General features: G+C 64.3%; 48 protein-coding genes. 29 read left to right on the top strand and 19 right to left on the bottom strand.

From position 1 onward, the window contains the following. Nucleotides 1-278, top strand: a 278-nt coding sequence (locus AC1Q5P_RS19480; protein ID WP_492519812.1) for a hypothetical protein, incomplete at its 5' end; no start/stop codon positions are given. Nucleotides 279-290: 12 nt separating this feature from the next. Here the strand turns inward: AC1Q5P_RS19480 and AC1Q5P_RS19475 are convergent. The 3 genes from AC1Q5P_RS19475 to AC1Q5P_RS19465 are packed head-to-tail and all read right to left on the bottom strand — an operon-like array spanning nt 291 to nt 1891. Next, a complete protein-coding gene (locus AC1Q5P_RS19475; protein WP_492519811.1) occupies nt 291-1034 on the bottom strand; it encodes an SDR family oxidoreductase in 744 nt (247 codons plus the stop codon). 1 nt (nt 1035) lies between these two features. Next, on the bottom strand, nt 1036-1488 hold the full coding sequence (locus tag AC1Q5P_RS19470) for a nuclear transport factor 2 family protein (protein WP_039331618.1): 453 nt from the start codon (nt 1486-1488) through the stop codon (nt 1036-1038). Nucleotides 1489-1501: 13 nt separating this feature from the next. Continuing rightward, complete coding sequence (locus AC1Q5P_RS19465; RefSeq protein ID WP_492519810.1) at nt 1502-1891, bottom strand: nuclear transport factor 2 family protein; 390 nt, start codon at nt 1889-1891, stop codon at nt 1502-1504. 89 nt (nt 1892-1980) lie between these two features. On the opposite strand from AC1Q5P_RS19465, the gene AC1Q5P_RS19460 reads away from it, so the two are divergent. The 16 genes from AC1Q5P_RS19460 to AC1Q5P_RS19385 all read left to right on the top strand — a co-directional run bounded on the left by AC1Q5P_RS19460 (nt 1981) and on the right by AC1Q5P_RS19385 (nt 18643). After that, nucleotides 1981-2838: a DUF8021 domain-containing protein gene (locus tag AC1Q5P_RS19460; RefSeq protein ID WP_492519809.1), complete on the top strand. Its 858-nt coding sequence runs from the start codon at nt 1981-1983 to the stop codon at nt 2836-2838. Continuing rightward, nucleotides 2838-5018 carry a PQQ-dependent dehydrogenase, methanol/ethanol family gene (locus AC1Q5P_RS19455; protein WP_492519808.1) on the top strand — a complete coding sequence of 727 codons (2181 nt, stop codon included), beginning with the start codon at nt 2838-2840 and terminating at the stop codon, nt 5016-5018. Before AC1Q5P_RS19460 ends, AC1Q5P_RS19455 begins: the two co-directional genes overlap by 1 nt. Before the next feature lie 8 nt (nt 5019-5026). Beyond that, entirely contained in the window at nt 5027-5524 is a 498-nt protein-coding gene (locus AC1Q5P_RS19450) for a DUF3237 domain-containing protein (protein ID WP_492476907.1), read from the top strand. A 73-nt stretch (nt 5525-5597) separates the two neighbouring features. Beyond that, on the top strand, nt 5598-7190 hold the full coding sequence (locus AC1Q5P_RS19445) for an FAD-binding oxidoreductase (RefSeq protein ID WP_193827173.1): 1593 nt from the start codon (nt 5598-5600) through the stop codon (nt 7188-7190). After that, nucleotides 7187-7597, top strand: a complete 411-nt coding sequence (locus AC1Q5P_RS19440) for a c-type cytochrome (RefSeq protein ID WP_052241951.1) — start codon at nt 7187-7189, stop codon at nt 7595-7597. The genes AC1Q5P_RS19445 and AC1Q5P_RS19440 overlap by 4 nt, the downstream gene beginning before the upstream one ends. Continuing rightward, on the top strand, nt 7597-7965 hold the full coding sequence (locus tag AC1Q5P_RS19435; RefSeq protein ID WP_039331624.1) for a twin-arginine translocation signal domain-containing protein: 369 nt from the start codon (nt 7597-7599) through the stop codon (nt 7963-7965). The genes AC1Q5P_RS19440 and AC1Q5P_RS19435 overlap by 1 nt, the downstream gene beginning before the upstream one ends. A gap of 255 nt (nt 7966-8220) precedes the next feature. Next, entirely contained in the window at nt 8221-8991 is a 771-nt protein-coding gene (locus AC1Q5P_RS19430; protein ID WP_039331625.1) for a glutathione S-transferase family protein, read from the top strand. Continuing rightward, nucleotides 8988-9773 carry a glutathione S-transferase family protein gene (locus AC1Q5P_RS19425; RefSeq protein ID WP_492519807.1) on the top strand — a complete coding sequence of 262 codons (786 nt, stop codon included), beginning with the start codon at nt 8988-8990 and terminating at the stop codon, nt 9771-9773. Before AC1Q5P_RS19430 ends, AC1Q5P_RS19425 begins: the two co-directional genes overlap by 4 nt. Before the next feature lie 3 nt (nt 9774-9776). Then, the gene (locus AC1Q5P_RS19420; RefSeq protein WP_492519806.1) at nt 9777-11342 is read left to right on the top strand and encodes an AMP-binding protein; all 1566 of its coding nucleotides are present in this window, start codon (nt 9777-9779) and stop codon (nt 11340-11342) included. 57 nt (nt 11343-11399) lie between these two features. Next, nucleotides 11400-13484 carry a PQQ-dependent dehydrogenase, methanol/ethanol family gene (locus AC1Q5P_RS19415; RefSeq protein WP_492519805.1) on the top strand — a complete coding sequence of 695 codons (2085 nt, stop codon included), beginning with the start codon at nt 11400-11402 and terminating at the stop codon, nt 13482-13484. Between the two features lie 45 nt (nt 13485-13529). After that, nucleotides 13530-14954: an aldehyde dehydrogenase family protein gene (locus AC1Q5P_RS19410; RefSeq protein ID WP_492519804.1), complete on the top strand. Its 1425-nt coding sequence runs from the start codon at nt 13530-13532 to the stop codon at nt 14952-14954. An 81-nt stretch (nt 14955-15035) separates the two neighbouring features. Further along, nucleotides 15036-15908, top strand: a complete 873-nt coding sequence (locus AC1Q5P_RS19405; RefSeq protein WP_082734701.1) for an amidohydrolase family protein — start codon at nt 15036-15038, stop codon at nt 15906-15908. A 9-nt stretch (nt 15909-15917) separates the two neighbouring features. Further along, nucleotides 15918-16379, top strand: coding sequence for a protein tyrosine phosphatase family protein (locus tag AC1Q5P_RS19400; protein WP_492519803.1), 462 nt, complete (start codon nt 15918-15920; stop codon nt 16377-16379). Next, on the top strand, nt 16376-17125 hold the full coding sequence (locus AC1Q5P_RS19395) for an SDR family NAD(P)-dependent oxidoreductase (protein ID WP_492519802.1): 750 nt from the start codon (nt 16376-16378) through the stop codon (nt 17123-17125). The genes AC1Q5P_RS19400 and AC1Q5P_RS19395 overlap by 4 nt, the downstream gene beginning before the upstream one ends. 4 nt (nt 17126-17129) lie before the next feature. Beyond that, complete coding sequence (locus AC1Q5P_RS19390) at nt 17130-17906, top strand: glutathione S-transferase family protein (protein ID WP_052241956.1); 777 nt, start codon at nt 17130-17132, stop codon at nt 17904-17906. Continuing rightward, entirely contained in the window at nt 17885-18643 is a 759-nt protein-coding gene (locus AC1Q5P_RS19385) for an alpha/beta fold hydrolase (RefSeq protein WP_169804116.1), read from the top strand. Before AC1Q5P_RS19390 ends, AC1Q5P_RS19385 begins: the two co-directional genes overlap by 22 nt. Here the strand turns inward: AC1Q5P_RS19385 and AC1Q5P_RS19380 are convergent. Both AC1Q5P_RS19380 and purU read right to left on the bottom strand, forming a co-directional pair. Then, nucleotides 18640-19041: a glyoxalase/bleomycin resistance/extradiol dioxygenase family protein gene (locus AC1Q5P_RS19380; RefSeq protein ID WP_039331632.1), complete on the bottom strand. Its 402-nt coding sequence runs from the start codon at nt 19039-19041 to the stop codon at nt 18640-18642. The two genes, AC1Q5P_RS19385 and AC1Q5P_RS19380, sit on opposite strands and share 4 nt — an antisense overlap. A gap of 76 nt (nt 19042-19117) precedes the next feature. Beyond that, nucleotides 19118-19972, bottom strand: coding sequence for a formyltetrahydrofolate deformylase (gene purU, locus AC1Q5P_RS19375; RefSeq protein ID WP_062346631.1), 855 nt, complete (start codon nt 19970-19972; stop codon nt 19118-19120). Between the two features lie 138 nt (nt 19973-20110). Between purU and ligM the strand changes: the two genes are divergently transcribed. The 3 genes from ligM (at nt 20111) to AC1Q5P_RS19360 (ending at nt 23146) form a co-directional block, all read left to right on the top strand. Continuing rightward, complete coding sequence (gene ligM, locus AC1Q5P_RS19370; RefSeq protein ID WP_039331636.1) at nt 20111-21508, top strand: vanillate/3-O-methylgallate O-demethylase; 1398 nt, start codon at nt 20111-20113, stop codon at nt 21506-21508. 74 nt (nt 21509-21582) lie between these two features. Then, on the top strand, nt 21583-22473 hold the full coding sequence (locus AC1Q5P_RS19365; protein ID WP_062346635.1) for a methylenetetrahydrofolate reductase: 891 nt from the start codon (nt 21583-21585) through the stop codon (nt 22471-22473). Nucleotides 22474-22477: 4 nt separating this feature from the next. Next, nucleotides 22478-23146, top strand: coding sequence for an alpha/beta fold hydrolase (locus AC1Q5P_RS19360; RefSeq protein ID WP_062346637.1), 669 nt, complete (start codon nt 22478-22480; stop codon nt 23144-23146). Between the two features lie 7 nt (nt 23147-23153). On the opposite strand, the gene AC1Q5P_RS19355 is transcribed toward AC1Q5P_RS19360, so the two are convergent. The 6 genes from AC1Q5P_RS19355 to AC1Q5P_RS19330 are packed head-to-tail and all read right to left on the bottom strand — an operon-like array spanning nt 23154 to nt 27141. Continuing rightward, a complete protein-coding gene (locus AC1Q5P_RS19355; RefSeq protein WP_039331642.1) occupies nt 23154-23777 on the bottom strand; it encodes a riboflavin synthase in 624 nt (207 codons plus the stop codon). Nucleotides 23778-23789: 12 nt separating this feature from the next. After that, entirely contained in the window at nt 23790-24761 is a 972-nt protein-coding gene (ribD, locus tag AC1Q5P_RS19350) for a bifunctional diaminohydroxyphosphoribosylaminopyrimidine deaminase/5-amino-6-(5-phosphoribosylamino)uracil reductase RibD (protein WP_492519801.1), read from the bottom strand. Then, nucleotides 24758-25249: a hypothetical protein gene (locus tag AC1Q5P_RS19345; RefSeq protein ID WP_052241959.1), complete on the bottom strand. Its 492-nt coding sequence runs from the start codon at nt 25247-25249 to the stop codon at nt 24758-24760. Before AC1Q5P_RS19345 ends, ribD begins: the two co-directional genes overlap by 4 nt. 51 nt (nt 25250-25300) lie before the next feature. Continuing rightward, nucleotides 25301-26086 carry a M48 family metallopeptidase gene (locus AC1Q5P_RS19340; protein ID WP_492519800.1) on the bottom strand — a complete coding sequence of 262 codons (786 nt, stop codon included), beginning with the start codon at nt 26084-26086 and terminating at the stop codon, nt 25301-25303. Further along, nucleotides 26079-26522, bottom strand: coding sequence for a YcgN family cysteine cluster protein (locus AC1Q5P_RS19335; protein WP_039331646.1), 444 nt, complete (start codon nt 26520-26522; stop codon nt 26079-26081). The genes AC1Q5P_RS19340 and AC1Q5P_RS19335 overlap by 8 nt, the downstream gene beginning before the upstream one ends. Nucleotides 26523-26529: 7 nt before the next feature. After that, entirely contained in the window at nt 26530-27141 is a 612-nt protein-coding gene (locus tag AC1Q5P_RS19330; protein WP_492519799.1) for an SCO family protein, read from the bottom strand. Nucleotides 27142-27220: 79 nt separating this feature from the next. On the opposite strand from AC1Q5P_RS19330, the gene AC1Q5P_RS19325 reads away from it, so the two are divergent. The 5 genes from AC1Q5P_RS19325 to ssb all read left to right on the top strand — a co-directional run bounded on the left by AC1Q5P_RS19325 (nt 27221) and on the right by ssb (nt 31331). Next, on the top strand, nt 27221-27835 hold the full coding sequence (locus AC1Q5P_RS19325) for an ankyrin repeat domain-containing protein (protein ID WP_465128988.1): 615 nt from the start codon (nt 27221-27223) through the stop codon (nt 27833-27835). Nucleotides 27836-27846: 11 nt separating this feature from the next. Continuing rightward, nucleotides 27847-28497, top strand: a complete 651-nt coding sequence (locus AC1Q5P_RS19320; protein WP_492519798.1) for a COQ9 family protein — start codon at nt 27847-27849, stop codon at nt 28495-28497. A 71-nt stretch (nt 28498-28568) separates the two neighbouring features. Continuing rightward, entirely contained in the window at nt 28569-28823 is a 255-nt protein-coding gene (locus AC1Q5P_RS19315) for a FeoA family protein (protein ID WP_039331659.1), read from the top strand. Beyond that, nucleotides 28820-30679 (top strand): ferrous iron transporter B, encoded by a 1860-nt coding sequence (gene feoB / locus AC1Q5P_RS19310; RefSeq protein ID WP_492519797.1) that lies wholly within the window; start codon nt 28820-28822, stop codon nt 30677-30679. Before AC1Q5P_RS19315 ends, feoB begins: the two co-directional genes overlap by 4 nt. A gap of 97 nt (nt 30680-30776) precedes the next feature. Continuing rightward, a complete protein-coding gene (ssb, locus tag AC1Q5P_RS19305) occupies nt 30777-31331 on the top strand; it encodes a single-stranded DNA-binding protein (RefSeq protein WP_492519796.1) in 555 nt (184 codons plus the stop codon). Between the two features lie 119 nt (nt 31332-31450). Here ssb and AC1Q5P_RS19300 read toward each other — a convergent pair whose 3' ends face one another. Beyond that, nucleotides 31451-32194 carry a 7-carboxy-7-deazaguanine synthase QueE gene (locus AC1Q5P_RS19300; RefSeq protein WP_062346690.1) on the bottom strand — a complete coding sequence of 248 codons (744 nt, stop codon included), beginning with the start codon at nt 32192-32194 and terminating at the stop codon, nt 31451-31453. 2 nt (nt 32195-32196) lie between these two features. Further along, entirely contained in the window at nt 32197-34899 is a 2703-nt protein-coding gene (locus AC1Q5P_RS19295) for a valine--tRNA ligase (protein WP_492476898.1), read from the bottom strand. 128 nt (nt 34900-35027) lie between these two features. Here AC1Q5P_RS19295 and AC1Q5P_RS19290 point away from each other — a divergent pair, with 128 nt between their 5' ends. The 4 genes from AC1Q5P_RS19290 to AC1Q5P_RS19275 are packed head-to-tail and all read left to right on the top strand — an operon-like array spanning nt 35028 to nt 38607. Next, nucleotides 35028-36146 carry an ABC transporter permease gene (locus tag AC1Q5P_RS19290; RefSeq protein ID WP_492519795.1) on the top strand — a complete coding sequence of 373 codons (1119 nt, stop codon included), beginning with the start codon at nt 35028-35030 and terminating at the stop codon, nt 36144-36146. Further along, nucleotides 36146-37051 (top strand): ABC transporter ATP-binding protein, encoded by a 906-nt coding sequence (locus AC1Q5P_RS19285; RefSeq protein ID WP_492519794.1) that lies wholly within the window; start codon nt 36146-36148, stop codon nt 37049-37051. The genes AC1Q5P_RS19290 and AC1Q5P_RS19285 overlap by 1 nt, the downstream gene beginning before the upstream one ends. Before the next feature lie 10 nt (nt 37052-37061). Next, on the top strand, nt 37062-38021 hold the full coding sequence (locus AC1Q5P_RS19280) for an MlaD family protein (protein WP_039331668.1): 960 nt from the start codon (nt 37062-37064) through the stop codon (nt 38019-38021). A 13-nt stretch (nt 38022-38034) separates the two neighbouring features. Then, nucleotides 38035-38607: an ABC-type transport auxiliary lipoprotein family protein gene (locus tag AC1Q5P_RS19275; protein WP_492519793.1), complete on the top strand. Its 573-nt coding sequence runs from the start codon at nt 38035-38037 to the stop codon at nt 38605-38607. Nucleotides 38608-38709: 102 nt separating this feature from the next. On the opposite strand, the gene AC1Q5P_RS19270 is transcribed toward AC1Q5P_RS19275, so the two are convergent. The 6 genes from AC1Q5P_RS19270 to crcB are packed head-to-tail and all read right to left on the bottom strand — an operon-like array spanning nt 38710 to nt 42599. Further along, the gene (locus tag AC1Q5P_RS19270; protein ID WP_492519792.1) at nt 38710-39405 is read right to left on the bottom strand and encodes an ATP12 family chaperone protein; all 696 of its coding nucleotides are present in this window, start codon (nt 39403-39405) and stop codon (nt 38710-38712) included. A 3-nt stretch (nt 39406-39408) separates the two neighbouring features. Beyond that, nucleotides 39409-39654, bottom strand: a complete 246-nt coding sequence (locus tag AC1Q5P_RS19265; protein WP_492519791.1) for a hypothetical protein — start codon at nt 39652-39654, stop codon at nt 39409-39411. Then, nucleotides 39651-40307: an HAD-IA family hydrolase gene (locus AC1Q5P_RS19260; RefSeq protein WP_062346663.1), complete on the bottom strand. Its 657-nt coding sequence runs from the start codon at nt 40305-40307 to the stop codon at nt 39651-39653. The genes AC1Q5P_RS19265 and AC1Q5P_RS19260 overlap by 4 nt, the downstream gene beginning before the upstream one ends. Further along, complete coding sequence (locus AC1Q5P_RS19255) at nt 40304-40906, bottom strand: FMN-binding negative transcriptional regulator (RefSeq protein ID WP_492519790.1); 603 nt, start codon at nt 40904-40906, stop codon at nt 40304-40306. The genes AC1Q5P_RS19260 and AC1Q5P_RS19255 overlap by 4 nt, the downstream gene beginning before the upstream one ends. After that, entirely contained in the window at nt 40906-42204 is a 1299-nt protein-coding gene (locus AC1Q5P_RS19250; RefSeq protein ID WP_492519789.1) for an RluA family pseudouridine synthase, read from the bottom strand. The genes AC1Q5P_RS19255 and AC1Q5P_RS19250 overlap by 1 nt, the downstream gene beginning before the upstream one ends. After that, nucleotides 42201-42599, bottom strand: a complete 399-nt coding sequence (gene crcB / locus AC1Q5P_RS19245) for a fluoride efflux transporter CrcB (RefSeq protein WP_174544564.1) — start codon at nt 42597-42599, stop codon at nt 42201-42203. The genes AC1Q5P_RS19250 and crcB overlap by 4 nt, the downstream gene beginning before the upstream one ends. Nucleotides 42600-42703 lie beyond the last annotated feature (104 nt).

Below are 42703 nucleotides of genomic sequence, written 5' to 3'. Positions count from 1 at the left end.
CCCGACAGTGTATCCTATGGGTGGTCGGGCCGGGGGAGCGGGCCGGTGCCGTATTCAAGGAATCCTGCATGCTTGATGCTGCGCTGTCCCTGATGATGCTGGCCGCGATCGCCCTTGTCGGCGGGGCTGTGTTCCTGTTCCGCCGGGGCGAACGCAAGCGGCCTGCGCTGATGCTGACGCTCGCCGGGATCATGGTGGTGAACCTGATCATCTGGACCCTGCCCGACCGCAGCGGCGCCACGCTGAAGGGCGCCGCCGAGGCGGGGCCCACGCAATAATCAGCCCAAGTGTCAGCCCAGCTCGATGCACCCGCCATCGACGCTGAGGTCTACACCGTTGATGAAGCTGGCCTCGGTACTGGCTAGGAACAGCACTGCGCGCGCCACTTCTTCCGAGGTCCCCATGCGCCCCAGGGGCACGACCGACGAGAGCATTTCGCGCATGCCTTGAATCTCCTCAGGGCTTGCATCGCGCTTGAAGATTTCGGTGTCGGTCGGGCCGGGGCTGACCATGTTTACGCGGATGCGCCGCGGCAGCAGTTCCTTGCCGACGATGCGCGCCATGGCCCGCAGGCCTGCCTTGGCTGCGGCATAGGCGACGTTGCCCGGCACAGCCGCGGTCGATCCGATGGAGCCGGTAATGACGATGGCCCCGCCGTTGCGCATCAGCGGCAGCGCCTTCTGGATCGCGAAGAACGCCCCGCGCAGGTTGACGGTGTGGATCTGATCCCAGAACTCCGGGGTGACATCAGGCACCATGGCGAAGCCGCCGACCCCTGCGTTGACGAACAGCACGTCGATCCCGCCCAGTGCGTCCTCGATCTCGCCCAACGCCGCCTGGGTCTGGGCAAGGTCACCGATGTCCGAGCGGATGCACAGCGCGCTGAGTTCCTCGGCCACAGCCCGCAAGGTCTCGGCATTGCGCCCGGTGATGGCAAGCCTGACGCCCTCGGCAGCGAACATCCGCGCGGCGGCAAGGCCGATGCCGGCATTGCCGCCGAGGATCGCCACGCACTTGTTGTCGAAGCGCTTCATCTCAGAACATCGTGTTGGTGTTGGCCGACGCTTCCGGCACGGGCGAGAGCACGTCCCAGTGTTCCATCACCTTGCAGCCTTCGACACGGAAGATATCGACCACCGCGAAGCCGCGCTTGGCTGCGGCATCACCGTTCTCCATCCAGCCGTGACTGTGGACCGCCACCAGGTTGCCGTCGGCGATGATGCGATGGATCGTGGTGCGCTGGCCGGGGTTTTCGGCGACGAATTTTTCGAGGAAGCCGATCGCGGCTTCCCGGCCGGTGGCGGCATAGGGGTTGTGCTGGATGTAACCGGGATCGACCCAGCGCTCGAACGAGGAGCGGACCTTCTTCTGGATGTAGAACTCGTCCATGAAGTTGCTGACCACCTGCTTCGGGGTCAGCTTGCATTCCGCCGCCTGCGCGGCATTGGCGGTGAGGGCAAGGGCAATTGCTGCGGTTACGAGGCGCATCGTTCTTCTCCCTTCAAAACATGCTGTTGGGGTTGACCGGCTGGGCCGGCACGTCCTGAATCACGTCCCAGTGCTCGACGATCATGCCGTTCGCCACCCGGAAGATATCGACCACGGCAAGCCCCGGATCGCCCGGCCAGCGCACCACGTGGGTGTGCGTGATGACATGATCGCCATCGACGAAGCTGCGGTGGATGGTCTGCACGGCATCGGGCGATTCGGCCCGCACCCGGTCGAGAAAGCCCTTCAGCGCCTCAACCGTCGGTGCGGCCAGCGAGGAATGTTGCACGTATTCGGCTGCGATGTAGCGGTCGACTGCGCTGCTATCCATCGCGAACAGGACCTTGTGGTACATCTCCAGCACGAGGTCGTGGTTGGCCTGTTCGGCCGCTGTCCGCGCCATGCGCCTCTCCCCTTTATTTATAACAATTGGTAGAGTATGCCTTGGGCAGAGAAGGCCGTCAAAGCCTCAATGCAATCTTGGGAGAATCGATGACCCGCGCCGAGCTCTATGCCGTTCTTGACCGGTTCCTTGCAGCGTTGAACGCGCGCGATCCCCATGCGCTGGATTGGGCACAGGGCGCGCATCATAGCGAGAACAACGTCATGCTGGAGATCGGCGATGGCGTGTGGGGCACGATCGACCGGCTGGGCGACTACCAGTTGCGCTTTGCCGACGTGAAGACGGGACAGGTCGGTTACTTCGGCACGGTGATCGAGCCTATCGAGGAATCGGCCTTCACCCTGCGCCTCGGCGTGAACGAAGCGGGCCAGATCGCCGAGTGCGAGATGCTGATCGTCCGCCAGTCCGACAGTGGCATCAAGTTCGAGAACTGCCGCTACTGGGACAAGCCGATCCTGCACCGCGAACCTGAAGAACCGGTGTCCCGAGAGGAGATGGTGCGCCTTTCGAACGGCTACTTCGATACCCTTCAGCGCAACGACGGAACGATCCACACGAAGTTCCACCCCGATTGCAATCGCGTGGAAAACGGGGTCCAGACCACGCGCAATCCCGACTTCGCCAAGATCGTGCCGGTCTCGGCGCTGGGCTGCGAAGAGCAGTTCCGCATGGGCAATTATCGCTACGACGATGACTTGCGCGCCCGTCGCTTCCCGCTGGTGGATGAAGAGCGCGGGCTGGTGCTGGCCTTCGGTTTCATCGATCATTCCGGCCGCCTGCGCGAGTTCCAGTTGACCGATGGGCGCACGGTGAAAAGTCCGGTGCTGCGCCCGCACAGCTTCTACATCTCCGAACTGTTCAAGATCGACCATGGCATGATCGAACAGATCGAAGCGAACTTCATAACCGTGCCCTACCGCATGCCCAGTCCGTGGGACGCGCTGTGATGCGCCAGTTTCTCGCCAGTCTCTTTCTTGGGCTCGCCGCCTGCTCGCTGGGCGGCGCGACGGCGCTGACCGAGGGGGCAGGGCGGGAATGGACCAGTCCCGGCGGGGATTCCGGCAAGACTCACCATTCGCGGCTCACTGCGATCAATGCGCAGAACGTAGGCCAGTTGGGCCTCGCGTGGTCTGCCGAACTGGACACCTTCAGGGGGCAGGAAGCCACCCCGGTCGTGGTCGATGGCGTACTCTATACGTCAGGCACTGCAGGCCGCGCCTATGCTTTCGATGCGGCCACCGGCAAGCCGCTCTGGCGGTTCGAGCCAGAAGTCGACATGCAGGTCAACCGCACGGTCTGCTGTGACATGGTCAACCGTGGCGTCGCCGTGGCGCGGGGCAAGGTGTTTGTCGCTTCGCTTGATGGCTGGATGTACGCGCTCGATGCCCGGACCGGCGCAGTTGCGTGGAAGAGCGACTTCATCGAGAATCGCGCCAAAGGCGACAATTCAACCGGCGCTCCGGAAGTGGCTGGCGATGTCGTGGTCATCGGCATGGGTGGCGCCGAATATGACGTGCGCGGCTATGTCACCGCGCTGGATCTCGATACCGGCAAGCTGCGTTGGCGCTGGCACGTGGTGCCGCGCGATCCCAAGCTCGGCCCGCAGGAAACACCGGAACTCGAAGCCGCATTGAAGACATGGGACCCGAACAGCCGCTGGGACATCGGCGGCGGCGGTTCGCCGTGGGATGCGATCAACTACGATCCCGAGACCGGGCTGGTCCTCGTCGGCACCGGCAACGGCGGGCCTTACGCCACGTCGAAGCGCTCGCCCTCGGGCGGGGACAACCTCTACCTCGCCAGTCTCGTCGCGCTCGATCCGAAGACGGGGCGAATGAAGTGGCACTATCAGGAAACGCCCGGAGACAACTGGGACTTCACTGCGACCCAGCCGATGATCTTCACGCGCATGGACATCGATGGCGAGAACCGCCCGGTCGTGCTCCACGCGCCAAAGAACGGCTATCTCTACATCCTCGACCGACGTGACGGAAAGCTGCTGCGCGCCAATCCGATCGTGCGCACCAACTGGGCCAAGGGGATCGACCCCGCATCCGGGCGGCCGATCCTGGATCCCGAAGCGGCGGACTACACCACCGGCCCCAAGATCGTCTTTCCCGCCACCACCGGCGCGCGCAACTGGCATCCGGCCAGCTACGATCCCGCTACCGGTCTATACATCGGCGCGGTGCTCGACATGGGCAACCTCATCTTCATGACGCCGGGGGCCAAGCCGCTGAAGGCGCGCGGGCTCAACAACGATGCCGCGCTGATCTTCACGCCCGATGTGAAAGAGGCGCTGGCGGGCTTTCCGCCCGAGTTCGGCGATGCCGTGCGCAAGCTTCCGGCCTATCAGGAAGCGCTCAGGCAGCCTGCCACCGCGCAGATCCGCGCGATCGATCCGCTGACGGGCAAGACCGTCTGGTCTGCCGACACCGCAGGCTGGCAGGATCGCGGCGGCGTGCTGACCACAGCTACCGGCCTCACAATCTACGGTGGCGTCACCGGCAAGCTCTTCGTGCGGGAGACAAGGACGGGCAAGCTGCTCAAGGAAATCGACACCGGCACCCCGATCATGGCCGCGCCGATGACCTACGAGGTCGGCGGCGTGCAGTATGTCGCAGTCATGGCCGGGTGGGGTGGGGGCGGCTATCCCTTTGTTCCGCGCTATTCCGCCGCCTACACGCGCGGCAACATGAACCGGCTGCTGGTGTTCAGGCTGGGTGGCGGCAAGGTGCCGATGCCCGATCTGTTGCCACCGCTGGAAGTTGCGCCAGAAGCTCCGGCGCAGGCACCGGGCGTCACTGCGGCGACGATTGCCCGGGGGCAGGGGCTGTTCTTCGGCAACTGCGCCATCTGCCATGCCAACCAGCCGCGCTCGATCACGCCGGACCTGCGCCGGATGCAGCCGGGCACGCACGAGGCTTTCCGGCAGATCGTGCTCGAAGGGTTGCTGACGCCGAACGGGATGCCGCGCTGGGACGACATCCTCTCGCCCGGTGATGCCGATGCGATCCACGCCTACCTGATCGACCTGCAAGCCAAGACCCGCGCCGACGAGCAAGCCAAGCAGAAGGCCGGCAAGCCGCTCGACGGGCCGAGCCTGACGATCCTTTCGAACTACTGAGGCACCCCATGGACTTCTCTACGCTCGACAACCCCCGCCTCGAATTTGCCTTCGCCTGCCGCCTGCGCTTCACCCGTGTGCAGATGGTGCCCGACCTGCCTTCTGGCGGCATGCGCAGCGCCGTTTATGTCGACGACGGCGAGTTCGAGGGGCCGCTGCTCAAGGGCAGGGCAGTGCCGAACTCCGGCGGCGATTATGCCTTCTTCCGCCCGGACGACACCGCCGTGTTCGATGCGCGCTATGTGCTCGAAGTCGATGACGGCACGTTGATCTACATGCAGAACAAGGGCTTCCTGTGGGGCCGTGAGCCGGGGACGATGGACCGCCTCCGCGCCTGGGCCTTCGCCGGGGGCGAGCCCGTCCCGCATGCCGAATACTACCTGCGCGCGCAGCCCACCTTCGAGACAAGCAAGGGCAAGCACGATTGGCTGACGCGGCATGTGTTCATCGGCGTGGGCGAGCGCAAGCCGGACGGCAACTACGTCAAGTATTACGCGCTGACGTGAGGCTTGACGGCAAATCACAAGTGCTGCAAACAATAACAATTGTTAGAAAATAAGTGACGGGAGAGTCCACGCCTTGAAGCTGCACCTGCCCCCGCGCGTCAGTCCCAAGCAGTTCCAGGCGGCGATGACCGCCTTTGCCGGCGTGGTCGGCAAGGAATGGGTCATGGACTCCGACGCCGACCGCGACGCCTATGCCGATACCTATGCTCCCGGCAGCACCGAGGAGTGGCCCGCCTCGGCTGCCGTCGCGCCCGCCTCTGTCGATGAAGTGCGCGCCATCGTGCGGCTTGCCAACCAACACAAGACGCCGCTCTGGCCCGTCGCGCGCGGCAAGAACCTGGGTTATGGCACCGCCGCGCCGCGCCTGCCAGGCACGGTCGTGCTCGACCTTGGCCGCATGAACAAGGTGCTCGAACTCGACACCAAGCTGGCCTATTGTGTGGTCGAACCGGGCGTCGGCTTTTTCGATCTCTACGAGCATATCCAGCGCGAAAAGGCGCCGCTGTGGATGTCGGTGCCGGGCAATGCCTGGGGCTCGGTTTTGGGCAACGCGCTCGAACATGGCATCGGCTACACGCCCTATGGCCTGCATGCCCGCAACCTTTGCGGGATCGAGGCAGTGCTGCCCGATGGCGACCTTGTCCGCACCGGGATGGGCGCGATGAGCAACAACCCGGCCTGGCACCTCTTCCCGATGAGCTACGGGCCGACCTTCGACCTCGCCTTCACGCAGTCTAACCTCGGCGTGGTGACCAAGGCCGGCATCTGGCTGCAGCCCGCGCCCGAAAGCTCGCTCGAGATCGTGTGGGACATCCCCAAGGTCGAGGACATCGGCTGGGTGGTCGATACCATTGCGCCGCTCAAGATCTCGGGCCTGATCGACCAGAATGTGTTCATCCCTTCGTGGCTGGGCAAGATGGTTCTCAAGGGCCAGCGTCAGGACTTCTGGGACAAGCCCTCGGCCATCCCCGAATGGCGTGTGGAGGAACTGCTGAAGGAGCACAAGCTGGGCTACTGGCAAGTCGCGCTGCGCCTGTATGGCGAGGAAAGCGTGGTCAAGGCCAAGGCCGAAGTGGTCAAGGCGGCGATGAAGCGCAACCTGGCCGTCGCTCCGGAAGAGCACTGGTGGCATCCTGGCGACTATATCCACGGCGTCGACACCACGATGGGCATTCCGTCGGCCGTGCCGTTGCAGATGTCCGACTGGATCGGCGGACGCGGGGCGCACATGGGCTTCTCGCCCGTTGTCCCGGCAACCGGCAAGCATGTGCTCGATCAGATGGCGCGCAGCCGCAAGATCATCGCTGATTTCGACGTCGACTTCTACGCCAGCTTCACCATCGGTGGGCGCTTTGCCAACAACGTCAACATGCTGATGTACGACCGCGACAACGCGGCTGAAGTCGTCAAGATGCGCAAGCTGTTCGATGCGCTGATCACCGAGACGGCAAAGGCGGGCTACGCCGAATACCGCACCCACCTCGGCTGGATGGACCCGGTCATGGAAACCTTCGATTTCAACAACCACGCGCTGCGCCGCTTCGGCGAGAAGGTGAAGAACGCGCTCGACCCCAACGGCATCATCGCGCCGGGCAAGCAGGGCATCTGGCCTGCCGCCTATTCCGATGCCCGTGGCAGGAGCAACGCCGGAGGTCACGGGGCATGAACCGCGCATCGTTCGCTTTCGTCGGCGCACTGGGCCTTGCCGCGACCGCCGTCTTTGCCGCACCTCCGGGGCCGCCGCCCGGCCCCCCGCCGCCGTATCAGATGCGACCGGTTGCGCCGACCGGCGACAGGCTCAAGCCCGGTAGGGATGGCAAGGTGCTGTTCGAAGTGCACTGCGGTTATTGCCACCTGACCGGCGGCATGGGCACCAACCTGCTCACCAAGCAGCAGGTCATGGCTGGGAACTCGCCCGACAAGGGCCTGCTCGCCAATCGCACCGATCTGACTGCCGATTACGTCAAGACCGTGGTCCGCATGGGCAAGGGTGCCATGCCGCAGCAGACCAAGGTCGACCTTACCGATGCCGAGCTTGATGCCGTGGCGAAATACCTCGGGAAGGCAGGCTGATGCGCGTCTCACGCCGCTCGATGCTAAAGGGCAGTGCGCTGGCCGGAGCGGTCGCCGCAACGCCTGCGGTGGCAGCCATGGCGAGCCCCGTGCCGCTGGTGGTGTTCGACAGCCGCATTCCCGAATCCGCAGCCTTTGCTGCAGCGAAGGACACGCAGCGGGCGATCGACCTTGCTCTGGGTGCGGCTGATGCTGCGCGTGCGATCAAATTCCCACAAGTCGTGACAGGGCTCACACGCTGGAGCGACTGGACTGCGCTAAGAGGGGTCATGGAGGCGCAGGGTCTGCGACTCTCGGATGAGATTCGTGCTGCCGCTCCCCTCTCCGGTCGCACGCATCTTTTCCTCTGGACGATGACTGCGCGCTAGACAGTCCCGGCGCAAAGCCAGAAGTCTGCAAAAGGGGTGCGTTCCTGTCGGGACGTGCCCCTTTTATCGTGCGGTCAGCTTTCACTTGGTGAAACATTCGAAATGGGCGTCTGCCCCACCCGCGTCTTAATCCCCAAAGCGTATTTCGACACCATGCGGGCTTGACCCGCGCTCCTGCGCAATTAGTATGTGTTACTAACAAATTCCGACACGCATCGGAATCGGGAGAGAGATGATGGAACCAGTGGGCAACGAATGGACGCGGTAACCCTTTATCACTGGGAACCCAACGCCAACTCGGGGAAGCCGATGCTGGCGCTGATGGAAAAAGGCGTGCCCTTTTCCAGCCATTACATCGACATGCTGCAGTTCGATCAGCACAAGCCGGAATACCTTGCGATCAATCCGCAGGGCACCATCCCGGCGATGACCCATAATGGTCTTGTGCTCACCGAGAGCACCGCGATCATGGAATACGTGAACGATCGGTTCGACGGGCCGGACCTCATGCCGTCGGATGCGCGTGATCGCTGGCGCGTGCGCTGGTGGATGAAGTTCATGGACCAGTGGCTTGGCCCCAGCTTCTCGATGATCGGGTGGAGCGTATTCGTAGGGCCCATGGTGCGCCAGCGTGATCCTGCCGAACTCGCAGCGGCGATCGAGCGCATTCCCCTGCCGGAACGCCGCGTCGCATGGCGCAAGGCAATCAATGGCGACTTTTCGGAAAGCGAGATGGCCGAGAGCCGTCGCCGCGTCGGTCTGGGCATCGCGAAGCTCGAAGAAGAACTGGGCAAGCGGCCCTATGTCGGCTCGCATGAGTACAGCCTGGCCGACATCAACATCTTCAACAGCACTTATTCGCTGCCGCTGTCGCAGCCAGATCTGGCGGGCAAGGACAAGACGCCGAATATCATGCGCTGGCTCAAGCGGGTCTATACGCGTGATGCGGTCAAGAGGACCTGGGCGATGGGCAAGACCGACCTTGCCAATCGCTATGGTCTGATCATGGCGGAGATCGAGGCATGAACGCGGTGCTCTACCACGGCGAGCCGAATGGCGCTTCACTGACCGTGCTTGCCGCTCTGGCGCAATCGGGACTCGACATCGAATGCCGCCCCATCGACCTGCTTGCCGGGGAGCGCCATGCGCTGCCTGGCATTGCCGATCCTGTTGCGCTCGACCTGTGCATTGAAGGCGAAGGGCCGGTGCTGGTCATCGATGGTGAGGCGATGACAGAATCCGTGTTCCTGGCACAGTATCTTGACGAGGCCGCGGGCGGGGCCGGGCTGCAGCCGATGGACGCCTATGCGCGCTGGGAAATGATGATGTGGTGCCGCCAGATCACCGAGCGCCTGTCCCCTGCAGCAGCGTTGCTCGGCAATCTTGCTTCCTCGCAGCATGCCATTGCAGCCATTCCGGCCGACGATTTCGCAACGCTGACAGCGCGCATCGTGTCGGACGATCTGCGCAACCGTTGGCAAGTGCTGAACGATGATGTCGTCGATGCCGCGCAAGTGGCCGACAGCGAGACCAAGATCGTCGCCGCCGTCGAGCGCTGCGAGAAGCAGCTGGCCGATGGCCGTGCATGGCTGATGGGCAGCTTTTCGATTGCCGATCTCGTCACGTATTCCTGGCTGGCCGGGATGCAGCTTCTGCGGCCGGATGCCTTCGCCGCTGCTCCCCTCACCACCGCCTGGCTAGCCCGCATGGCCGAGCAGAGCTGCGTGAAGGCGGCGCTTGCCAGGTCGACCGTTTCCGAACCGCTCCGCGCCTGGGCGCCGGGGCCAGAAATCAATCGTTGGGGATAACCAATGCGCGCCATCGACTACTTTGACCGCGGCCACGATCGCGATCCACAGCGTCTCGCCATCGTCGATACCGAGACGGGCCTCAAGCTGACCTTTGCCGAAACCAAGGCCCTGTCCGAACGCATCGCTGCGGCTCTGCAGAAGGGCGGTTTCGAGAACCAGGACTGCCTCGGTCTCTATGGCCCGAACGATGGCATGCTGCTCGTCGTCCTGCTGGCGATGTGGCGCGCCAACGGCAAGTGGATCCCGGTCAACACCCGCAACGCCATCGACGCCAACGCGGCCTATATCAACTACGTGCGCCTGAAGTGGCTGGTCTATCATTCGTCCAAGGCCGACGAAGTCCAGCAGCTCAAGAACCTCTGTCCGACGCTCCAGCACTTCGTCTGCCTCGACAAGCGCATGGGCGATGACCCGAGCCTCGAGGAATTCATGGCCGGTGTCAGCGAGGCCGATTTTGTCGAGCCCGAGATCGATGCCTTCGGCAACCTGATGGACATGGTCGGCATCTTTCCCACCGGCGGCACCACCGGCCCTTCGAAGGGTGCCAACGTCACCAACCTCGGCTGGGGCACGATGATCGAGACCGCTGCCGATGGCATGGGCAGCCGCACCGATTCCCCGGTCGCGCTTGTTTCAGCGCCGATCACGCACGCTGCTGGCCCGATCGCGCTTTCGACGCTGAGCCTCGGCGCAACGCAGGTGATCCTGCCCGGTTTCGACGCCGAGCGCGTGCTGCGCACGATTGCGGAGTACAAGGTTACCCACATGTACCTGCCGCCGACGGCGCTGTACCAGCTGCTCGCCTCGCCGGAACTGGGCGATCATGACTACTCCAGCTTGCGCATCTTCATCCTCGTCGGCTCGCCCTGCAGCCCGGAAAAGCTGCGCCAGGCAGTGGAGGTGTTCGGACCGGCGATGTGCCAGTCCTACGGTCAGGTCGAATGCCCGATGATCGTGGCGTGGTTCCCGCCCGAGGACGTCGCGAAGTTCGCCACTTCCGCACCGGAAAAGCTCGCCGCCTGCGGCAAGCCCACCCGCTCGATCAAGGTCGCGCTGCTCGACGATGATGGCAAGGAGGTGCCGCTGGGCGAGGCGGGCGAAATCTGCGTGCGCGGCGCGCTGGTCACGCATTCCTACTTCGAAAAGCCTGAGGAAACCGCCGAAATCCGCAAGTTCGGCTGGCATCACACCGGTGACGTCGGCAAGTTCGACAACGACGGCTACCTCTACATCGTCGACCGCAAGAAGGACATGGTGGTTTCCGGCGGCTTCAACGTGTTCACCGCCGAAGTCGAAGCTGCCGTGACAGAACTGGCAGCAGTGCGCGAGGCCTGCGTATTCGGCATCCCGCACGAGAAGTGGGGCGAGCAGGTCCATGCGGTGGTCGTGGCCGAGGGCATTACCGAGGCCGAAATCATCGCCTATGCCAAGGATCGCCTCGGCGGGGTCAAGGCGCCGAAATCTGTCACGTTTATCGACTCGATTCCGCGCACTGCTGCGGGCAAGATGGACAAGAAGGCGCTGCGGGTTCCCTATTGGGGTAACGCCGATCGTATGGTCAACTGATCCGGAAAACGGACAGTCGGGAGAGAGCTGCATATGCGTTTGAAGGTCTTAAGCCTGATGGCCGCACTGCTGCCGCTGGCAGCGTGCAACATCAAGAGTGATGGCGACACGGTCGCTGTCGCTTCCGCAGGCGTCACCGATGCGATGATCGCGCAAGTGCCCGAAGGCGAATGGCTGAGCTATGGGCGCGATTATGGTGAACAGCGCTTCTCCCCGCTGACCCAGGTCAACGACAGCAACGTCGGACAGCTTGGCCTTGCATGGTTCCATGATCTTGAAACGGCGCGCGGGCAGGAGGCCACGCCGCTGATGCACGACGGCACGCTCTACATCTCGACCGCATGGTCGATGGTGAAGGCGTTCGATGCCAGGACCGGGGCGCTCAAATGGTCCTACGATCCCGAAGTGCCGCGCGAAACGCTCGTCCGGGCCTGCTGCGATGCGGTCAATCGCGGTGTTGCGCTTTACGGAGACAAGGTGTTCGTCGGCACGCTGGACGGACGCCTCGTTGCGCTGGATCAGAAGACCGGCAAGGTTGCCTGGTCGAAGGTCGTCGTGCCCAACCAGCAGGACTATACCATCACTGGCGCGCCGCGCGTGGTGAAGGGCAAGGTCCTGATCGGCAGCGGCGGTTCGGAGTACAAGGCGCGCGGCTACATCTCTGCCTATGACGTGAACACCGGCAACGAGGTGTGGAAGTTCCACACCGTTCCCGGCAACCCCGCCGATGGCTTCGAGAACAAGGCCATGGAAAACGCCGCCAAGACCTGGGCCGGCGAATGGTGGAAGCTGGGCGGCGGCGGAACCGTGTGGGATGCGATCACCTATGATCCCACGACCAACCTCGTCCTGTTTGGCACCGGCAACGCCGAGCCGTGGAACCCCGCTGCGTCCGGTCGTGAGGGCGACAGCCTCTACACCTCGTCGATCGTCGCGGTGAATGCCGACACCGGTGAATATGCCTGGCACTTCCAGGAAACCCCGGAAGACCGCTGGGATTTCGACTCCGCCCAGCAGATCACTCTGGCGGACCTGAACATCGGGGGCCAGCAGCGCCATGTCGTGCTGCATGCCCCGAAGAACGGCCATGTCTACGTGCTTGATGCCAAGACCGGCCAGTTCATCTCGGCAACGCCGTTCGTACCGGTCAACTGGGCGACGGGCATCGATCCCAACACAGGCAAGGCGACAGTCAATCCGGCCGCCCGGTACGAAAAGGGCGCGCCATTCGTCAGCCTGCCCGGCGCTGTGGGTGCCCACTCGTGGCAGCCGCAGAGCTTCAGCCCGAAGACCGGCCTGCTCTACCTGCCGGTCAACAACGCCGCATTCCCCTACGCCGCGGCGAAGGACTGGAAGGCCACCGACATCGGCTTCCAGACTGGCCTCGATGGTTATGTCACTGCAATGCCGGCCGATGCCAAGGCCCGCTCCGCCGCGATGAGCGCAACCACCGGCACGCTCGTCGCTTGGGACCCGGTCGCGAAGAAGGCTGCGTGGAAGGTCGAACTGCCCAGCCCGTCAAACGGTGGCATTCTCTCGACCGCCGGCAATCTCGTCTTCCAGGGCACTGCAGGCGGCGATTTCGTCGCCTATAGCGCCGACAAGGGCAAGCAGCTCTGGTCGTTCCCGGCGCAGAGCGGCATCATTGCTGCGCCCATGACTTATGCGATCGACGGCGAACAGTATGTCGCCGTGATGGTCGGCTGGGGCGGCGTGTGGGACGTTGCCACGGGTGTGCTTGCGCACAAGGCCAAGAAGCAGCGCAACATCAGCCGCCTCGTCGTGTTCAAGCTCGGCGGGAAGGCCACGCTGCCTGCCGCTCCGCCGATGGCCAAGATGGTCCTCGACCCGCCGCCGTTCACCGGCACGCCGGAACAGGTCAAGGCTGGTGGCGAACTCTACGGTCGTTACTGCAACGTCTGCCATGGCGATGCGGCCGTTGCCGGCGGTGTGAACCCGGACCTGCGCCACTCTGCTGCGCTCAACGCTCCCGAAGCCATCCGATCGGTTGTCATAGACGGCGCGCTGCAGCACAACGGCATGGTGTCGTTCAAATCGGCGCTCAGGCCAGAGGATGCAGACAACATCCGCCAGTACCTCATCAAGCGCGCCAACGAGGACAAGGCTCTGGAAGCGCGCTGACAAGAATGCTATATCTTATAGCAATCATAACGAGTGGAGAGATTCATGACGCATCTTTATCCCAACCTGATCAATGGCGAGCTGGTCACGACCGCAGAGTCGCTTGAAGTCGTGAACCCCGCGAACGAGCAGGTCATCGGGCGGGTCCCCGCCTGTGGTGCCGAAGAACTGGACCGCGCTGTGGCTGCTGCCCGCGCTGCCTTCAAGACCTGGTCGAAGACCCCGGTTGACGATCGGCGTGCCGTGATCCGCAACATGGCGGCGGCGATCGAGGCCAATTTCGATGAGCTGTACCGCCTGCTCACCAGCGAACAGGGCAAGCCGCATCATCAGGCGCAGGGCGAGATCCACGCTTGCGCCGGCATCATCAGCGCCCAGTCCACGCTGACGCTGGAAGAGACGATCAACGAAGATAGCGACACCCGCCTGAGCCGCACGCGCCGCGTGCCGGTCGGCGTCGTCGCCGGCATCGTGCCATGGAACTTCCCGCTGCTGATGGCCGTCCAGAAGATTGCGCCCGCGATCCTCACCGGCTGCACCATCGTGCTCAAGCCTTCGCCGTTCACGCCGCTGACCACGCTCAAGTTCGCCGAACTGATCAAGGACATCGTGCCGGCTGGTGTCGTCAACATCATTACCGGCGAAGACGCGCTCGGCCCGATGATGACCTCGCACCCGGACATCGACAAGATCACCTTCACCGGCTCGACCGCAACCGGCAAGCGCATCATGGAAGGCGCCTCGAAGGACCTCAAGCGCATCACGCTGGAACTGGGCGGCAACGACGCTTCGATCGTCCTGCCCGATGCCGACGTCGAAAAGGTTGCCGAGCAGCTCTTCTGGTCGAGCTTCACCAATGCCGGCCAGATCTGCGTGGCCGCCAAGCGCGTCTACATCCACGAGGACATCTACGACGACCTGTCGAAGGCCATCGCCGAATACGCCAAGACCGTGAAGGTCGGCGACGGCTCGGAGCAGGGCACCGGCGTCGGCCCTATCCAGAACAAGAAGCAGTTCGAGCGTGTCTGCGAACTGATCCAGGACGCCAAGGACAACGGCTACAAGTTCCTCGTCGGCGGCGATGTCGATCCTTCCGGCTCTGGCTACTACGTGCCGATCACGATCCTCGACAACCCGCCCGAGGATGCGCGCATCGTGGCTGAGGAGCAGTTCGGCCCGGTCATGCCGCTGATGAAGTTCTCCAGCGACGACGAAGTCATCGCCCGCGCCAACAATTCGGAATATGGCCTTGCCGGCGCTGTCTGGACCAAGGACACCGAACGCGGCGTGAGGATCGCCGAGCAGCTTGAAACCGGCACGGTTTGGATCAACGAGTTCCTTCACCTTTCGCCCTTTGCGCCGTTCGGCGGACACAAGCAGTCCGGCTTTGGTGCGGAGTACGGCATCGAGGGCCTGAAGGAGTTCACCTACAGCCAGGTGATCACGGTCAAGAAGGACGCGCTGGTCTGATCCGCGCCTGAATATCGAGCGTAGCCCTGTCGTTTCGCGGCAGGGCTGCCTTGATGCTTGCAAAACTGAAGGAAAAGAGCGGTGCCCATCGACATTTCGAAGATCAAGGCGATCGACGTCCACGTCCATGCCGAGGTCTCGTGCCACGATCCGGAAGATCCGGTCATGGGCCAGTTCTTCGACGCCGCTTCGGCTTACTTCAAGGCCCCGCGCGAGCGGCCGAAGATGCCCGAGATCGTCGAGATCTATCGCGAGCAGCAGATCGCCTTCTGCATGTTCACGGTCGATGCCGAATGCGGCATGGGTGCCAAGCGCGTGTCGAACTACGAAGTTGCCGAAATGGCGGCCAAGAACGACGACATCTGCATCGCCTTCGCCTCGATCGATCCGCACAAGGGCAAGTACGGCGCGCGCGAAGCCCGCGATCTGATCGAGAACTTTGGCGTGAAGGGCTTCAAGTTCCACGGCATTGCCCAGAACTGCCACCCGGCCGACCGCGTTGGCTATCCGATATACGAAGTCATTGCCGAGTATGGCCTGCCCGCGATTTTCCACACCGGCCATTCCGGCATGGGCACGGGGATGCGCGGCGGTGGCGGCATGCGTCTCAAGTACGGCCAGCCGATGCTGGTCGATGATGTCGCGGTCGATTTTCCCGACATGAAGATCATCCTCGCCCACCCGTCGTGGCCATGGGTGGATGAAAGCCTGTCCATGGCTTTGCACAAGGACAACGTGTTCATCGACCTGTCGGGCTGGAGCCCTAAGTATTTTGCGCCGCAGATCATCCAGTACGCCAATACGCAGCTCAGGAAGAAGATGCTGTTCGGTTCGGACTTCCCGCTGATCCACCCTCAGAAGTGGATCGATGCGGCGCTGAAGGTCGGCTTCAAGGAAGAGGTCATGCCCGGCATCATGAAGGACAACGCCGCGCGCCTGCTGGGGCTGGCCTGAGCCTGCCTCATGGCCGATCCTGATGACATCCGCGGCTGGCAGAGGCTTGATGCGGAAATTACCACGTCGGGCCGGATCGAGGACAAGGACGTCATGCGCCTCGCCGACCTGGGCGTAGCGCATGTCGTCAATCTCGCGCTGGAGACTCATCCCGAAGCGCTGGCCGGGGAAGGGGACAAGCTTGCCGCGCAAGGCATTGCCTATACCCACATCCCCGTTCCGTTCGACGCACCGGGCGAGGACCACTTCGCCGCTTTCGTGAAGGCGGTGGAGGAAGGACCCAGGCCGGTCCACGTCCATTGCATCATGAACTGGCGCGTCTCGGCGTTCTTCTACCGCTACAACCGCGACCGTCGCGGCCTTGCGGAGCCCGTCGCGCGCGCGCTGATGGAACGGCAGTGGTCTCCCGAAGGCTATGACAGCAAGGAAGCCCGCGTCTGGGCGGAATTCATCGCAAGGACCCCTGAGTGACCAATCTTTCGGGCAAGCACATCGTTATCACTGGCGCCTCTACCGGCATCGGGCGCGCGACTGCGACCATTTGCACCCAGGCCGGCGCGCGCGTTACACTGATCGCCCGCCGCGCCGATCTGCTCGAACAGGCTGCGCGCGACCTTGGTGGCAGCACCGCCTTCGCTGCGGCCGACGTTGCAGACAAGGCCGCGCTTCATGCCGCGCTCGATCATGCCATCGCTGCCAATGGCCCGATCGATGGCATGTTTCTGAACGCCGGCATCGGCGGCATGTTTGCTCCCGTCGAACAATATACCGACGAGATGTTCGACGCCGTGATGGCGGTGAACCTCAAGGGTGTGCTCTGGGCGATCCAGCACGTGCTGCCCGCGATGAAGGAACGCCGGCAAGGCGCGATCCTCGTCACCGGTAGCCTCGCCAGCGAACGCGGGTTGCCGATGAATGCGGGCTACGTCGCCAGCAAGCACGCCGTGCTCGGCCTATCGCGCGCGGTCGCCAACGAAGTGGCCGAGTTCGGCGTGCGCTGCAATTGCATCGTGCCCGGGCTGATCGAGACGCCGATGCTCGATGGCCTGCCCCCCGAAGCCGCCTCGCAGATGGCCAAGGCAGTGCCGCAGGGCCGCACCGGCCAGCCCGAGGAACTGGCCAAGGTCGCCGCATTCCTTCTGTCCGATGCCGCCAGCCACGTCACCGCCCAAAGCTGGGCGGTAGACGGCGGCATGCTCGGCACCATGCGAGTCTGATCCGATGGCCCTGAAATACTACCACGCCGAACCGCTGGCGAACTCGCTCAAGTCGATGGTCCCGCTCAAGGAGAAGGGGCTCGCCTACGAGAGCATCTACGTTGATCTGCACAAGTTCGAACAGCACCAGCCGTGGTTCACCGCGATCAATCCCGAGGGACAGGTGCCCGTTCTCGATCATGACGGCACGATCATCACCCACACCACCGTAATCAACGAATACCTCGAGGATGCCTTCCCTCACGCGCAGCCCGCCGACGCTCCATTGCGTCCGCACGATCCGGTTGGCGCGGCGCGGATGCGCTATTGGAACAAGTTCGTCGACGAGCACGTGATGAACTTCGTCTCGATGCACGGCTGGCACCGCATGGTCGGGGTCATCGCGCGCAACATCGAGAACGGCGATTTCGAGAAGCTGCTCGAAAACATACCGCTGCCCGATCAGCGTAAGAAGTGGGCTACGGCTCGCTCAGGTTTCTCCGAGGCGGACCTCGCCAACGCCACTGCCAAGATCGAATATGCCCTTGCCAAAGTCGAGGCACAGCTTGGGCAGACAAAGTGGTTGGCAGGGAGCACGTACACCCTTGCAGACATCAACTTTTATTCGCACTGCGGCATGATGGTCGAGCGTATGTTCCCCGAGATGGAAGTGGCGAGCCGCTTCCCACGCCTGTGCGAATGGCGCGACCGCGTCACCGCACGTCCCGCAGTCGCCGAAGCCCTGAAGAGCGAGGACCGCACCGCGCCGGGCCTGCGGACATGGTCGGGGCACGTTCGCTGATGGCCGGTTTTGTCCTTATTCACGGTTCCTGGCACGGCGGCTGGTGCTTCGATCCAGTTGCCGAGATCCTGCGCGCGCGTGGGCATACGGTCGTGGCGCCGACGCTGCCTGGCATGGGCGGCACGGCCGAGGAAATGGCGGCGGTCACGCTCGATGGCTGGGGCGAATTTGCTGCGCAGCATTGCCGGGACCTGAAGGCGCAGGGCGTCGGCCCGGTAGTGCTTGCCGGACACTCGCGCGGTGGCCTTGTCGTGTCGACCGCGGCAGAGCGTGATCCAGCTGCAATGGATGCCATCGTCTATATCTGTGCGATGATGCTTCCCGCTGGCATGAGCCGCGCCGAATTCAAGGAACTCGAAGGCCCCAACCCTGCCTTCGATGCGATTATCTCCAAGGTCCACGATGGCGTCGCCACGGTTATCGATGCTGCGAATGCTGCACCGGTCTTTGCACAAGTCTCCCCGCCTGACCTTGTCGATGCGGCGATGGGAAGGCTCATGGCCGAACCACACGCTCCTCGTTCCGAGAAGATTGCTGTCACCCCCGAGCGCTGGGGCAGTCTGCCGCGCACCTATATCGAATGCACGCTCGACCGCACCATCCCGATCGAAAGCCAGCGCCGCATGATCGCGATGTCGCCTGGCGCGAACGTGGTCACGCTTGAGGCTGATCACAGTCCCTACCTGTCGAAACCGCAGGAACTGGCTGAAGCGCTGGAAGCAGCGTTACCGGCCTAATCGGCGAAGAAGTTCAGCTCCAGCAGCACGTTGTTCGGGTCTGCGGTAAAGATCTGCCGCAGCCCGATGGCTTCGACCACGTTGGTCTGGCAGTCGAGCCCCAGGGCGGCCACGCGCGCCAGCACATCGTCGTAGCCTGAGCAATTAAGCGCAACGTGATGGATCGCGCCGGTGAGCGAACCGGGCTGCACTTCGCGATCATAGGCGCGCGGGCAATCGACGGCATTGATGTGCACGATGGCCTTGCCGCCTGCATCGTACATCCACTGCGCGTTTTGCGGGGTGAGGGGGGGCGGACCATCGCGCCGTTCCAACCCTAGCAGCGCCTTGTAGAACTCGGCCGTCTCGTCGAGTCGGTCGGTAATGATGTTGACGTGATCGAGCGCGTTGACGTGCATTGATTCTCTCCCGCAGCAAAACGGCGGCCGGAGCATGGTGCCCCCGCCGCCGTCCAATCTCAACCTTTGAAACCGCTCAGCTCTTGAACACGACAGTCTTGTTGCCGTTGACGAGAGCCCGATCCTCGAGGTGCAGGCGCACTGCTTCCGCCAGCACGCGGCGTTCCACATCGCGGCCCTTGCGCACGAGGTCTTCGGGGCTGTCGGCGTGAGTCACGGTCTCGACGTCCTGGTGGATGATCGGACCTTCGTCGAGATCTGCGGTAACGTAGTGACCGGTCGCACCGATCATCTTCACGCCGCGGGCGTGCGCCTGGTGATAGGGCTTGGCGCCCTTGAAGCTCGGCAGGAACGAGTGATGGATATTGATACAGCGGCCCGAAAGGAACGAGGCAAGATCGTCCGACAGGATTTGCATGTAGCGCGCCAGCACCACCAGTTCTGCGCCGGTCTCGGTGACGATGCGCTTGACCTCGGCCTCCTGCTGCGGCTTGGTCTCTTTGGTGATCGGCAGGTGATGGTATGGCACATTGCCGATCAGCGAGATGTTCAGCGCTTCCTTGGGATGGTTGCCAAGGATCGCGACGACTTCCATCGGCAATTCACCGATGCGCGTGCGATAGAGCAGGTCGCCAAGGCAGTGGTCGAACTTGCTGACCATCAGGACGACCTTCCGCTTCACGGCCGTGTCGCGCATGTTCCATTCCATGCCGTAGTCTTCGGCAACCGGCGCAAAGGCCGTGCGGAACGCTTCGATCCCGGTCTCGCCTGGATCGAACACGACTCGCATGAAGAACTTGCCGCTCAGCGAATCATCAAATTGCTGCGCCTCCCGGATGTTTCCGCCCGCTTCATAGAGGTTGCCCGTGACGCGGGCGACGATGCCCGGCTTGTCCTCGCATGACAGCGTCAAAATCAGCGATGCGCTCATCAAAATCTCTCCCGTCCTAGTCGCGTTAGGGGTGGCGCTCATTGGGCGCAACATTTCCCATTGCGAATCTCGAGGGAGATTGTATGTGTTGCATACAAGTTTTTCAACCCTGCCATTTTCAAGTCGGGAGAGTTTCACATGGCAAAGAACCTCGAAGAGGTAATCCAGCAAGGCGGCAATATCGTCGAAATGCTGCGCAACTCGCAGCTCGGTGCCTACGTCTATCCGGTCGTCGCTCCGGAATTCTCGAACTGGCGTTCGGAGCAGTGGGCATGGCAGCACAGCGCCGTGCTGTTCGACCAGTCGCACCACATGGTGAACCTGTACATTCGCGGCAAGGACGCGCTGAAGCTGCTGTCCGACACCATGATCAACAGCCCCAAGGGCTGGTCGGTCAACAAGGCCAAGCAGTACGTGCCCACCACGCCTTACGGCCATGTCATCGGTGACGGCATCATCTTCTGGGAAGAAGAAGAATCGTTCACCTACGTGGGCCGCGCCCCGGCTTCGAACTGGCTGCGCTACCACGCTGCCACCGGCGGCTATGATTGCGAGATCGAGCTGGACGACCGTTCGCCGATGCGTCCGATGGGCAAGCCCGTCAGCCGCAAGGAATGGCGTTTCCAGATCCAGGGGCCGAACGCCTGGGCCGTGATCGAGAAGCTGCACGGCGGCCCGCTCGAACAGCTCAAGTTCTTCAACATGAGCACGATGAACATCGCCGGCAAGACCGTGCGCACGCTGCGCCACGGCATGTCGGGCGCGCCGGGCCTCGAAATCTGGGGTCCCTATGCCGAGCAGGAAGAGATCCGCGCCGCGATCCTCGAAGCCGGCAAGGAATTCGGCCTGATCGCGTGCGGCAGCCGCGCCTATCCTTCGAACACCCTTGAATCGGGCTGGATCCCGTCGCCGCTCCCCGCCATCTACACCGGCGAAAAGCTCAAGGGCTTCCGCGAGTGGCTGGCAGCTGACAGCTACGAAGCGACCGGCTCGATCGGCGGTTCGTTCGTCTCCGACAACATCGAGGACTACTACCTCAACCCGTGGGAGCTGGGTTACGGCAACTTCGTCAAGTTCGACCATGATTTCCATGGCCGTGAGGCGCTGGAAGCCCTGAACCCGGCCGAGCAGCGCAAGAAGGTGACGCTCGCCTGGAACCCCGAGGACATGGCCAAGATCATGGCCTCGCTGTTCAACCCCGATGGCGAACAGTACAAGTTCTTCGATACCCCGCTCGCGAACTACGCCTCGTCGAACTACGACCGCGTCGTCGATGCTGGTGGCAAGACCGTCGGCTTCTCGATGTTCACCGGCTACTCGTACAACGAGAAGCAGGCGCTCAGCCTCGCCACGATCGATCCGGAAATCCCGGTCGGCACCGAACTGCGCGTGGTGTGGGGTGAAGAGAACGGCGGTACCCGCAAGACCACCGTCGAGCCGCACAAGCAGATCGAGGTCCGTGCGATCGTCTCGCCGGTCCCCTACAGCCGCGTCGCTCGCGAAAACTACGCCGAAGGCTGGCGTACTGCTCGCTGAGCCAACCAACCGTATCGCCCGGACCGCCACAATGGCGGCCGGGCGTTCGGCCTGAACAAGAGAGGATCCCGAACATGGCAAAGGCATCGATCATCCATCCCAACTGGGACAAGACGCCCGACGGGATCACCGATGGTTTCAGCCTCGAGATGACCGCGAAGGACGAAGCCTCGCTGCGCGATGCCGCCCCGCTCATCCCGGCAGAAACCCCCATCGCCGTTACCTTCCTGCCCGGGGAAGACGTCGGCGCCCGCGTTGCCGCGACGATTGCGGTGCGCGAACTCGGCTTCGAGCCGATGCCCCATTTTTCCGCCCGCCGGATCACGTCCGAGGACGACTTCGAAGGCTACCTGCGCGCCGTGGTGGAAAAGGCCGGTGTGACGCGCTGCTTCATCGTCGCCGGTGACCCGCCCGAGCCCGTCGGCCCATATTTCGACACGTCCGCCCTGATCGCGACCGGCGCCTTCGAGCGTTCGGGCATCAAGGCCATCGGTATTGGCGGTCACCCGGAAGGGCACCCCAACATGACCGAGGCCGAATGCTGGGCGGTCCTCGAAAAGAAGGTGGCGGAAATCACTGCGCGCGGCATGGCCCCGCTGATCGTCACCCAGTTCGGCTTCGATCCCGATGCCTTCCTCGCCTGGCTCAAGGAACTGCGCGCACGTGGCATCGACGCTCCGGTGCGCATCGGCGTGCCTGGGCCTGCCGGGATCAAGCGCCTGCTGGCGTTTGCCGCGCGCTGCGGCGTCGGCGCGTCGACCTCGGTGCTCAAGAAGTACGGGATCTCGGTCACGAACCTGCTCGGCACGGCCGGGCCGGACAAGCTGGTAGATGCCTTCGCCCGTGGCCTCGGGTCCGAGCACGGCAAGGTGCGCCTGCACTTCTACCCATTCGGTGGCCTGACCAAGACCCTCGAATGGATTCACGGTTACAACAAGAAGCACGGCATCGGCCAGGGGGCCTGAACCGGTGACCGACTTTGTGCTGGTGCACGGCGCTTGGGGCGGCAGCTTCGCGTGGGACCGCCTCAAGGCCGATCTCGAAGCTGCCGGACACCGTGTCCTCGCCGCTGATCTTACCGGTCTCGGTCGCCGCAAGGCCGAGTTCCACCCCGGCATCACGCTGACCACGCACATCGACGACGTGTGCGACCAGATCGCCAAGGCCGGTCTCGACCGCTTCGTGCTGGTCGGCCATTCCTGGGGCGGTATGGTCATCACCGGCGTCGCCACGCGCCTCGGCGCGCGCATCGACGCCCTCGTCTATGTCGATGCCTTCCTGCCGCAGGACGGGCAATCGCTGTGGGACCTGACCGGGCCGTGGGAGCACGATCACTACATCGGCAGCCAGAAGCACAAGCCCGGCGCCGTTTCCCCGCTACCCGGCCTTGAAAGCCCGGTCCTGTCCGATCATCCTCTGCTTACGCTGGTCGAAGCCGTGCGCTTCACCGGCGAGGAAGCGAAGATTCCCCGCCACGTCTACATTTTCGCCAATGGCTGGAGCCCGTCACCCTTCGGCAAGTTTGCCGAGGCGGTGCAGGATGATCCGGCCTGGGAGTACCACGAGGCCGAAGCCAGCCACAACGTCATGGGTGACCAGCCCGACCAACTGCTCCAGATCGTACTCGGCTGCGCCTGAATCGGGCTCAGCCCTGCTGCGCCAGGCTCTGCATCCGCTTGAGATAGCGCGCCAATACGTCGATCTCGAGGTTTACCTTCGATCCCGGCTTCAGCGCGCCCATCGTCGTGACTTGCGCGGTGTGGGGGATGATGTTCAGCGCGAACTGGCAAGATCCGTCGGGCTGGTCCGCCACTTCGTTGACGGTCAAGGACACGCCATTGACCGTGATGGACCCCTTCGCCGCGATGTATGGCGCCAGTTCCTGCGGCGCCGAAATCCAGAACTTGAGCGAGGCGCCATCGGGGCGGATGCTGACGACCTCGCCCACGGCGTCGACATGCCCGGTCACGATGTGCCCGCCAAGTTCATCGCCCAGCTTCAGCGCCGGTTCGAGGTTGAGCGGCGCGCCCACAGTCCACTGCTCCGCTGCAGTGCGGCTCACCGTTTCGCCCGAAACGTCCACCGCGAACCAGCCTTCGCCAGCCACGCCTCCCTTGTCCACCACGGTCAGGCAAACGCCCGAGCAGGCGATCGAGGCGCCGATGGCGATCTTCACTGGGTCCATCGCGCACGAGATCGTGATATGGCGGTCCCCCTTGTCTTCGACGGCGAGGATGTTGCCGATTTCCGTGACGATCCCGGTGAACATAAGAAATCTCCTTCAGCGGACCCGCTCGTAGACGTCGAGCGCATCGCTGCCAAGCGTCCGCCGGTCCACATTGCGCCAGCGTCCGTGCGCGTCAGCGAGCGAGCCGAGGCCGATGTTGCCGATGCAGGGCAAACCTGCGCCAACGATGATCGGGGCGCGATAGATCAGCAGCCGGTCTACCATGTCGGCGGCGATGAATGCGGCTGCCGCCTGCGCTCCGCCTTCGACGAACAGGTACTGCACATCCCCGAAAGCTTGCGGCGCGGTGATATCTGCAACCGCCGTCCAGCCTTCAGGCGCCGTGCCGCGCGTCAGCACCATGCGCTGCGGGCTGCGGTGCTCGAGCCCCGGCAGGCGCACGTCGAGCCTCGGCGTGTCGGCGCGCAAGGTGCCGCCGCCGACAAGGATCGCGTCGGCCCGTGCCCTCTCGACATGGCAATGCGCGCGCGCTTCGGGGCCGGTGATCCATTGGCTCGATCCGTCGACGAGGGCTATTTTGCCGTCCAGCGAAGTTGCGAGCTTCAGAGTGACATGTGGTCGTCCTTGCGCCGACCGTGTCAGGTATCCGGCCAGAGACTCCCGTGCCGCCGGGGCGGGCAGAGCGTCTGTTGCAATACCTGCTTCACGTAGCGCGGCGATCCCGCTGCCTGCCGTGCGCGGGTCTGGATCTTCAACGCCGATCACCACGCGCGCAAGGCCGCTGCCCAGCACCAGCGATGTGCACGAAGGGCCGCGCGCACTGGCATGGGCGCAAGGTTCCAGGGTGACATAAAGCGTCGCACCGTTCGCGGCCTCACCGGCCATGGCCAGCGCCTCGGCTTCGGCATGAGGCCGGCCACCTGCCTGCGTCCAGCCACGGCCTACCATCAGGCCGTGCTTGACGATCACCGCTCCGACTGCCGGATTGGGCCTGCTCAATGGACGCCCACGCGCCGCGAGCGCCGCGGCGGCATCGAGCCAGCGCAGGTCCTCAGCCCTGCTCATGGTTTCTCGGTCTGTGCGTTCTTCATTTCGGCATCATAGACAGGATTGTCGACCAGATGCTTGTCCAGCACTTCCCTGCGCGCGGCCTCGACCTTCTTGCGGTAGGCCTCGCGTTCGGCCTTGCCTTCCTCGTAGGCACGCTTGGTTTCAACTCCGGTGGCGTCGCCCACCGCCTTGTACATCTGGCGGATGCGCTCCTGCCGCGCCTCCTCCTCGGCTTCCTCTGCCTTGGCCTTGGCGGTCGCTGCCTTGTTTTCGGCGAGGATCTCGGCGTCGCTGCGGTTCTCGAGAAAGCTCGGGAAATAGATGATCTCGGGCGGACGGGGCAGCGCCGTGCCGCCTTCCATCGCCATCGCGGTGAACAACGTCCCCGTCACCGCTGCTGCCATCACCAGTCCGACACGGCGATAATCGCTGGGCGCAGTAAAGACCTGCCAGAAATCGACGATGGCCCGGCGCGGGGATACGTTGCGGAAGAAGGCTCTCATGCCCGCCTAGATAGGCGCTGGCGCACGCTTTCGCTACCCATCGGCAGGCATTCAGCCAAACGGCACATACAGCGACCGGCCGTGCCGCTTGAGCCAGCGGTTAGCCGCCTCGATATCCCCTTCAAAAAGCTGTTCGAGATGAGCGTGGAAGGCGGGGCTATGATCGAAGTGCTTCATGTGCGCCACTTCGTGGGCCACGACCGAACGCCGCACGAAATCCGGCGCCATGATCAGCCGCCAGTTCATCCGGATCGACCCGTCTGCCGCGCAGCTTCCCCAGCGCCGCTGCGCGCGCGATAGCGACAGGCGTGGGACGGCTTCTCCGGCGCGGGCGCAGTAATGGGCGAGGTCATCAGCGCAGAAAGCGAGCGCCTCGGCCTCGAGCCAACGCTGCAGCCGCGCAGCAAGCCCCTCGACCGGCCCCCCGACGATCAGGCGTCCATCCGCGATCACCGGCTTGCGTCGGGCCCGCTCCGACCATTCGATCTGCAAGGTCTCGCCCCGCCAGGGCACCGTGGCATCGGGCGCGATAGCGCGTGTCTCTGGCATCCGCGCCAGTTGCCCCGCCAGCCAGTCGGCCCGGTCGCGAGCAAAAGCCTCGGCATCGCCGACGCGACCCCATGCCGGGATCGAAACACGCGCCTCGCTGCCGTCGGGCGCGAGCCGTAGCGTCATCCGCCGGGCATGGCCGAGCTTGCGGATCACCAGCGGCAGTTCGCGTCCTTCGACCATCAGCGTCCGGCGCGCCACGGCACGCGGGGCCAAAGTTCCGCGAGAGGGGGTCTGCTTGGCCTTGGTGTCGGCCCGCCGCAACCAGTCGAGCACGCCCCTAGCCATCGAAATGGTCCGATGGCACGATATGGTCCTCGATCGGCCCGGCCAGCGTTTCGCTCACCGCCTGGCCAACGACCGACTGTCCAGCGCGATGCACGGCCTCGCGATCACCAGAAATCAGATAATGCCACTCAGGCAGCGGCTGGTTCTCGGCCCGCAAGCGATAGGCACAGGTATCGGGCAACCACGGCAATTCTCGCGCCAGCTTCGGCGTCAGGCGCAGGCAATCGGGGACATAGGCGCGGCGATGCTTGTAGTCGCTGCACCGCGCGGTCCTGAGGTCCAGCAGCTTGCAGGCAACATTGGTATGGACCACCTCGCCGGTGTCTTCGTCCTCCAGCTTGTGCAGGCAGCACTTGCCGCAGCCGTCGCACAGCGCTTCCCACTGCTCGCGGCTGAGTGTTGCCACTGGCCGTTCCCAGAAGCGGTCGTCGCTCATTCCGGCGTCAACTCACCCACTTGGCGAGTTCGGCGGCCACGGCCTTTCCGTCCTGTTCGGCAGGCAACAACGCGATGGCAGAACCGTCCGGGCCCATCAGATAGGCCGCGCGGCTGTGGTCCATCAGGTAGGCGTCGGGCTTGCCCTCGTCGCGCCTTTGATAGAACACCGCCCACTTCCTTGCGACGTCGGCGATCTGTGCCGGCGTGCCCGTGAGCCCGACCACGTTCTTGCCAAAGTTCGCGGCATACTTGCCCACGACCTGCGCGGTATCGCGCTCGGGGTCGATGGTGATGAAGATCGGCACGATCGGCTTGGCGTCGGGGTGTTCCTTGGCGAACAGGCGAAGGCCCTGTGCGATGTTCTGCATGTCGAGCGGGCAGACATCCGGACAGAAGGTGTAACCGAAATAGACGATGCGATACTTGCCCGCAAAGTCGCTCCACTTCACGGCCTGCCCGTCCTTGCCCGTCAACGTGAAGTCGCCGCCAATCGCGGCGCCTTCGAGAGGCGGTTGTTCGGCAGGGGTCATGTTGCATCCGCCAAGCGCGAAAGTGCAGGTTGCGGCAAGCGCGGCGAGTGTCGATCTGAAAGCGAGGGCCATGGCGCGCCGGTTCATGCTCTGCTAACCGTGTCCTTGCAAGAGGCGAGTCCGCAAGGCCGTAAATGGCTGATGGGGCACGCAACAGGAGGTTCGAATGCTGTCGAAGATGCGCAGGCCGCTTACCGCGCTGGCCATGCTGCTGGCCGCCGCCACGGCAATCCCGGCACAGGCCCAGTTTTCCGACAGCTACAAGTTCCTCGAAGCCGTCCGCAAGAAGGAAGGCGACAAGGTGACCGAGGCTCTGAACGAGCCCGGCACGCAGATCATCAACACCAAGGACTATACCACCGGACAGACCGCGCTTCACATTGTCGTGGCCCGGCGTGATCTTGTCTGGGTGCAATTCCTGATCGGCAAGGGCGCCAACGTGAACGCGCGCGACAATCGCGGCGTGACCCCGCTGGTAGCCGCGTCAGAAATGGGCTTCCTCGAAGGCGTCGATGAACTGATCAAGTCGGGCGCGCGCATCGATGAGGCGAACAACACGGGCGAGACCCCGCTCATCAGCGCCGTCCACCGCAAGGACCTTGCGCTGGTGCGAATGCTGATCAAGGCTGGCGCCAACCCCGATCGCCCAGACAATTCGGGCCGTTCTGCGCGCGATTATGCTGCGCTCGACAAGGGCAGTCCGGTGCTGGGCGAACTGGAAAAGGCTTCGAAAGAAGCAAAGTCCGCCGCGCCCAAGAAGACGTACGGCCCCTCGTTCTGACGGGTACTGACATGACCGACGAAACCCTGGATGCCCTGCGCCTTCGCCTGGCGCCCGCCATCGCCGAAGCTGCTGCGTTTGATGGCTGGAAACCGGCTGCCGTTGCGGCTGCCGCTGCAATGGAAGGCGTCGATCCTGCTTTGGCCGCCTTTGCGTTCCAGGACGGGCCCATGCAGATGATCTCCGCCTGGATCGCGCGCATCGATGCCGACATGGCCGCTGCGCTTCCCTCCACCCAGCTCGGCAATCTGCCGATCCGCGAACGCATCCGCCGCCTTGTCCAGTTCCGGCTCGATGCACTGATCGGCAAGGAAGAGGCCTTGCGCCGCGCACTGGCCATCATGGCCATGCCGCAGAACGTGGCAAAGGCGACCCGGCTGGGCTGGTCGAGCGCCGACGCGATGTGGCGGCTCGCGGGAGACACCGCCACCGATTACAACCACTATACCAAGCGCATCACCCTTGGCTCGATCTACGCCGCGACTCTTGCCTATTTCGCGCAGGATACCAGCGATGGCCACGAGGACACGCGCACCTTCCTCGATCGCCGGATCGAGAACGTGATGCAGTTCGAGAAGACCAAGGCCAAGCTGCTCAGGCCGCGCGAGGAGACCTTCTCGCTGACGCGGATGCTTGGCCGCCTGCGCTACCCTGCCGCCTGACCATTTTTGATCCAGCGCAATTCTATTGCGAATGACTTGCAAATGCTGTCCCGCTATGGCAGCGGGATCCGGTGACGCTCGATCAGCTCCCTGTTGGTACGCCCGCCCGAATCGCATCGGTCGATTGGTCTGCGCTTGTCGCGGAAGAGGCTCAGCGCTTGCGCGCGCTCGGCCTTGACGAAGGCGCAAGGGTGACGCTCGCCTATCGTGGTGTCTTCGCGGGCCGCGATCCGCTTGCCGTGGAGATTGGCCGCATGACTGTCGCCATTCGCCGGGTTCATGCGCTGGCGATGACGGTCGAACCGATCGCAGAAGCTGTCGCATGAGCAAGATGCCCACCGTCGCCGCGCTGGTCGGCAATCCCAATGCCGGGAAAAGCGCGCTGTTCAATGCCTTGACCGGCGCGCGCCAGAAGATCGCCAACTATCCGGGCGTCACGGTCGAACGCAAGGCTGGTCGGCTGATCCTGCCCTCGGGTGAGCCGGTCGAACTGGTCGACCTGCCCGGTTCCTACGGATTGGAAGCCACCAGCCCTGACGAGGAAGTGACCCGCAAGGTCATTATGGGTGAACAAGCCGGGCAGGCCAGGCCCGACGTCATCGTACTGGTGCTCGACAGTTCCAACCTCGAACAGCACCTCGTCTTTGCGCAGGAAGTGCTCGAGCTTGGCCGTCCCACCGTGGTCGCGCTCAACATGGTCGATCTTGCCGAACGCGATGGCTTGACCCTCGATCCTGCTGCGCTCGAAGCTGCGCTCGGGGTGCCGGTTATCCCGACCGTGGCCGTGCGCCGGCGCGGTCTCACCGAGCTGGCTGCCGCCATCGGCGATGCGCGTGACAAGCCCGAGCGCGCGCTCGATGCCGCGCGGCCGCATGTCACCTTGCCAGAGCGGCGCATGCTCGCCCACCAGATGGCGACAGCGGCGATCCTTTCGGAAACGTCCAAGCATCGCATTCACGCGCGCATGGACAAGCTGCTGCTCCATCCGTGGGCAGGGCCGCCGATCCTGTTCGCGCTCCTGTTCATCGTCTTCCAGGCGGTGTTCAGCTGGGCAACGCCCTTTGCCGATGCGATCGACGGCGGCGTTTCGGCGCTGGGCGATCTGGCCAAGGCGACCCTGCCGACAAGCCTGCTGCGCGATCTGCTGACCGATGGCGTGATCACGGGGGTCGGCTCGGTGCTGGTGTTCCTGCCGCAGATCATCATCCTGTTCTTCTTCATCCTGACGATGGAGGCGACCGGCTACATGGCCCGCGCCGCCTTCCTGATGGACCGCATGATGGCCGGCGTCGGTCTTTCCGGCCGCAGCTTCATCCCGCTGCTGTCGAGCTTTGCCTGCGCCATTCCCGGCATCATGGCGACGCGCAGCATCACCGATCCCAAGGACCGGCTGACCACGATCCTGATCGCCCCGATGATGACCTGCTCGGCGCGCTTGCCCGTCTATGCGGTGATCATCGCCGCGTTTATCCCGAATACCAAGGTCGGTCCCGGCATTGGTCTGCAGGGCCTTGTCCTGTTCTGCCTCTATGTGGCCGGAATCATCGGCGCGATGGTGGTGGCGCTGGTGCTGCGTCGCTCGGTGACCAAGGGCGCCGCTTCGGGCTTCATCATGGAACTGCCCAAGTATCAGCTGCCCACGGTCAAGGACCTCGCGCTCGGCCTGTGGCAGCGCGCGTGGATCTTCCTGCGCCGTGCGGGCACGATGATCTTTACCGTCACGATCGCGCTGTGGATCCTGCTCAACTTCCCCCGCGCCGAGCCGGGGCAGGATCAGGTCAACGCCTCGGTCGCCGGAACGCTTGCCAATGGCCTTTCGGTCGTGCTCGAGCCGATCGGCTTCAACCGCGACATGAGCCTTGCGATCATCCCGGCCATGGCTGCACGTGAAGTTGCGGTCAGTTCGCTCGCCACGACGTATGCCGTCAGCGCCAGCGACGACGAGGATCAGGCCGCCATGGCGCTGGGCGATCAGCTGAAATCACGCTGGACCCTGCCGATGGCGCTCGCCTTCCTGGCTTGGTTCGTGTTTGCGCCGCAGTGCCTCTCGACCATCGCCGTGGCCCGGCGCGAGACGAATGGCTGGAAATGGCCCGCCTTCATGCTCGCCTACCTGTTTGCGCTGGCCTATGCGGCGGCGGGCGTGACCTACTGGACGGCGATTGCGGCCGGTTTGGGCTGAACTGCCGCGCTGGTCTGTGGAAACGGTGGCATGGTGACTGGCTTGGCCGAGCCCCCATGCGCTAGGCAATTGCCCAGATCAGAAGGAACGTGATTCGATGGCAGGCAGCGTCAACAAGGTGATCCTTGTCGGGAACCTCGGGGCAGACCCCGAAATCAAGAGCTTCCAGAACGGAGGCCGCATCGCCAACCTGCGCATCGCGACGTCCGAAAGCTGGAAGGACCGCGCCACCGGCGAGAAGAAGGAGCGGACCGAGTGGCACTCCGTGGTCATCAACTCGGATGGTCTCGTCAGCGTGGTCGAGCGCTTCCTGCGCAAGGGCTCGAAGGTCTACATCGAAGGGCAGCTGCGCACCCGCAAGTGGCAGGACCAGTCCGGCAATGATCGCTATACCACCGAAATCTCGGTGGGCGGCATGGGCGGCGTGCTGACCATGCTCGATGGCTCGGGCGGCGCTGGTGGCGGTGGCATGGGCGGTGGCGGCGGTGGCCGCTCGTCCGGTGGTGGCTGGAATGAGGGCGGCTCGTCGGGCGGTTCGGGCGGCTTTGGCGGCGGTTCCTCGCGTGGTGGCAGCGCCGCTTCGGGCGGTGGCTGGAACCAGGGCGGCGGCGGCGGCTTCGGCGACGATCTGGACGACGATATTCCGTTCTGAGGAAGCGCCACTTCTTGTGTCCCCGCGAAGGCGGGGACCTTGGTGTTGCTACGGAACAGAAGCGTAAGCCGATTAAGGCCCCTGCCTGCGCGGGGCTTCATTCGTTTTCAGGGCAGGGCTCAGGTCCCGCGCGTATCCCCGTAAAGGTGTATGTGCAGCCGGTCTGTAAACCGCCAGCCGCGCTCCAGCGCTTCCTCCGCCAGCCACCGCGAGCGTTCGCGCAACACTGAACTCGCGGTACCTTCAGGCATCACGAACAGGTGATCGCTGGCGATGCGGTAGCAGTCCTGTAAAGCGGCAATCTCGGCAAGGTCGGACGCGCTCGCGACCACGAACTTGAACCAGGCCCGCACATCGCGCGCCCACGCATCCAGTCGCTCCGGCACAAGGGCAAGTTCAGCCGGATTGCCCGAATGCGCCAGCTTGGGGCTGACGTTGAACTGGTCGATCAGCGGATCGAGTTCCGGATGCACTGCCACGGTGCCATTGGTCTCGATCTCGACATGCAGGGCAGGGCGCTCCGCCTTGAGCAGCGCCACCAGTCGCGCCAGCGCGGCACCCTGCAGCAGCGGCTCGCCCCCGGTAATAACCAGTCGGTCCTCGGGGTGGGACAGGATCAGCGCGGCCGCGTCGGCCTCGCTCATCTTCAGCTGATTTTCCCCGCGCTCGAACGCCACTTCGTCGCGATGGGGGCGGTTGTCGCCCGTGAACCGCCAGGTGTAGGCGGTGTCGCACCAGCGGCAGGCGAGGTTGCAGCGCGATAGCCGCACGAACACCGATGGCCGCCCCAGCCCGAGGCCTTCCCCCTGCAAAGAGGAGAACACCTCCGGCTCGCCGGGGTTGACCGTGGCGAGGGTAAGCAAGTTCACCCCAGCCGCTGCAGCGCCGCTGCCAGCCGCTCGGCCTCGGCGGCATGCATGGCGTGGTCGGCCCGGGCCTTCTCGACCGCCTCAGGCTTGGCCTTCTCGACAAACGAGGGGTTGCCCAAACGTCCCTCGAGCGACTTTGCCTCCTTCTGCGAGGCGGCCAGCGCCTTTTCGAGACGCGCCTTTTCTGCCGCAATGTCGATCACGCCTTCCAGCGGCACGACGATGTTGGCATCGCCCGCGCCAACCTGCATCGCTGCGCCGACCGGAGCGCTTTCGAAGCGGATGCCGTTGAGGCGCGCGAGACGCTCGATTGCCGCCGGGTTGGCCTCGATGATCGAGCGCGTCAGCGCCGAAGGTTCGGGCAGATAGGCGTCGAGCTTGGCCCCCGGCGCAATGCCAAGTTCGTTCTTGGCCGTGCGCAGGTTCGAGACCAGCGCGATCAGCCATTCGACCTCGCGCTTGGCTGCTGCGTCCACTTCAGCTTCGGGCTTCGGCCATGCGGCCACGATCAGTTCGCCGTCTCGCTTTCCAAGCGCATGCCACAGCTCTTCGGTCACGAACGGCATGAACGGGTGGAGCATCACCAGGATCTGGTCGAGCACCCAGCCCGCCACGGCCTTGGTCTCGGGGTCGAAGTTGCCCTTGATCAGTTCGATATACCAGTCGCAGAACTGGTCCCAGACGAAGTGGTAGACGGTGTTTGCCGCCGCATCGAAGCGCAGGTCGGCCATCGCCTGGTCAAGCGCGGCGACAGTTTCCACAACCTCGCCGATGATCCACTTGTTGACCGCCGAGGTCGCCGCAGGAGCCGCCACTGAAGTGCTGCCGGTGATCCCATTGCTCTGGCAGAAGCGCGCGGCGTTCCACAGCTTCGTGGCGAAGTTGCGGTAACCCTCGACGCGCTTCTCATCCATCTTCACGTCGCGGCCCTGGCTCTCCATCGCGCACATGAAGAAGCGCAGGGCATCGGCCCCGTACTTGTCGATCAGGCCCAGCGGATCGACCACGTTGCCCTTCGACTTGCTCATCTTCGCGCCATCGGCGGCACGGACGAGGCCGTGCAGGTAGAGCTTCTTCCACGGCACTTCCTTCATGAAGTGCAGCCCCTGCATCGCCATGCGCGCATCCCAGAAGAACAGGATGTCGAAGCCCGAGACGAGCAGGTCGTTGGGATAGTGCTTCTTCAGCAGCGGCGCGTCTTCATCCGGCCAGCCGAGCGTGGCGAAAGGCCAGAGCGCGGAGGAGAACCACGTGTCGAGGACGTCGCTATCGCGTTCCAGAGTGACGCCTGCGCCCGCCTTCGCCTGCGCCTCTTCCTCGGTCTCGGCAACGTAGCACTGGCCGTCGGAGCCGTACCACGCCGGAATCCGGTGCCCCCACCACAGCTGGCGGGAAACGCACCAGGGCTGGATGTTCTCCATCCAGTTGAAGAAGGTCTTTTCCCAGGTCTTCGGCACGATCTCGATCGCGCCCGAACGCACCGCTTCCATCGGCGCCTTGGCCAGAGTTTCGGCATCGACGTACCACTGGTCGGTCAGCCACGGCTCGATCACCACGCCGCCACGGTCGCCGAACGGCGTCTGGATCGTGCGCGGCTCGGCATCGTGCTGAACCTCGTTGCCTTCCTTGTCCTTGGTGACGTGCGGGATCAGGAAACCTGCTTCCTTCATCCGCTCGACCACGAGCTTGCGCGCGTCGAAGCGGTCGAGGCCTACGAACTCGGCCGGCACCAGCCCATCGGCTGTCTGCACCACCCTGGCCTCGGCATCGAACATGTTGAGCATGTCGGCGGGCTTGATCCCGGCGCGCTTGCCCACTTCGAAGTCGTTGAAGTCGTGCCCCGGCGTGATCTTCACCGCGCCTGAACCCAGTTCGGGATCGGCGTGCTCGTCTGCCACCACCTTGAACCGGCGCCCGGTCAGCGGCTGCAGGATCTCCTTGCCGATGACCGACTTGTAGCGCTCGTCCTCAGGGTGGACCGCCACGGCCATGTCGGCCAGCATCGTTTCGGGGCGCGTGGTCGCAACCTCGATGTAGTCCAGGCCATCGTCGCGCTTCACACCGTCTGCCAGCGGGTACTTGAAGTGCCAGAACCCGCCCTGCGTCTCGCGCGTTTCCACCTCGAGGTCGGAAATCGCCGTCTTCAGCTTGGGGTCCCAGTTCACCAGCCGCTTGTCGCGGTAGATCAGGCCCTGGTTGTAGAGGTCGACGAAGACCTTCACCACGGCGCGGGTGAAGTGCGGGTCCATCGTGAACTGCTCACGGCTCCAGTCCATCGAGCAGCCGAGGCGGCGGAGCTGACCGGTGATGGTGCCACCGCTCTCGTGCTTCCACTCCCACACCTTGTCCACGAACTGCTCGCGCGTGTAGTTGGTGCGCTTGTCCTGGCGCGCTTCCATCTGGCGCTCGACCACCATCTGCGTGGCGATGCCCGCATGGTCGGTGCCGACCACCCACAGCGCATCCTTGCCCTTCAGGCGTTCGTAGCGGATCACCACGTCCTGCAGCGTGTTGTCGAGCGCATGGCCGATGTGGAGCGACCCCGTCACGTTCGGCGGCGGATTGACGATGGTATAAGGCGCGGCGTCGGGGCGTTCGGGTCGGAACAGCCCGTTGCTTTCCCAATGGGCATACCACTTGGCCTCGATCCCTGCGGGTTCGAAAGTCTTGGCCAGTTCTGCAGAAGTCTTGTCGTTCATGGGGGAGCGCCTTGCCATCGCGGGCCCGCGCCTGCAAGCGTTGCGGGGAACTCGAAGGGTTGTTCCACCGTTACGGCGCTTGTGTTGCACTTGTCGCCTTGGCCTAAATACCCCATGAAGCGGGCAAGATGCGGGAACTGACCGATTTCCAGATTGAGGCCTCCGCGCAAGGGGAAGGCGCGACGCTCGCCTTCCGCGGGCCGATGACGGTGTCCTCGCTGGGCCTGGCCGATGCGCGGCTGCGTTCGCTGGGCGAATCCATCGCCGCGATCGACCTCTCCGGCGTCACCCGCATGGACACCGTCGGCGCGTGGACAGTCTGGCGCCTCTCGCGAGATAACGACGCAAAGATCATTGGTTGCAGCGAGGAAGCGCAGAAGCTGGTCGATGCAATCCGCAAGGCCGATTCGAACGATCATTCAGTCACTGCGCACCGCCTGCCGCTGCTGGAACGCGTGCCCGCCCATGTCGGCATGGTCATGGCCGGGCTGAGCCAGGGTGCGCTGCAGGTGCTGGGCTTCCTTGGCCAGGTGATCCTCTCGGCGGGCACCCTGCTGCGCCATCCCTCGCGCTTCCGTGGCAAGGCTCTGGTCCACCAGATGGAACTGGTCGGCGTCAACGCGCTCGCCATCATCGGATTGATGAGCTTCCTCGTCGGCATCGTCATCGCCCAGCAAGGTGCGGTGCAGTTGCGTCAGTTCGGGGCGGAGATCTATACCGTCAATCTCGTCGGCCGCCTGACCTTGCGGGAGCTTGGCGTGCTGATGACCGCGATCATGGTCGCCGGCCGCTCCGGTTCTGCCTTTGCCGCGCAGCTTGGCACGATGAAGCTGACCGAAGAGGTCGACGCCATGCGCACCATCGGCGTATCTCCGATGGAGGCGCTGGTCGTTCCGCGCATTGCCGCAACGATGATCATGATGCCGCTGCTCGGCTTCTATTCGGCCTTCCTTGGCATCATTGGCGGGGCTTTCCTGTCGAGCCTGACGCTGGGCATCCCGTTCTTCACCTTCCTCGCCCGTGTCCAGGAAGTCGTTCCGCTGCACGATGTCTGGGTTGGCCTCACCAAGGCGCCCGTGTTCGGACTGATCGTCGCGCTGGCGGGCTGCTACCAGGGCATGCAGGTCAAGAACAATGCCGAGGAAGTCGGCACCCGCACCACGGCGGCGGTGGTCATGGCGATTTTCACCGTCATCGTGCTCGATGCCTTCTTTGCGGTGTTCTTCACGAATATCGGGTGGGGCTGATGGACCAGGACGCCGCCACCGCCGAACAGCTGATCGACCTGCCCGATCCGTTCGAGGGCAAGTATCCGATCCGCGTGCGCGGTGTGCGCAATGTCTTTGGCGATCACGTGATCCACGACGGGCTCGATCTCGATGTGCGTCGAGGCGAGATCCTTGGCGTTGTCGGTGGTTCGGGCACCGGCAAGTCGGTCCTCATGCGCACGATCATCGGCCTGCAAATTCCGGAATCGGGCGAAGTCGAAGTGCTCGGCAGTTCGATCACCGATGCCCGCGATGATGAAGACATCGACATTCGCAGCCGCTGGGGTGTGCTGTTCCAGGGCGGCGCGCTGTTTTCGACCCTGACCGTGGCAGAGAACGTCGAAGTTCCCCTGCGTGAATTCTTCCCGGAGATCAGCGACGAGCTGCGCCACGAGATCGCGCGCTACAAGGTCCTGCTCTCAGGGCTGCCCGCCGAAGCGACAAGCAAGTATCCGTCCGAACTTTCGGGCGGCATGAAGAAGCGTGCAGGCCTTGCCCGCGCGCTCGCGCTCGATCCCGAACTGCTGTTTCTTGACGAGCCGACCGCCGGACTCGACCCGATCGGCGCGGCCGCTTTCGACCAGTTGATCCTCAAACTGCAGCAGACGCTTGATCTCACCGTATTCCTGATCACCCACGATCTCGATACGCTTTACGAAATCTGCGATCGGGTGGCGGTGATTGCAGACAAGAAGGTGATCGCCGTCGGCACGATCCCGGAACTGCTCGCGCTCGATCATCCGTGGATACAGGAATACTTCAACGGACCGCGCGGACGTGCGGCGCAGGATGCCCAGGAACGGCACGATACTGCGCGGCATGAAGCCACGCTGGCGACTAATTCGGACGTTGGGCGTTCTTCGCCTGATCCTGAAGGGGCATAAGGACTAGGCGATGGAAACGCGCGCAAACCATATCTGGGTCGGGCTGGTCACGCTGGCATTGCTGGCGGCGACGGCCGTGCTGACCATCTGGATCGCGCGTCTCAACCAGGGCGACCTCAACGAATACGACATCTTCTTCAAGCAGTCGGTCGATGGCCTTGCCAAGGGCTCGGAAGTCTCGTTCTCGGGCGTGCCTTCAGGCCAGGTCAAGGACATCAAGCTGTGGGAGCGCGACCCGGAATTTGTCCGCGTACGCATTGCGGTCGATCGCAAGGTGCCGATCCTGCAGGGCACAACCGCCAGCCTGCTCGGCAGTTTCACCGGCGTATCGACGATCCAGCTTTCCGGCGCAGTCAAGGGCGCCCCGCCGATCGCTTGCCCCAAGGAAAACAAGCGCGCCACCTGCCCCGAAGGCGTGCCGGTCATCCCGACCAAGCGCTCCGGCCTTGGCGAAATCCTTTCGAACGCCCCGCTCCTGCTCGAACGCCTCGCCACGCTGACCGAGCGCCTGACCATGGTGCTGTCGGACAAGAACCAGAAGTCGATCGAGAATATCCTCGCCAATACCGATCGCATGACCGGAAATCTTGCCGATGCCTCGCCCGATGTGAAGCGCACGCTGGCCGAACTGCAGGCAACGCTGCGGCAGGCCAACTATACCCTGGCCAGCTTCGAGAAGCTGACCAACTCGGCCGACAATATGCTCAACAACGATGCCAATGGCCTGGCCAAGCAGCTTCGCCAGACGTTGAAATCCGCTCAGGGCGCGGCTGACGAATTGCAGGGCACGCTCAGCGAGGCCCGCCCGGCCGCACGGCAGCTCAACGAACGCACGCTGCCCGCTGCCGAAGCCGCGATCCGCGATCTTCAGGCGACGACCAGATCCCTGCGCGAAGTGACTGACCGCCTGAACGATCAGGGCGTCGGCGGTTTTGTCGGCGGCCCGAAGCTGCCCGACTACAAGAACTGAGGAGGCGATGAAGATGATCCGTAAAGCCCTAGTCGTCCCCGCACTCCTTGCCGCACTTTCGGGCTGCGTCAGCCTGGGCCCGAAGGTGCCCGATACGCTGCTCGCCCTGACCCCCACCGCTGCGCCTGCTGCGGGCAGCACCACCAGCGGCACGTTTGCCAATGCGCTGGTGGTGATGGAGCCCTCGGCCGAAGCGCGCCTCGCGGTCACCCGCGTGCCGGTGCAGATCGACGATGCCAACGTCGCCTATCTCAAGAAGACAATGTGGGTTGAACGTCCCTCGCGCCTGTTCCAGCGCCTGCTGGCCGAAACCATCCGTGCACGCGGCAGCCGCCTCGTGATCGAGAACGATCCGGGCGCTGCGGGTCTCCACCTCTCGGGCCGCCTGCTCGACATGGGCTATGATGCGCGCACCATGTCCGCCGTGGTCCGCTACGATGCGGTCAAGGAAAGTGGCGGGCGTGTCGAAACGAAGCGCTTTGAAAGCACAGTGCCGGTGATCGAGGCCGAGGCGAAGTATGTCGGCCCCGCGCTTAACGAAGCCGCCAATGCCGTGGCCAAGCAGGTGGCGGACTGGGTCGGCTAAGGATACAACTGTTGCACCCCCTCGCAGGCGGGGGCCTCAGTCGGTTTACTGAAGGGTTTTGTAACAGCACCGAGGTCCCCGCCTGCGCGGGGACGCAGCGGTTTACTTGATTGCCAGCCCCGCAAACCGCGCCGCCGCAGCAAAAGCGCCAGCGCGCTTTTCGCGCCGTTCCATGGCCTCGGCGTCCTTGCCCCAGAGTTCGGCCTGCCAGTCCTCCTCGAGGTTGGCGGCGTCCCACAGCGCGTCGAGATCGGCGTCGGGTCGCAACGCCGCAAGGCCGATCACCAGCGAGGCAGCGAGGCTCGTCGTGTTGCGCAGCGCGGCAAGCTGGAATGCATCGAGCGCTTCGAGTTCATCGCGCAAGGCAGCCAGCGTCTCTACCGGCTGCGGCTTGTGGATGATGCCGGTCACGCGCACGAACTGCACGCCCAGCCGCGCTTCGGCGCTCGCCAGCAGCGGCTCCCACATCATCCGCTGGCGCGCGGCGAAGGCCTCATCCGGCTCGGCGCGGTAGCACAGCGTGTCGGTTTCGGCGTAGGGCAGGATCTCGGCGATGACCTGCGCCGGGCCGCCGGCAACGACATCGATCGCATAGTCCGCCATGTCGCGGAACAGGAACAGCGCCGGATCGATCTCCTCGCTCTGGCGCTCCCACTCCGCCGCCATCGCTTCGGCAAGCGCCTGCGTCGGCACGACTTGCGCTCTGCCCCCCACAGTCTTGATCGCTCGCCCGTCGAGCCTCACCCCGAAGCCGCCGTCTGCCGCCTCGACCGTCACTGCCTTGTAGAAACGCTTCATTGTCTATTCCGGAGTACGCCATCGCCGCGCCACGATGCGCGGCAGGAAGAAGAAGTCCCACAGGCCGACGAGAGCCAGGACGATGCCTGCAATCGGCGGGAGCGCAGCCAGCGGCCCCGGTCCCTTGCCAGCCTGCACCAGTACGCCCAGCAGCACCAGCAGCGCGCCCGACAGCCGCACCACCTGCAGCGTGAAATAGCGCCCCATTGCCGGGTCTCGGGCCGGGTCTCTGGGCGCAGGATCGCTCATGCAATTCTCCCCAGCAGGGCACGCAAGTCCTCGATGCTCGTCGCTACCGCCTCGGCCCCGGCCTCGATCAGTTCCTCGGTCTCGTGATAGCCCCAGTCCACGCCGAACGATCGCACGCCCGCGTTCACGCCCATGTGGATGTCATAAACGGTATCGCCGATCATTGCCGTGCGCGCACGATCCGCGCCGGCATCGGCGATGCACTGTTCGATCATCGAGGGGTCGGGCTTCGAAGGGTGTCGGTCCGCCGTCTGCAACGAGACGAAGTGGCCGGTCAGCCCATGGGTGGCGAGGCAATGGGCCAGGCCCCGGTCCGACTTGCCGGTGGCGACGGCAAGCTGCCAGCCTTGCCCGGCCAGCTCTTCGATCAGCCCGGCAATGCCCTCGTAAAGCGGCTCTGCGACGGCGCCTGCTGCCCGCCGCGCGCGGAAGGCGTCCTTGTAAAGCTCGGTCAGGCTGGCATGCTCGTGGTGCTCGCCCTCAGGGTGCAACTGACGCATCGCCTCGTGCAGCGAAAGGCCGACGACGCGGCGCGTCAGCTGGCGTTCGGGCGGTATCAGGCCCGCCGCCTTGAACGCCGCGTCCATTGCCGCGCAGATGTCGGCCTGGCTATCGACCAGCGTGCCGTCGCAATCGAATATGGCCAGCTTCAAGAAACAAGCCTCCGCATCAGTTCGGCAATGGCCGGCGAGCCCTCTGCCTCAAGCCCGGCCGCCACGCGTGCGCGCTCGTTGGCGCTCTTGTTCTGCGATAGCTTGAAGGTCGGTCGCCATGCCAGCACTTCCATCTCGAAGCCGACGATGCCGCCCATCATCGCACGCAGCTTGTCCTCCGGCATCTTGTCCATCGTCCAGGGCGTGCCCTCGGACAGCCGTGCCTCGTGCGCATCGGAGACCGTTTCGAGAAGCCCTCGCAACCCGTCCTGATCCATTCTCCGCACCCTACCTTCCATCTCGAGCGCAACGTAGTTCCACGTCGGCACTTGCGCCGGGTCGGCATACCAGCGGGGGCTGACGTAGCCATCCGGCCCGTTGACCACCGCCAGCGCCATCATCCCGTCGAGATGTTTTGTGAGAGCATTGCCGCGTGCGAGGTGGAACTGTACCGCGCCGTCTCCCGTGGAATGCAGTGGCACATGGGCTACGCGCGGCCCGTCCGGCACCGTGGCAAAGACCATCCCGAACCCGATCTCGGCAATCAGCGCCTCGAACAGGTCGCGGTCGTCGTGCCGGAAGGACGGGTTGGGGTGCATCAGTCCTTCCGTGCTCTGGATGCGGGCTTGCCCGCCGGCGCTCTACGCGCCGCAGCTGGCTTGCCGGCGGCCTTTCCTGCAGGCTTGGCAGGTCCCTTCTTCACCGCACTGCTCTTGGGAGCTGCGCCCTTCGCAGAAGCGGCCCGCTTGCCGGTGGGCTTGCGTCCGGCACTGCCCGCGCCCTTTTCGCCGTCCGCGCGCTTGCGGCGTTCGCCCCGGCGTTCCTTGCGGTATTCCTTGGCATGCTGCTTGGCCGCGCGCTTCTGGAAGGTCTTCTCGTCCAGCAGCTTTGGCGCTTCCAGCGGCAGGTCACCGTCTTCCTCGTAGAAGCCGAGGCTAGCCATGCTCGCGGCGAAGTGCGCGGGCAGGGGGGCGGTCACGTCGATCAGGTCACCCTCGGGATGCTCGATCCGCAGGCGGCGGGCGTGGAGGTGCATCTTGCGGCTGATCGTGCCGGTCAGGAACGCGGCCTGCCCGCCGTACTTGCCATCGCCGACGATCGGGTGCCCGATCGCCGCCATGTGCACGCGCAGCTGGTGGGTACGGCCCGTCAGCGGTTGCAGTTCGACCCACGAGGCCGAATTGCCGGCGCGGCTGATCACGCGGTAGCGGCTGCGCGCCGATTGGCCCTGGCCGCTTTCATCGACCATCATCTTCTCACCGCCCGTGCCCGGCTGCTTGGCCAGGGGCAGTTCGATCAGCCCATCCTTCACTTCGGGCACGCCGACGACCAGCGCCCAGTAGATCTTGCGTGCCGAACGACCGGAGAAGTGCTTGGAGAAGAACGCCGCGCTGCCGGGCGTACGCGCGATCAGCAAGACGCCCGACGTGTCCTTGTCGAGCCGGTGGACCAGACGCGGGCGCGGTTCGCCATCGGCGGCATAGGCATCGAGCAGCCCGTCGACATGCTCGTGCGTGCCGCTGCCGCCTTGCGTTGCCAGGCCCGGCGGCTTGTTGAGCACGATCGCGGCGCGGTCCTTTTCCAGCACCATCGATTCGGCAAGCTGGATCTGTTCTTCGGTCAGCGGCTTGCGCACGCGCTGGCCCTTGATCCCGGCGCCGACCGGCGTGGCATTGCCGGGAGGGACACGCAAGGTCTGGCCCGCTTCGAGCCGGGTATCGACATCGGCGCGCTTGCCATCGACGCGGATCTGCCCGGTGCGGGCCCAGCGCGAAACGGTGGCAAAGCCGACCTGTGGCAGGTGACGCTTGAACCAGCGGTCCAGACGCGCGCCCGCATCGTCGCGGCCCACGGTGAACTGGCGGACGTTGTCGTCCGGAATCTTGCCGCGGCTCATGCTGCACCTCGCATCATCGAAAGGCCAAGGAACAGCCCGGCCACGCCGCCAAGCAGCGAGCCCAGGGCATAGAAGCCGGCCATGCCATAAAGTCCGCGCTGCATCAGCATCGCCGTTTCAAGGCTGAAGGCAGAGAAGGTGGTGAAGCCCCCAAGCACGCCGACGCCCAGCAGCAGGCGCAGCGATTCGCTGCCGTCCTGCCTTGCCAGCCATCCGGCCAGCAGCCCCATCAGCAGGCTGCCGCTGACGTTGATCAGGAAAGTGCCCCATGGGAACACGGTGTTGGGACCGGAAAACGCAGTTACGGCGCGCCCCGCATGATAGCGCAGCATGGCGCCGATGCCGCCACCAAGGGCGACGAGGGCAGTTGCCGTCAATGTATTGGGAGAGTTCATGAAGGGCTATTAGTGTCTGGACCGGAATTACGAAAGCCGTAATTCCTGACGCGGCACCGGCCCGCTCCCCCGCCCGGCCACCCATTCAGGATACTCTCGTGGGT

The organism is Novosphingobium sp. GW835-FHT14H07 (assembly GCF_058793515.1).
Note: the sequence above shows the minus strand (reverse complement) of the source record. Positions and strands in the feature narration are given on the sequence as shown.

Bases quoted from the DNA above. Each gene is read 5' to 3' on its own strand.
- AC1Q5P_RS19475 (WP_492519811.1), bottom strand. From the start codon at position 1,034: ATGAAGCGCTTCGACAACAAGTGCGTGGCGATCCTCGGCGGCAATGCC.
- AC1Q5P_RS19470 (WP_039331618.1), bottom strand. From the start codon at position 1,488: ATGCGCCTCGTAACCGCAGCAATTGCCCTTGCCCTCACCGCCAATGCC.
- AC1Q5P_RS19465 (WP_492519810.1), bottom strand. From the start codon at position 1,891: ATGGCGCGGACAGCGGCCGAACAGGCCAACCACGACCTCGTGCTGGAG.
- AC1Q5P_RS19460 (WP_492519809.1), top strand. From the start codon at position 1,981: ATGACCCGCGCCGAGCTCTATGCCGTTCTTGACCGGTTCCTTGCAGCG.
- AC1Q5P_RS19455 (WP_492519808.1), top strand. From the start codon at position 2,838: ATGCGCCAGTTTCTCGCCAGTCTCTTTCTTGGGCTCGCCGCCTGCTCG.
- AC1Q5P_RS19450 (WP_492476907.1), top strand. From the start codon at position 5,027: ATGGACTTCTCTACGCTCGACAACCCCCGCCTCGAATTTGCCTTCGCC.
- AC1Q5P_RS19440 (WP_052241951.1), top strand. From the start codon at position 7,187: ATGAACCGCGCATCGTTCGCTTTCGTCGGCGCACTGGGCCTTGCCGCG.
- AC1Q5P_RS19435 (WP_039331624.1), top strand. From the start codon at position 7,597: ATGCGCGTCTCACGCCGCTCGATGCTAAAGGGCAGTGCGCTGGCCGGA.
- AC1Q5P_RS19430 (WP_039331625.1), top strand. From the start codon at position 8,221: ATGGACGCGGTAACCCTTTATCACTGGGAACCCAACGCCAACTCGGGG.
- AC1Q5P_RS19425 (WP_492519807.1), top strand. From the start codon at position 8,988: ATGAACGCGGTGCTCTACCACGGCGAGCCGAATGGCGCTTCACTGACC.
- AC1Q5P_RS19420 (WP_492519806.1), top strand. From the start codon at position 9,777: ATGCGCGCCATCGACTACTTTGACCGCGGCCACGATCGCGATCCACAG.
- AC1Q5P_RS19415 (WP_492519805.1), top strand. From the start codon at position 11,400: ATGGCCGCACTGCTGCCGCTGGCAGCGTGCAACATCAAGAGTGATGGC.
- AC1Q5P_RS19410 (WP_492519804.1), top strand. From the start codon at position 13,530: ATGACGCATCTTTATCCCAACCTGATCAATGGCGAGCTGGTCACGACC.
- AC1Q5P_RS19400 (WP_492519803.1), top strand. From the start codon at position 15,918: ATGGCCGATCCTGATGACATCCGCGGCTGGCAGAGGCTTGATGCGGAA.
- AC1Q5P_RS19390 (WP_052241956.1), top strand. From the start codon at position 17,130: ATGGCCCTGAAATACTACCACGCCGAACCGCTGGCGAACTCGCTCAAG.
- AC1Q5P_RS19385 (WP_169804116.1), top strand. From the start codon at position 17,885: ATGGTCGGGGCACGTTCGCTGATGGCCGGTTTTGTCCTTATTCACGGT.
- AC1Q5P_RS19380 (WP_039331632.1), bottom strand. From the start codon at position 19,041: ATGCACGTCAACGCGCTCGATCACGTCAACATCATTACCGACCGACTC.
- purU (WP_062346631.1), bottom strand. From the start codon at position 19,972: ATGAGCGCATCGCTGATTTTGACGCTGTCATGCGAGGACAAGCCGGGC.
- ligM (WP_039331636.1), top strand. From the start codon at position 20,111: ATGGCAAAGAACCTCGAAGAGGTAATCCAGCAAGGCGGCAATATCGTC.
- AC1Q5P_RS19365 (WP_062346635.1), top strand. From the start codon at position 21,583: ATGGCAAAGGCATCGATCATCCATCCCAACTGGGACAAGACGCCCGAC.
- AC1Q5P_RS19355 (WP_039331642.1), bottom strand. From the start codon at position 23,777: ATGTTCACCGGGATCGTCACGGAAATCGGCAACATCCTCGCCGTCGAA.
- ribD (WP_492519801.1), bottom strand. From the start codon at position 24,761: ATGAGCAGGGCTGAGGACCTGCGCTGGCTCGATGCCGCCGCGGCGCTC.
- AC1Q5P_RS19345 (WP_052241959.1), bottom strand. From the start codon at position 25,249: ATGAGAGCCTTCTTCCGCAACGTATCCCCGCGCCGGGCCATCGTCGAT.
- AC1Q5P_RS19340 (WP_492519800.1), bottom strand. From the start codon at position 26,086: ATGGCTAGGGGCGTGCTCGACTGGTTGCGGCGGGCCGACACCAAGGCC.
- AC1Q5P_RS19335 (WP_039331646.1), bottom strand. From the start codon at position 26,522: ATGAGCGACGACCGCTTCTGGGAACGGCCAGTGGCAACACTCAGCCGC.
- AC1Q5P_RS19330 (WP_492519799.1), bottom strand. From the start codon at position 27,141: ATGAACCGGCGCGCCATGGCCCTCGCTTTCAGATCGACACTCGCCGCG.
- AC1Q5P_RS19325 (WP_465128988.1), top strand. From the start codon at position 27,221: ATGCTGTCGAAGATGCGCAGGCCGCTTACCGCGCTGGCCATGCTGCTG.
- AC1Q5P_RS19320 (WP_492519798.1), top strand. From the start codon at position 27,847: ATGACCGACGAAACCCTGGATGCCCTGCGCCTTCGCCTGGCGCCCGCC.
- feoB (WP_492519797.1), top strand. From the start codon at position 28,820: ATGAGCAAGATGCCCACCGTCGCCGCGCTGGTCGGCAATCCCAATGCC.
- ssb (WP_492519796.1), top strand. From the start codon at position 30,777: ATGGCAGGCAGCGTCAACAAGGTGATCCTTGTCGGGAACCTCGGGGCA.
- AC1Q5P_RS19295 (WP_492476898.1), bottom strand. From the start codon at position 34,899: ATGAACGACAAGACTTCTGCAGAACTGGCCAAGACTTTCGAACCCGCA.
- AC1Q5P_RS19290 (WP_492519795.1), top strand. From the start codon at position 35,028: ATGCGGGAACTGACCGATTTCCAGATTGAGGCCTCCGCGCAAGGGGAA.
- AC1Q5P_RS19285 (WP_492519794.1), top strand. From the start codon at position 36,146: ATGGACCAGGACGCCGCCACCGCCGAACAGCTGATCGACCTGCCCGAT.
- AC1Q5P_RS19280 (WP_039331668.1), top strand. From the start codon at position 37,062: ATGGAAACGCGCGCAAACCATATCTGGGTCGGGCTGGTCACGCTGGCA.
- AC1Q5P_RS19275 (WP_492519793.1), top strand. From the start codon at position 38,035: ATGATCCGTAAAGCCCTAGTCGTCCCCGCACTCCTTGCCGCACTTTCG.
- AC1Q5P_RS19270 (WP_492519792.1), bottom strand. From the start codon at position 39,405: ATGAAGCGTTTCTACAAGGCAGTGACGGTCGAGGCGGCAGACGGCGGC.
- AC1Q5P_RS19265 (WP_492519791.1), bottom strand. From the start codon at position 39,654: ATGAGCGATCCTGCGCCCAGAGACCCGGCCCGAGACCCGGCAATGGGG.
- AC1Q5P_RS19255 (WP_492519790.1), bottom strand. From the start codon at position 40,906: ATGCACCCCAACCCGTCCTTCCGGCACGACGACCGCGACCTGTTCGAG.
- AC1Q5P_RS19250 (WP_492519789.1), bottom strand. From the start codon at position 42,204: ATGAGCCGCGGCAAGATTCCGGACGACAACGTCCGCCAGTTCACCGTG.
- crcB (WP_174544564.1), bottom strand. From the start codon at position 42,599: ATGAACTCTCCCAATACATTGACGGCAACTGCCCTCGTCGCCCTTGGT.